This window comes from Rhodopila sp., assembly GCF_035548235.1.
In the GTDB taxonomy this organism is placed as follows: domain Bacteria; phylum Pseudomonadota; class Alphaproteobacteria; order Acetobacterales; family Acetobacteraceae; genus Rhodopila.
In genome coordinates this window covers 1-50065 of sequence record NZ_DASZTJ010000279.1, presented here as the reverse complement: position 1 = coordinate 50065, position 50065 = coordinate 1, and the positions used below count along the sequence as shown (strand labels likewise).

Genomic DNA, 50065 nt, shown 5'->3' with positions numbered 1-50065 from the left:
GGGAAAATTTCGGACGGGGAAAATTTCGGTCGACCGGAATAATATGCCCCAGCCCGCGTTTCCCCCGATATGGGATCGCCGAACGAAGGAGATCGCCCTGATGCGCTATTCGACCCTGTCTATGGGGGTCCTCGCCGCTTGTCTCGCCGGCGGCGCCGCACTGGCGCAGGCGCCGCAACCGGCCCCATCGGCCGCGTCCCCTCCGCCAGCCGCCGCGCCGGCGCCCGGGGCGGCCGAGTCGGGGTTCATGACGGAGAACGACGCCGCGATGCGGAAAATGATGGCGGACATGAGCATCAAGCCGACCGGCAACCCCGACGCCGACTTCGCCGCGATGATGATCCCGCATCACCAGGGCGCCATCGACATGGCGCGCGCCGAACTGCGTTACGGCAAGGACCCGGAGCTGCGGCGCCTGGCGCGGAACATCATCACCGATCAGCAGAAAGAGATCGCCCTGATGCGCAAGGTCCTGGCCAAGATCATGCCGGCCTCTGCGCCGGCCAGGGATGGCATGCATTCGATGCCCATGATGTCGAAATAGGGGGAGGGCGACCGGCGTGCCGTCTGACCGCACGTCCCAAAGATCGAACATGACCGACATGGCATGTCTGATCGAGCCGATGATCCCCGCCCTGCGACGCTATGCCCGCGGGCTGCTGCGGGACCGGGCGGCGGCGGACGACCTGGTGCAGGACTGCCTGGAGCGCGCCATCACGCACTGGTCCCGTCGCCGCCAGGACAGCGACCCGCGGGCCTGGGTCTTCACCATCCTGCACAACCTGGCGATGACCCGGGTCCGCCGCCAGGCCTCCCGTCCCCAACCGGTCGACCTGGCGGCGGTGGAGGACTGGGTGCCGGTCCCTCCGGCGCAGGAGGACGGGCTGCGCTATCGCGCCCTGGTTCAGACCCTGTCGCAACTGCCCGAGGACCAGCGCGCCGTCCTGCTGCTGGTCGGGATCGAGGACCTGTCGTACGCCGCCGCGGCGGAGGTCCTGGGCATCCCCATCGGCACCGTCATGTCGCGCCTGTCGCGCGCCCGCGAACGGCTGTCGCGGACGATCGACCGGAACGATTCGAGCCAACCCGGTCAGTCCCCCAACCATTCCCCCCACCACTCCCCTGGGCAACCCCTCTTGCGGAGGGTGAAATGATCAGCCGCCCCATCTCGGAAGACGACCTCAACGCCTATGTCGACGAACGGCTCGATCCACGGCGGCAGGCCGAGGTGGCGGCCTATCTCGACGCCCACCCCGAGGTCGCGCAACGGATCGCCGGCTTCGCTCGGGACCGCGCGATGCTGCGTTCGGTGCTGCTGCCGATCGGCGACGAACCGGTGCCGCCGGAGCTGAACCTGATGCGCTTGGTCGAGGCGCGGCGGCGCTCCGCGATCCGGTTCCGCCAATGGGCGATGGCCGCGTCCGTGGCGCTGCTGGTCGGCCTCGGCGGCGCGACCGGATGGACCCTGCGCGGGATGTCGGACGCGGGCCAGCAGGAGGGGATCGCGTCGCTGGCGCGGGAGGCGACGGACAGCTTCGCCGTCTTCGGCTCCGACCGCATGCGGCCGGTGGAACTGCACGCGGCCGATGCCGCGCAACTGACGGCCTGGGCGTCCGCCCGCCTCGGTCGTCCGGTCGGCGTGCCCGATCTATCCGCCGCGGGGTATCGCTTCATGGGCGGACGGCTGGTGGCGACCGAACACGGGCCGGCGGTGATGTTCGTGTATGACGACGACCACGGCACGCGGCTGGTGCTGCTGACGCGGTCGATGACGGTCGACCGCGACATGCCGATGCGCGAGCAGGCGCGGGACGGGATCAACGGGTTCGCCTGGGCGGCGAAAGGGATGGGGTACTGCCTGGTCGGGCGGGCCGACCCCCTGGTGCTGCACCCGATCGCGAACGCGGTGCGGCGGCAGATGTCCGGAAACGCCTGATCCGCCGGCGCTACGAGTCGACTGTCACCCCAGGCTTCGCGCCAGCATCGCCGTGACCCGGCGTGCGAACCCGGCCGCGTCGCCGGGCACGTCGCCTTCCTGCACTTGCGCCAGGTCCAGCAGCGTCTGCGCCGCGTCGGCGACCAATGCCGCGTCGTCCAGCTTCCCGGACAGCGCCGCGATCAGCTTGTGGCGCGGGTTCACCTCCAGCACCGGCTTGATCGGCATGGCCGCGCGGCCGGTGCGGCGCATGATGCGCTGCATCTGCAGGTCCTGCCCGGCGTTCGGCGCCAGGACCACGGCGCTGTCGGACAAGCGTCCCGTCGGGCGGACATCGGCCACCTGCTCGCCCAGCGCCGCCTTCATCGCGGCGGTCAGCAGGGAGATGTCCGGCTGTTCCTCATCCTTGCCCAGGTCGTCGGACGACTTGGTCACGCTGCGAATGGTCTTGCCCTCGTAGCTGTCCAGCCGGTCGGGCCAGAAACTGTCGATCGGGTCGGACATCAGCAGCACTTCGTAGCCGCGGGCGTTGAAGCCTTCGAGCTGCGGCGAGTTCTTCAGCGCCAGCCCGTCATCGCCGGTCAGGTAATAGATCGTGTCCTGGCCTTCCTTCATCCGGCCGATATAATCCGCCAGCGACACCCAGCCGTCCGCCTTGGTCGACTTGAAGCGCAGCAGCGGCGCGATCTCCTGCCGGTGTTCGGCGTCGTCCCAGATGCCTTCCTTGACGATGCCGCCGAAATTTTCCCAGAACTTGTCGTAGTCGGCGGCATCCTTGGCGCGCGACTTCAGCTCCGACAGCACGCGTCCGATCAGCGCCTTGCGGATGCGTGCCAGCACCGGCGTGGTCTGCAGCATTTCGCGTGAGACGTTCAGCGGCAGGTCCTCGGTGTCCACCACGCCTGAGACGAAGCGCAGCCAACGCGGCAGCAGGTCGGCCTTGTCGGTGATGAACATGCGCCGGACATGCAGGCGCACGTCGGAGCCCTGGTCGCGGTCCAGCAGGTCGAACGGCCGCATGCCGGGGATGAACAGCAAGCAGAAATATTCCAGCGTGCCTTCGGCCTTCCAGTGCAGCGTCGCCCAGGGCTCGTCGAAGAAATGGCCCAGATGGCGGTAGAATTCCTTATAGGAGTCCTCGGACACCTCGGACTTCGACTTCCGCCACAGCGCCGTGCCTTCGTTGGCGGGCTGGTCCTTGCCGTCCTGCTGGACGGTGATCGGCACGGTGATGTGGTCGGCCCATTTGCGGATCACCGTTTCCAGCCGCATCGGCTCCAGGTACTCGCCGGCATCGGACTTGATGTGCAGCAGGATGTCGGTGCCGGGGTGTTCCCGCGTCGCGGACGCCAGGGTGAACTGGCCGCTGCCCTCGGACGCCCAGGTCCAGGCTTCCTCCGATCCCGCCTTGCGGGACGTGACCTCGACCCGGTCGGCGACCATGAAGGCCGAATAGAAGCCGACGCCGAACTGGCCGATCAGGCTGGGCCGGTCCTCGGCCTTCGCGTCGGCCAGCGTCTGCGCGAAGGCGCGGGTGCCGGAGCGGGCGATGGTGCCCAGGTTGTCGATCATCTCCTGCCGCGTCATGCCGATGCCGTCATCGGCGATCAGCAGGGTGCTGGCATCCTTATCGGGGACGATGCGGATCTTGGCGTCGGCGGGCGGGGCGAGCGCGGGATCGGTCAGCGCCTCAAACCGCCGGCGGTCCATCGCATCCGCTGCGTTCGCCACCAGTTCCCGCAGGAAAATCTCACGCTCGGAATAGAGCGAGTGGACCACGAGGTCGAGCAGGCGCCCGACTTCGGCGCCGAATGAATGTTGTTCCAAAACAGTGTCGTTCATGCGCACCCTCCTGCGGGGCGCGATATGCGCTCTGTGACGGCAGGTTTCAATGCATCTGCGCCGTCAGCATCGACCGATCCGCCAGCATCTCGGCCAGCCTCTTTGCCACGGCTTCGGAATGCCGGATCTGCGCCACCTCGTTCAGGTGGTCCGCCGTGTCGAAGAACGCCGCCCGCGGATAGCGGCTGAGATTGGGCAGCGTCAGGAACGCCGCGCCGTGCGTCCGGTAAAGCCCCTCGATCGCCGCCAGCGCGCCTGGCCGGATCGGGGAATCGGCGAAGCCCGTCGGCAGCCCGCCGATCGTTCGGACCCCATGCTGACGTGCCCAGTCGAGGAACCGGGCGACCTCGGCGGTCCCGTAGCCCGACACGACCTCGGCTCCGGTCGGATGGAACGGGGTGAACGTGGCCAGCGTGGGCTGGTTGGCCGCACCGATTGCGGCGGTGTGGCCGACATGATCGCCCCAGGCGTTGAACGTGCCCGTCGCTGCCGCTCGAGGATCCTGGAACCCGTCGCGCACCAGGGCGGTCTCGATCACGCTCATGACCGCGCCGCGCAAATCGCCGGCGAACAGGGCGGCAAGTTGCCGGTGCCAGGGCATGCCGGCCAGCGTCCCCCGGTCATGCCGCAGCATGATCGACGCGTCCGGTCCCAGCTCCGCCATCGCGCGGCGGCGGCCGTATTGGGCTTCCTCCAGCGGCAGGTAGACGATGTCGCCGGGGTGCAGCAGCGCCTGCCAGCGGGCGAACAGGTAGTCCAGCCCGACGCCGACGGCGACGCCGGCATTGACGCAGGGGATGCCGATCCGCGCCTCGATCAGCTCGCAGCGATGCGAATAGGGACCGTTGGAGCCGGCGATGATGACCAGCTTGCGGCCCTCGATCGCGGCGCCGCGCGCCAGGTTAGCCTCGATCCGGGCGCGCAGCGCGCCCAGCGTCAGCGGGCGGTCGAGGACGAAGGCGAACAACAGGCCATACAGCAGCAGCGACCCGGCGCAGGCCAGGACCAGGCGATGCATCAGAACCGGAAATACAGGAACGGCGCGACGTGCGGCGCGAAGAACACCGCCTGCACCGACAGCGCGAAGCCGGAGGTCAGCGCCCAGTGCCGCGCGGCCAGCGACATCCGATGGATATTGGGCAGGCACAGGACGATGAACCAGCCTAACGCCAGGCATGCGGTGATCTCCGGAAAGCTCAAGGTGCGGGCATCGCCGAGGGACGGCATGACCGAGACCGGGTCGGCGATGATGGCCAAAGGCGGCATGGCGCTGACGATCATGCGCGGCAAGGCGATGCCGTTCAGCCCCGCCAGTCCCTCCAGCATCCGCCAACTCGCCGCCGCCGTTGCCGCCCGGAACGGCACCCAGGCGAGGATGACGGCGAGCAGCGTCAGCGCCTGGCCGACACGGGCGGGCAACGGACGGAACAGGCGGCGGTACTGCGCGTGCAACGCCAGCATCGCCCCGTGCAGGCCGCCCCACAGGACGAAGTTCCAGCCTGCGCCGTGCCAAAGACCCGCCAGCAGCATGGTCGCCATCAGGTTGACCGCATGCCGCCGCCGATTGCCGCCGAGGGGGATGTAAAGATAGTCGCGCAGGAATGCGCCGAGGGTGATGTGCCAGCGCCGCCAGAACTCACTGATGTTGCGCGCCTGGTAAGGGCTGTCGAAGTTCAGCGGGAAGCGGATGCCGAACATCCGCGCCAGGCCCAACGCCATATCGGAATAACCGGCGAAATCGAAGTAGATCTGCAGGGCGTAGGACAAGGTGGCGTACCACGCCTCGAACAGAGTCAAGTCGTGCCCTGCGGCGGCGGCGTCGAAGCCGGTATCGGCGAAGCCGCCGAACAGGTCGGCCAGGACGCATTTGCGCGCCAGGCCCAGCAGGAAGGTCAGCAATCCCTCGGTAAGCCCATCCGGATCGAAACGGCTGTCGCGGGTGAGTTGCGGGATGATCTCGGACGGTCGAACGATGGGGCCGGCGATCAGGTGGGGAAAGAAGGTGACGAAGGCGGCATAGGACAGCAGGGCGGGGCGCGGCTGAGCCGGGTCCCGGGCGGCGTCGACCAGGAACATGACTTGCTGGAAGGTGAAGAAGCTGATCGCCAGCGGCAGGATGATGCCCAAGGATGGCGCGGCGGGGCGGGCGATGTGCAGCAGGAAATCGGCGTATTTGAACCAGCCCAGCAGCCCCAGGTTCAGCGCCAGCCCGGCGACCAGCCAGCGGCGCGGGCAGGCCGAGGCCCTGATCCGTCCGACGATCGCATGGTTGACCAGGATCGAGCCGGCCAGCAGCGGCAGGTGCCAGGGGTTCCACCAGCCATAGAACGCCAGGCTGGCCGCGACCAGCCACGCCAGCGCCGCGCCTCGGCACGCGAAACGGTTGATGACGAGGAACCCCGCCAGCGTGACGGGGAGGAAGCCGATGAGGAAAACGGGTGAGGGGAACAGCATGGCGAGGCGCCGGAAGCTGTAGAGGGAAACCGCTAACGATCGGTTAACCGGAACGGGCGGAGTGCATACGGAGGTCTCGGTTGGCTGCCGGTGGCAGCAGGGGCGGCTTTCGATATCCAGTCGTTGGAAGGCATTCCCCCGCCGCTCGATTGCTGGTAGCTGACGCCCGTTATGACCGACGACCTGCCGCCCAATCCGGCGCTCCTGCCTGCCGGCCTGCGTGATCTGTTGCCGCCGGAAGCGGAAACGGAGGCCGCGTCCGTCGAAACCCTGATGACGGTGTTCGCCGCCCACGGCTATCAGCGCGTGAAGCCGCCGCTGCTGGAGTTCGAGGACAGCCTGCTCGCCGGGTCCGGCGCCGCTGTCGCCGACCAGACCTTCCGGATCATGGACCCCGACAGCCAGCGCATGATGGGTCTGCGCGCCGACACCACGCCGCAGGTCGCCCGCATCGCCGTCACCCGGCTGGGCAACGTGCCGCGCCCGCTGCGCCTGTCCTATGCCGGCCAGTGCCTGCGCGTCCGCGGCAGCCAGCTCGCGCCCGAACGGCAGGTGTCGCAGGTGGGGCTGGAGCTGATCGGGCCGGACAGTCCCCAGGCGGATGCCGAGACGATCCTGGTGGCGGCCGAGGCGCTGGCCTCGATTGGGCTGACCCGTGCCAGCTTCGACCTGACGCTGCCGATGCTGGTGCCCTCGCTCCTCGACCAGGCCGGCATCGCCGGCGCCGACCGCATCATGCTCGGCCGCGCGCTGGACCGGAAGGACGCCGCCGCCGTCAGTCGCCTGGGCGGCGCGCTGGCGCCGGTGCTGACCGAGCTGCTGTTGGCCGCCGGTCCTGCGGACCGGGCGCTGGCTGCATTGGGGTCGGCGAAGCTGCCCGACCTTGCCGGTGCCCTGGCGCGGCGCGTTGCGGAGACGGAAGCCGCAATCCGCGCCGCCGATCCGGGCCTGCGCCTGACCATCGATCCCGTCGAATTCCGCGGCTTCCGGTATGAGACCGGCGTGTCGGTCACCGTCTATGCCCCTGGACGGCGCGAGGAGCTCGGGCGCGGCGGTCGTTACATCTGCGGTGAAAACGAGCCGGCGACGGGCATCACGCTCTATCCCGACGCGATCCTGCGGGTCGCCCCGCCGCGCGCGCCGCGTCCGCGGCTGTTCGTCCCCCATGGCGCCGAAACCCGTGCAGCGCTGGCCGCGTTGCGGGCCGACGGCTTCGCCACGGTCGCCGCCCTGGCGCCGGTGGATGACGACGTTGCCGAGGCACGCCGCCTCGGGTGTTCCCATATCCTGCGGTCCGGCAAGGCCGCGCTTCTAGACAGCAAAGGCTGAGGCAATGGCCAATGTCGCCGTGATCGGCGCCCAATGGGGCGACGAGGGCAAGGGAAAGGTCGTCGACTGGCTCGCCAGCCGCGCCGACGTGGTCGTGCGGTTCCAGGGCGGGCATAACGCTGGGCATACGCTGGTCGTCGGCAACCAGACCTACAAGCTGTCGCTGCTGCCGTCGGGGCTGGTCCGCGGCAAGCTGTGCGTCATCGGCAACGGCGTCGTCGTCGACCCCGACGCGCTGCTGGCCGAGATCGAGCGCGTCCGCGGCCAGGGCCTGTCGGTCGGGCCGGATGTGCTGCGCGTTGCCGAGAACGCCGTGCTGATCCTGCCGGTGCATCCCGCCTTGGACAAGGCGCGCGAGGAAGCCCGCGGCGACAAGAAGATCGGCACCACCGGCCGCGGCATCGGCCCGGCCTATGAGGACAAGGTCGCCCGCCGCGCCATCCGCGTCGCCGACCTCGCGGAGCCGGAGACGCTGTCGGCCAAGCTGGACGAGACGCTGCTGCACTACAACACGCTGCTGCGCGGCCTGGGCGTCGCCGAATTCGGCAAGGAGGAGCTGCTGAACAAGCTGCTGGCCCTGGCGCCGAAGATCCTGCCTTACGCCGAACCGGCGTGGGAGCGGCTGGACGAACTCCGCCGCGGCGGCAAGCGCATCCTGTTCGAAGGGGCGCAGGCGGTCATGCTGGATGTCGACCACGGCACCTATCCGTTCGTCACCTCCTCCAACACCGTGGCCGCCACCGCCTCGGCTGGCAGCGGCGTCGGGCCGGGCGCGGTCGGGTTCGTGCTGGGGATCGCCAAGGCCTACACCACCCGCGTCGGCTCCGGCCCGTTCCCGACGGAGCTGCACGACGAGATCGGCAAGCATCTGGGCGAGCGCGGCCGGGAGTTCGGCGTGGTGACCGGCCGGCCCCGGCGCTGTGGTTGGTTCGACGCGGCGCTGGTGCGCCAGGCGGTCAAGGTCGGCGGGGTGCAGGGGCTCGCGCTGACCAAGCTCGATATCCTCGACGGGCTGCCGGAGCTGAAAATCTGCACCGGCTACCGGATCAACGGAAAGCACTACAAGCACCTGCCGGCGGCGCCGGGCGCGCAGGCGGCGGCAGTGCCCGAATACGAGGTGATGGAAGGCTGGTCCGGCTCCTCCCACGGCGCTCGGTCCTGGGCCGACCTGCCGGCCCAGGCGGTGAAATACGTGCGCCGGATCGAGGAACTGGTGGAAGCGCCGGTCACGCTGCTGTCCACCAGTCCGGAGCGGGACGACACGATCATGGTGCGGGACCCGTTCGCGGATTGAGACGTAAGGGGGGCGCTTCAGCCTTTCCCGACCATCGCCTTCATCCGGCGCTCGATCTCCGCTGCCGTCACGTCCTCCACATGCGTGGAGACATGCCAGGTGTGGCCGAACGGATCGACGATCGTCCCCAGCCGGTCGCCGTAGAACTTGTTCTCCGGCTGGCTTTTCACCGTCGCCCCGGTCGCCGCCGCCTTGGCGACGACCGCGTCCACGTCCGGCACGTAAAGATGCAGGCTGACCGGTGAGCCGCCGAACTTTGCCGGCGCCTCCGCACCGCTGTCGGGGTTGGCGTCGGCCAGCATCACCTTGCTGTCGCCGAGCTTGATCTCGGCATGGCCGACGCGTCCGTTGGGTGCTTCCAGCCGCAGCTCCTCCTTCGCGGCAAAGACATCTGCATACCATTGGAGGGCCCGAGCGGCGCCCTCGACGATGATGTAGGGCGTCAGGGCGTGGTAGCCGGCGGGGATGGGGGAAACGGGCATCTGGTGGCCTCCCTTGTTTGCGGCACTCAGGAAACCATCACCCCGATTGTCCAGTCAAGAACATAACAAGAACTTTATCGGCGTATCGGAAATCTGCCGGACGGGATGACCCGTCCCGCACCCCACGCTATCATCTTACCCCAGCCAACCGAGGAAGGACCGGAGATGCCCGCCCATTACGACCTGATCATCCGCAACGGGGCCTGTGTCCTCCCCTGGGGCACGGTCGAGACGGATATCGGCGTGCGGAACGGTCATATCCACACCGTCGGCACGGCATCGGACGACACGGCCGAGAAGACCATCGACGCCACCGGCCTGCATGTCCTGCCGGGCCTGATCGATCCGCACGTGCATCTGCGCGATCCCGGCGACAAGGCGATCGAGACCATCCCCACGGGCACCAAGGCCGCGATCCTGGGCGGACTGACGGCGGTATTCGACATGCCGAACACCAGCCCCTCGATCACCGATGCCGAGAAGCTCGCCTGGAAGCGTGGTTATGTCGAAAGTGTCGCCTGGTGCGACATGGGCCTCTATGTCGGCGGCACCAAGACCAACATCCCGGCGCTGAAGGACCTGGAACTCACCGACGGCGTCTGCGCGGTCAAGATCTTCGCCGGCAGCTCTACCGGCGACCTGATGATCGAGGACGATGAGCACCTGGAAAAGGCCATGCGCTCCGGCCGGCGGCGCATCGCCTTCCATTCCGAGGACGAGTACCGCCTGCAGGAACGCAAGCCGCAGTTCAAGTCGGGCGACCCGTATTCCCACCACATGGTGTGGCGCGACGAGGAATGCGCCTTCCTGGGCACCCGCCGCCTGATGGCGCTGGCCCGCAAGACCGGGCGGCCGGCGCATATCCTGCACGTCTCCACCGCGCAGGAATTCGAGTACCTGAAGGACTACCGCGATCTCGCCACCTGCGAGGTGCTGGTCAACCACCTGACCCAGGTCGCTCCCGACTGTTACGAACGGCTGGAAGGGTTCGGCGTGATGAATCCGCCGATCCGGGGCGAGGAGCACCGTGCGGCGGCGTGGAAAGCCATCGCCGAGGGGGCGGTCGACACCATCGGCTCCGACCATGCGCCGCATCCGCGCGACAAGAAGCTGCTGCCCTGGCCCGAATGTCCGGCGGGCCTGACCGGCGTGCAGACGCTGGTGCCGATCATGCTGGACCACGTCAACGCCGGCCGCCTGACGCTGGCGCGCATGGTCGACCTGATGTGCGCCGGCCCCGCCCGCGTCTACAACGTCATCGGCAAGGGCCGCATCTCCACCGGCTACGACGCCGACTTCACCCTGGTCGACATGAAGCGGCAGCGCCGGATCGAGGAGTCCTGGATCGTCTCCCCCTGCGGCTGGACCCCGTTCGCCGGCATGGAGATCACCGGCTGGCCGGTCGCCACCATCATCCGCGGCAACATCGTGATGCGCGACGACGAGGTCCTGGGCGAACCTGCCGGCAAGCTGGTGAAATTCGCCCAGTGAGCGGCGAAGTGACTGGCGAAGTGACTGGCGACATGCCCGACGGTTCCTCGCCGGACCTGCTGATCGTCGGTGCCGGTCCGGCCGGCATCGGGGCGGCGCTGGAGGCCTCGGAGGCCGGCCTCTCGGTGATGCTGCTGGACGAGAACGCGGCCCCCGGCGGCCGCATCTGGCAGGCGCTGGAACGCCGCGGCGCCAAGGATGCGGACGAGGACGCCGCGCTCGCCGCCATTGCCCGCCTGCGTGCCAGCCCCGTCGACGCCCGTTATGGCGCGACGGTCTGGGCGATCGAGCCCGATCTGCAGGTCTACGCCCTCCAGCAAGGCCGAGCCTTCATGGTACGGCCGAGGACGATTCTGCTTGCGACCGGCACGACGGAGCGGCCGATGCCGATCATCGGCTGGACGCTGCCCGGCGTGATGACGGTCGGTGCGGCGCAGATCGCGCTGAAGACCGGCGGGTTGCTGCCGGACGGCCAGACCTGGCTGGCGGGGCAGGGGCCACTGATGCTGCTTTATGCCAACCAGGTGCTGGACGCGGGCGGCAAGGTGGCGGGGGTGATCGACCTCAGTCCCCGCTATGCCGCACTGGCGGCGGCCGGACGGTTGTCGCTGTCGGCCCTGCCGGACCTGCGCAAGGGCCTGGCGTGGCGGCAGCGGCTCAAGGACGCCGGCGTTCGCTGGATCCGCGCCTCCGGCGTGCGGGCCGACGGCGACGGCGCGCTGCGCAGCGTCACCTTCACCACCGATCAGGGGCCGCGCACCGTATCAGCCGATACCCTGCTGCTGCATGACGGGGTCATCCCGTCGATCCAGATGAGCCGCGCGGTCGGGTGCGTGCATGAATGGTCGGCGGCACAGCATTGCTGGCGGCCCGTGACCGACGACTGGGGCGTCAGCTCCGTCCCCGGTATCCTGATCGCCGGCGATGCGGCCGGGATCGGCGGCGCCGACGTGGCCATGCTGTCGGGGCGCATCGCCGTGCTGGGCCTTCTGGGCCGCCAGCAGCAGGCGGTGGACCTGCGTGCCAGGCGGAAGCAGCGGCTGGCGGTGCGACCGTTCCTTGACGCGACGTTCCCGCCGCTGCGCCTGACGCCCGAGGATGCGACGCTGGTCTGCCGCTGCGAGGAGGTCACCGCCGGTGCCATCCGCGCCGCCGCTCGGGCTGGCTGTCCGGGGATAAACCAGCTCAAGGCCTACACACGCTGCGGCATGGGGCCGTGTCAGGGACGGACCTGCGGCCCTATCGCGCTGGACGTACTGGCCGCTGCGACCGGCGTGGCGCACGCGCGGATGGAGCCGTTGCGCACGCGCTTCCCGATCAAGCCGGTCAAGGTGGGTGCGCTGACGGACGCATGAGGGCTGGCAACCCGGTCCGGACGGGCAACGACACCGGATCTGAAGGACGCGGTTCGGATGCCTGTTCGCCGGCGGTGTGTTGCGTTTCGTGCCGCCGCATCAGGGGGACCGGGCGGATCCCGATCGCTGTGCGCAAGGAGCCGTTTCGCTAGAGCGCAATGATCGCAGGCGAAATCGTCGCAGGTCTGACTGGTGCGATCGAGCAGAGACCGAGAGCAGGGTGAATGAGCGAGCGCGACGTCATCCTGCATCAGGGGCAGGATTTGCGTCCGTTCACGCACATTTGCGGCATCGTGCCGCAATTCGGAACGTTTTCGGACATCACCTGCGATCCGTCACCGATTGGAGTCTGCCCATGCTTCGCCGAAACCTCCTCGGCGCAGGCGTATCCCTGCCTTTTGTCGCGGCTGCCGCATCCGCCCTGGCGGCCGATCACCCGCCACCCCGTCCCGCGGGACCGACGCCGTTCGACGGATCGACCGTCCGCAACCTGGCCCGACAGTTGGCGGCGAAACCATACCAGGCGCCGGCACAGGACCTGCCGTCGGACTTGAAGGACCTTGCGTATTCCGCCTACCAGGGAATCCGCTTCGATCCGTCCCAATCGCTATGGCGAGGGCAGGGGCTGAATTTCACCGGTCAGTTCTTCCATCGTGGATACATCTATCCCGACAGGGTCGACATCTATGAAGTCGCCGGCGGCCAGGCCACGCCCATCGTCTACAGTCCCTCGCAGTTCACCTTCGACAAGATCAAGCCGCCCACCGGCGACCTTGGCTACGCCGGTTTCAAGATCCGCTATCCGATCAACAGACCGGACGTTGACGACGAAGTCTGCGCCTTCCTCGGCGCCAGCTATTTCCGGGCGGTCGCGAAGGGGCAGGGGTATGGGCTATCGGCACGAGGCCTCGCGATCAAGACGGCGAACCAGAACGGCGAGGAATTCCCCGTCTTCCGGTCCTTCTGGCTGGAACGTCCCGGCAAGGGCGCCGATGTGCTGGTCGTCCACGCCCTGCTGGACAGCCCCAGCGCGGCGGCATCGTTCCGGTTCTCGATCAGGCCGGGCCAGGACACGATTTTTGACACCGAATCCGCCGTCTACCCGCGTGCGGATATCACCGAGGCCGGCCTGGCGCCGTTGACCAGCATGTTCATGCACGACCTGAACGATCATACGGCCGTCGATGACTGGCGGATCGCCGTGCATGATTCCGACGGGCTGCAGATGCGCAGCGGCCATGACGAGGCGATCTGGCGGCCGCTGGTCAATCCGCGCGACCTGCAGGTCAGCGCCTTCAGCGACACCAGTCCGCGCGGCTTCGGCCTGATGCAGCGCAAGCGCGCCTTCAGCGACTATCAGGACCTGGAGGCGCATTACGAGAAGCGACCGAGCCTGTGGGTCGAGCCGATCGGGGATTGGGGACAAGGGGTCGTGGAACTGGTCGAGATCCCCAGCAACGAGGAGGTCAATGACAACATGGTCGCGTTCTGGCGACCGCACGACCCGTTGAAGGCGAAAGGGGAGTATTTGCTCAGCTATCGCCTCCATTGGTGCTGGGCCCCGCCGGGGACGGTGCAGCTTGGCCAGGTGATGCAGACGCTGTGCGGTGTTGCTTTCAATCGCAAGCATCGCCAGTTCGTCATCGACTTCGTGGGTGAGGCGGTGAAGGCCCTGAAGCCGGAGGTCGTGCCGGACATCGACGTCGGCTGCAGCAAGGGGAAAGTCATCAGTGCCGTTGCCCAGCCCAACCCCGAGATCAGCGGCTGGCGTCTCAGTATCGAGCTCGACCCCGAGGACAACAAGCTGGTCGAACTTCACGCGCGGCTGATGCAGGCGGGCAACCCGTTGACCGAGACCTGGCTGTACCGATGGACGTCGACCTGACCGTCCGCCCGCTGCCGCCGGAGTCGCCGCTGGCGATGCCGGTGCAGTCGTTGCGCCGCCCGCCATCGGAACGGCGGCGCATCGAAGACCGGCCTCGGCTGTTATGGCTGCGCCGCTTCCTCGTCATCGGCGCCGCCATCGTCCTGACGGGTTTCGGTGCGCGGGAGATGTATCGCGTCCTTGGGGTCAACGGCCTGACGGCGCCGGGCGCGTTCATGCTGGTCCTGTTCGTCGCATTGTTCGCCTGGATCGCCTTGTCGTTCACCAGTGCCATCGCCGGTTTCGTTTCCATCGTGACCGGTGGAGGGGCCTATCTGCGTGCCAAGGGACGGCCGACGACGCGGACGGCGCTGCTGATGCCGACCTATAACGAATCCCCCGACCGGATCGTCGCGGCGCTGCAGGCGATGGACGAAGACCTGCGCGAGGCCGGGGCGAGCGGGCTGTTCGACATCTTCATCCTGAGCGACACGACCCGCCCCGAAGTCTGGATCCGGGAGGAACGTGCCTGGCTGGGCCTGTGTGCCCGCACCGGCGGGGCCGGGCGCATCTTCTATCGCCACCGGCCCAAGAATACGGCCCGCAAGGCGGGGAACATCGCCGAATGGGTGACGCGCTTCGGCGGCGCCTATCCGCAGTTCCTGATCCTGGATGCCGACAGCGTCATGCGCGCCGATACGCTGCTGACGCTGGTCCGCGCCATGGAGACGCATCCGGACACCGGCCTGATCCAGACCCTGCCGGTGATCACCGGCGGCACGACGCTGTTCGCGCGCATGCAGCAGTTCGCCGGGCGGATCTACGGTCCGGTCATCGCTCACGGCATCGCCTGGTGGCATGGTACCGAAGGCAACTACTGGGGCCACAACGCGCTGATCCGGTCGGTCGCCTTCGCCGAACAGGCGGGCCTGCCGGAGTTGAAGGGCAACAAACCCTTCGGCGGACATATCCTGAGCCACGATTTCGTCGAGGCGGCGTTGATCCGGCGCGGTGGCTGGGCCGTGCACATGATGCCGGCGCTGGAAGGCAGCTATGAGGAAAGTCCGCCTTCGTTGATCGACCTGGCGATCCGCGATCGCCGTTGGTGCCAGGGCAATCTGCAGCACGCCGCGGTGCTGCCGTCCCGGGGACTGCATTGGATCAGCCGGCTGCACCTGCTGACGGGGATCGGATCCTATATCACCGCGCCGCTGTGGCTGCTGTTCCTGCTGAGCGGCATCGTCATCGCGCTGCAGGCCCGGTTCATTCCGCCCGATTATTTCGGTTCCGGCAAAAGCCTGTTTCCGCTCTGGCCGGTCATCGATCCGGTCCGAGCGATGTGGGTGTTCATCGGCACGATGGCGATGCTGTTGGTGCCGAAGGTCTTGGGCATCCTGGCGGCCTTGTTCCAGAGCCGGGTGCGGCGCGGATCGGGCGGCGTCCTGGGCCTGCTCGTCAGCCTGGTGTTCGAATCCGTGATCGCCGGCCTGTTGGCGCCGGTGGTGATGCTGACGCAGTCGATCGACGTGGCCGCCATTCTGCTGGGCCGCGATTCCGGTTGGAACGCGCAGCGGCGCGACGACGGCGGCATCCCGTTCCGGGAGATCGTCCGCACCTATCGCCGCCACACGCTGCTGGGCGTGGTGCTGGGCGTGGGGGCGTGGGCGGTGTCGACCTCTCTGGCCTTGTGGATGCTGCCGGTGATCCTGGGGCTGGTCCTGGCAGTGCCGCTGGCAGCCTGGACGGGACGGCGGGACGCCGGCCAGGCGCTGCGCCGGCTGGGCCTGCTGCGCATCCCGGAGGAAAGCAGGCCGCCGGACGTGCTGAAACGCACACTGGCGCTGCAGGCGGCGGCCGCGGAGACCGGGGACGATGTCGCGATGCTGCTGCGCGATCCGGACCTGATGGCCGCGCACCGGACCATGTTGCCGCCGCCGCGCCGACCGGGGGTAGACCCGCTGAACGTGCCGCTGCTGACCGGCAGCGCTCGGTTGGCGGAGGCACGCGATTTCGCCTCGGTCTGGCCGACGCTGGACGTGGCGGAGCGGATGGCGGTGCTGTCGGACGGGGCGGCGCTGGAGCGGCTGCAAGCGATCCTATAGGGTTACGATTTTATCGGTCGTCGGGGCCCCCGCCATCATGGAGGCGATGTCATCGCGGATTTCGTGCAGGCGGCGATAATATTGATGGCAACTATCGACGGTCTTGTTGGGCATGTTGTCGACGAGTCGATGACAGTCGACGAAGCGCGAGGCGGGGGTGGCGAACGTGTCCGTCGCCTTGTTGACCGGTCCATCCCGTCCCATGCGCTGCAGGTCCGTGATATCGGCGCTGAGGCGAACGATGTCGTCCCTGACGCTATGATATTCGCTGATGCGGGTTGCGATATCCGGCAGTACAAGCAGCCAGTCCGGGGGGGCCGCTCCTGCGTTGTCCCGCGCCCAGTTGGCGTCGGATGCGGCAAGAATCACCTCATCGAAGCAGGTGACGCCGGGAAGCGCGGCGGTCCGCATCGCATCGACTCCCTGGCTGAGCACGAGATTTCCCATGCTGTGGGCCAGCAGCGTGACGCGCCGCCCAAGCGTTCTGGCACGCAGCAGCAGCGGCGTCATCCGGTCAAGAAAACTGTGCAGCGCGGGTCCGCATTCCTTGGCCCTTTGCCGGTCCTGTTCATAGGCGTGGCAATGCGGGTTATGCAGTTGTCCAAAGCACGACAGGATCAGCGACAGCGGCGCCTCCAGAAGGCCCACGAACACATCGCTGTCGTCCACCACGACCCCGGCGGACGGCCAGGTGAAGGCAATTGTGGTGATCCCCTTGTTTAGTCGTTTCGAGGAGGCGAGCCACTGCTGGTTGAACGCGGCGCGGGTTATGCCGTCGCTGAAGCTGTTGGCGAATCCATGGATGAAAATCAGGATGTCGTTTCCGCTGCCGAGAATTTCGAGCTCGTCGGCGTGGCTTATCGTGTTGGTGTTGGTCGGGCCCAGCTGTTGAATCGCACCGGCCTGGAGCTGGGATAAATCGGCGTCGCCGACGATGGCGGAGCCAAAGGTGAGCTGACCAGGGGCGAGGGGGGTGAAGTTATAGGCGTCCGCGAGATTGCTTGAGCCGGTCGAGGAACGATTGGTGGCGAAATAAACTTTCGTGGGCATGGCGTGCTCCTGTTGGACGTCGTGCACAAGCCGCCACGAGGACGCCAACGAGCAGCGAGGCGCCTCCTGGGACGCGATTTTGCCAGCCGAGGGATCGTTTGTATCTGTTGTCGATGTTATTACAGAACGAGTGTCGCGTCAATCGCAGCGGGTGGCTGGCGATCCCCGATGGGCGTTCGGATAGGGGACTGTGCGGCAACGGCGTCCCAACGTCGTGGTCGGCCTTCATCGGCCACGACGGGGAGAGAGGTGGTGTCTCAGCCCATCAGGATCACGCTGCGCACCGTTTCCCCGCGCTTCAGCGCCGCGAAACCCGCGTTCACCTCCGCCAGCGAGATCCGCGCGGAGATCATCTCGTCCAGTTTCAGCTTTCCATCCAGGTAGGCCCGCGCCAGCATCGGGAAATCCGTGGCCGGTTTCGTTCCACCATAGGAACTGCGGATGATCCGCTTTTCCTGCATCAGGCTGCCCCAGCGGAAAGCGACCTCGTCGTTCACAGCGACCTTGCCGAGCCATACGACCTGTCCGCCGGGCCGGACAGCCTCGACCGAGAGGCGGAAGGTCTCCGGCCGGCCGGCGGCCTCGATGATCGCGTCTGCGCCGCGGCCGTCCGTCAGCGACCGGATCAGGTCCAGCGCATCGGCCGGCGCGCAGGCATGGGTCGCGCCGACCGCCTGGGCCAGTTGCTGCCGAGCCGGGTTCGGATCAACCGCAACGATCGTCGCGGCGCCGGCCAGCGCGCAGCCTTGCACCGCCGACAGTCCCACCGCGCCACAGCCGATCACCAGCGCCGCGTCGCCCCAGCGCAGGTCGGCGACCCGTGTCGCCGCGCCGACGCCCGTCATGACGCCACATCCGATCAGCGCGGCGCGATCGAACGGCATCGCATCCGGAATCCGGATCGCAGCCTGGGCCGGAACGATGCAGTATTCCGCGAAGCCGCCTAGGTACATCAGTTGATGCACCGGCGCCGCCTCGCAGGTCAGGCGCGGCTTGCCATCGAAATGAAACGCTTTGGGTCCGTTCGCCAAAAATTGTCGGCAAAGGATCGGTTGCGCCCGATCGCAATAGAAGCAGGTGCCGCAATGCGGGTTCCAGGATAGCACCACCCGATCACCGATGCCTAGGGTTTCCACGCCCGGTCCGACCTCGGCGATCTCTCCGGCCGCTTCATGACCAAGCACGGCGGGCAGGGGGACGGAGAGGGAACCTTCGATCGCCTCGAGGTCCGTGTGGCACAGGCTGGCGGCGCGGATTCGCACCAGCACGTCGCCGGGGGCGACGGGCCCGATCTCGATGGATTCGATCGACAGCGGCGTGTTGGTCTGGCGCAGGATGGCAGCGTGGGCTTTGGGCATGGCAATATCTCCCCCACTCCGACCTTAACATCGTCGGTGCCCCTTGGCATCCGTCCCCGGCGGTGAAAAAGTCCCCGCAACAGCGTCCAAGGAAACGTCCATGAGCACCACGACATCCCCCCGACTCGCGTACCTGCCGGTCCGTGACGACTGGCTGGCCCGGGGCACGGAAGAGGTCATCGAACCAGGCCTGCCCATCGTCGATCCGCATCACCATCTGTGGGACCGGCCCAACTGGCGCTACATGCTGGACGACCTGCTGGCCGACACCAATGCCGGCCACAACATCGTCGCCACCGTCTTCGTGGAATGCCACGCCTTTTACCGTGCCGCGGGGCCCGAGGCGATGAAGCCGGTGGGCGAGGTCGAGTTCGTCAACGGCGCGGCCGCCATGAGCGCATCAGGCACCTATGGCGCGACGAAGCTCTGCGCCGGCATCGTCGGCCACGCCGATCTGACCAACGGCGCGGAAAGCCGGGAGGTGCTGGAGGCGCTGATCCGCGCCGGCGGCGGACGGTTCCGCGGCATCCGGCATATCACCACCTATGATGCCGATCCCTCCGTGCTGAACCCGGCGCATACGCCGCCCAAGGAACTGATGTTCGACAAGACGTTCCGGGAAGGGTTCGCCTGCCTCGCGCCGCTGAACCTGACCTTCGACGCCTGGCTGTATCATCCGCAGCTTCCTGATCTGATCGCGCTTGCGCGTGCTTTCCCCGAGACCGGCATCTGCCTGAACCATATCGGCGGTCCGCTGGCGATCGGCACGTACCAGGGGCGGCGCGACGAAGTGTTCAAGGCATGGTCCGCGTCGATGAAAGAATTGGCGACGTGCCCGAACATCGTCGTCAAGGTCGGCGGGATGGCGATGCGGATCGGCGGCTGGGATTTCCACACGAAGGAGAATCCGCCGACCTCCGGAGAACTGGCGGCGGCATGGAAACCTTACGTTGAGACCTGCATCGAGACCTTCGGCGCTGATCGCTGCATGTTCGAGAGCAATTTCCCGGTGGACAAGGGTAGCTACAGCTATCCCGCCTATTGGAACGCCTGCAAGCGGTTGACGGCCGGTGCCTCGGGGGCCGAGAAGACGGCCCTGTTCAGCGGAACCGCGGCCCGCTTCTATCGCCTCGATATCTGACGGAGACTTCCATGAAAACGCTGCAATTCGGCGATGTGACGATCACCAGCATCATCGAGCGCGACGGGCCGTGGCGCAAGCCGGGCGACATGTTCCCCGCTTATACCGAGGAGGTGGCGCAGAAGCACCTGGCGACGCTGGACCCGGAGGTGTTCGACAAAGCCACCGGGATGATGAACATCACCTATCAGACCTTCGTGGTGAAGACGAAGCACCACACGATCCTGGTCGACACCTGCACCGGCGAGGACAAGGGCTATCCGGCGCCGATGGATTTCCCCAAGCAGCGCTACCTGGACGAGTTCAAGGCGGCGGGCCTTGCCTTCGACAAGATCGATTACGTCTTCTGTACCCATCTGCATATCGATCATTGCGGCTGGAATACGGTCCTGCGCGACGGCCGCTGGGTGCCGACTTTTCCGAACGCCAAATACGTCTTCCACAAGAAGGAATACGCGGCCTGGGAACAGGCGACCAAAGAGGGCAAGAACCCGCCGGGCAATGTCTGGACCTATAATTGCCTGCCGATCGTCGAGGCCGGGCAGGCGTTGCTCGTCGACGACGATTATTCCCTGGACGACACGGTCTGGCTGACGCCGACACCCGGCCACGCGCCATGCCATTGCTGCGTGAACATCAAATCGGGCGGCAAGCGCGCGTCAGTCACCGGCGACCTGATGCACCACGCGCTGCAGACGCGGATGCCGGAGTGGTACACGATCTTCGACTGGAACCAGGAGGAAGGGATCAAGTCCCGTCGCAAGTTCTTCAAGGAGGTTGCGGGGACGGGGACCTATATCCTGCCGATCCATTTTCCAAGCCCGACCGTCGGGCTGATCGAGCCGCTTGGGGATGCGTTCGACTACAAGTTCGTGCGGTAGTGGTTGGGACGCTGGATTTTTCAGGGTGACGCCGAGCAGCTTCCCGCCATCTCGTCATGGCCCGGTCACGCCGGGCCGTGACGGGGGCTGCAATCGGCGCGCATGATCAGCGTGGGCGCTGCCGCCTGGCGCGCGTCACCGCAAGGTCCAACGCGGACAGAAAGGCGGAGCGGTCCCGCGGCGTGAAAGCTTTCGGTCCACCTGTCAGTTGGCCGGCGGACCGCAGATCGGCCATCAGGTTGCGGGTCGCCAGCGCCATCCCGATCGAGTCCTCGCTGAACGCCTTGCCTGTCGGTGCCAGCGCGAGTGCGCCTGCCTTCACGGCCCGAGCGGCAAGCGGCACATCGGCTGTGACGACGATGTCGCCGGCGGTGGCGCGTTCCGCGATCCAGTCATCGGCCTTGTCAGGGCCATCGCTGACGATGACGCGCTCGATCCAAGGGGCTGGCGGTATGCCCATGACGCTGTTGGAGACGACGAAGACATGCGCGCCGACGCGTTCCGCGACGCGATAGATTTCGGGTTTCACGGGGCAGGCGTCCGCGTCGACGAAGATGCGGACCATCAGGCTCCGACGCCCAACAGCACCGCTACGGATCGTACGGCAGCCGCGAATGCATCCTCCCAATCCTGCGCGGCTGCGACCAGGCCGCCGGACAATTCGATGCCGACATGAACCATCGCGTTCTGTATACACCCCTCGGAGTGCACCAGCCACCCATCCGGATCGCGCGTCAATCCGGAGGTCCCGCCGGTCGCGCCGGCGGCCGCCGCCGCCAGCTCCAATCCGAACACGTCCCGAAAGAAAGATGAAACCCTGTCGGGGTAGGGCCGGGGGTCGCGCGTCCAGCCGGCGATCGGCTTGCGCAACGCCTTCATGTATCCGACCTCGAACGCCGTGCCGGTATCCATCTCGGGACCGCGGCGGAACCCGTCCAGGCAGAAGACGGCGCCATCGACGCTGTCCATCAGTGCCATGTCAGCGCGAACGATCGCTTCCAGCAGCGGCCGGCCCGGCGGCAAGCCCTCCAGGCCCATCTGGCCGTCCAGCGGCGCTACGCCTTCCACCCCGCACGCTCGGCAGATGGATTTCATGCGCGCGAACTCGGGCTCCGGTTCGGGCAGGAACACCGTCGGGCCGGCGAGGTAGAGGCGCGGCGTCGCCACCTATTTCGCCAAGGCGGGTTCTTTCAGCGACACCCGTCCCTTGAAGGCCGGCATCACCTCTTTGGCGAACCGTTCCACCTGTTCCAGGATGACCGACTGCGGCACGCCCAGCGACGGGCTGATGGAAACGCGATCGAGGCCCGGATAGGCCTTTTCCAGCTTCATCAGGTGCTCGATGATCTCGTCGGCGGAGCCGGTCAGGAACCCGCCAGCCTTCACCGCCTCCTCGATGCGCGGCAGCTTCGCCGTCGGTGCCCGTTTCGGGTCCCGCATGATCTCGATCTGCTCTTCCGACAAGGCGCGGACCAGCCGTAGCTCACCGAACATCTTCATGTTCTCTTCGTAATATTTGGCGGCGTCGCGCAGGCACTGTTCCTTGCTGTCGCCCATATAGAAGTGATAGCCGAAGCACAGGCGTTCGCCCAGGTCGATGTCCTTGCCGAACTTCTTGTGCGCGGCCTGCCACTTCAACACGACGTTGTGCATCGCGCCGCCCTCGGCCGACCCGCCGCCGACCATGCCTTGGATGCCGTGCTTGGCCATGAACTCCATTGCCCGTTCGGTGCCGCCCTGGATCGGCTGCCAGCATTCCACCGGCAGACGTTCCGGGCGCGGCACAAGCGTCAGCTCCTTCAGCGTGTAGCCGCGATACGGCACTTCCGGCGGCAGCGTGTAGTGCTTGCCCTTGTGGCTGAAGCTTTCGCTGTTGAAGGCCTTGAAGATGATGTCGACCTGTTCCTCGAACAGCTCGCGATTCGCATCCTGGTCGATCAGCGGAGACCCGAACGTCTCGACCTCCCGCGTGTGGTAGCCGCGGGCGACGCCGAAGACGACGCGGCCATGCGACAGGATGTCCGCCATGGCGTAGTCCTCGGCCAGGCGCAGGGGGTGCCACATCGGGGTAACGTTGAAGCCGCAGCCGATGTTCAGGTTCCTGGTCATGTGCGTGAGATGAAGCGCCATCATCAGCACGTTGGGGATGCACTCGGTGCCTTCGCGCTGGAAGTGGTGCTCCGCCATCCAGAACGTGTTGTAGCCCAGCCCGTCCATCTTCTGCGCGATGGCCTGCGCCTTCCATAGCGCCGAGCTGAGATGCTTGTTGTCGTAGAGCCGATCGTTGATCGGCGTGCCGCCATAGCCGATGTTTTCCACATCCGTATGGCCGGCGAACAGGCTGTCGAACTTGGTGATCACGGCGCCCTCCTGTGCTTTTGCCGGGAGTGTACGCCCTCGATCATCAAACGCAAATTCAGGCGGCGTGCGTCAACCGCTTGACGAAGGCCGAGATGCGATGCCGCCGCATTTCGCTGCGGGCCTTCTGGTCGGTGGTCATGTAGTTCAGTTGGATCGAATAACGAGGCCCGACGAATTGCCGATGGCCGTGCCAGGTCGTCGGACCGTTCGGAAAGATCAGCAGCGTGCCGTCGACCGGCGGCACCTCCACCGCGTAATCCTCAAGGTCGTCGGGGCCGCGCAGCAGCCGCAGGCAGCCGTCCTGGCGCGACCACGCATCGCCGGGGCGGTTCAGATACAGCAGCACCGTCACCCGCTTGGCCAGGGAGTCGCAATGGATCCGGCCGTCCCGCTCGCTGGTCCAGCCGCGCATCGTCACCATCGTCGGCGCGCCGCCCAGGTCCAGGCTGAACCGTTCGGCGATGGCCGCGCGCAGGTCCGGCCCTTCCATCGCCGCCATCAAGTCGCGGGCCGCGGGACCCAGCCTGACGGCGTCCGGAGGGAATGAGCCGCGCTTGTTCAGCGGGGGAAGATCCGCGAGCACCCGGTCCAGCGCTGCCGGCGGGACGAATTGCCGCACCACCACGTGGGGGAACGGATCGGTCGCGACCGGCGTGGCGCGCAGCTTGGCATAATCGAGGTCAATCATGATGGCCCCCGCATAGCAGCAACGCTTCGGCCAGGTCGAGGAGATCGTCGGGCCAGTATGCCTCGGGCCTGGGTCGATCGGGATGCAGGGCTGCATCCGGCCGGCAGGTCAGCACGGGCATGATCCAGCGCACCGGCATCGACGCGCGCCCGTCGGCCGCGCCCAGCAGGGCGCCGGCGATGGCGGCGTTGGTGTCAGTGTCGCCTCCGGCCGAGGCAGTGGCGATCAACGCGGCCTCGAATGGCGTTCCGGCATTCAGGTGGTGGAACGCGTTGCGCAGCGCGATCAGCACCCAGCCTTCATGCCGTTTGAAGTCCTCGGGTGGGCTGGCCGTTTGGACCGCGTCAGCGACCACGGTCTCGGTCGCGTAGAGCAGGGCGGCGTCCCGCATGCCGGGCCGGTCGGTGCCGTCCAGGGCAGCGGCGATCGCGGCGGCGAACGCGGCGCAGGCGGCGCGGCAGACGGGGTGGGGGTGGGACAGTTCGGAATCCAAGCTGGCGGTGTGGGCGGCGGTCTCCGGGTCCGGGGCCCAGACGCCGATCGGGGCGACGCGCATCAGCGACCCGTTGCCCTGGCTATCGGCTTGGGGTGCGGCGTCCGGTCCAAAGGCCGCCCCGATGGTCGTGCCGATGTCGAACGGGCCGGATTGGAACCAGCGCCGATAGGCCGCCAGCGCGTCCTGCGGGTTGTATCCCCGGCGGCGGACCAGGCTGCGCGCCAAGGCCAGCGCCAGTTCGGTGTCGTCGGTCGGCTGGCCGGCCTGCGTCCGCCAGACCGGGCTGTCCCGGATCTCCCGCACGCCGGCGGGATAGGTCGAACGGATGGAATCTTGGGTCATGAATTCGACCTGGCTGCCCAGGCTGTCCCCGATCGCCAGCCCCAGCAGGCATCCCAGCGCTCGGTCCAGCCGCGTGCCTTCCGCCACCCGGGGCCAGGCCAGGGTGACCCTGTCTTCCCGCCGTGGCTCCGTCGCGCCGCGCCAGGTCCGGGCGCGCAGCGCCGCCACTGCGGCGGGCGCTCCGCCGAAGCAGGCGAAAGGGCGGCTGGCGCCGTCGACGTCGTAGCGGACCGGCTCGCCGTCTTCCTGCACCAGCACGCCACCCGCGGCAGTCAGCAGCGCGTGACCGGCGGCGATGTCGTGGGCGTTGACCGGGCGCAGCGTGACAGTGGCGATCCCGTCGCCGACGGCGACCCTGGCGAGCCGGTAGGCGATGGACGGCAGCGGCATGAAGCGGGCTGGGGCGCAGCGCGTGCTGTTCCACACCGGTCGCTGCCAGGCGCCGTGGTTAAGGAACACCACATCGCGATTGGTCAGCGTCTTTTCCCCTAGATTGGCCTGAACGGGCAGACCATTCCGGGTCATCGGCGCCCCCTCGGCCCAGGCGATCAGGTCCGGACCCCGGTCCGGCGACAGCGGCGCGTACACCACCCCCAGCACCGGCTGGCCCCGGAACAGCAGTCCCACCGAGATCGCGCTGCCTCGCCGCCCTTCAAGGCAGGCGCGGGTGCCGTCATGCGGGTCGACCACCCAGCAATAGCCGTTGGCCTCGGCCGCGAGCACCCCGGCTTCCTCGCCCACGAAGCGCGCCGGCAGCAGTTTCGTCAGGCGTTCCCGCAGGAACAGCTCGATCTCCGTGTCGATCGGCGCGGTCTCGCGTCCCAACGCGCGGGGACCCGTGGGCAGGGCGAATTCGGCGGCCAGGGGAACGCCGGCCTGGCGCACGAGGTCGATCACCTCGGGTAGAATCCCGGCGGGCAGCCTGTCGGAGGGCAGGGTTGCAGCGGTCATGGCCCGTCGAGTCTAGGCGTTCGCCGCCGGACGCGCTATCTCCAGGTCCCAGACATGGATAGCCAGCCTTATCCGCCGCGGGCCGGCGGTCCCTTGCCGATCTACCGTTCCATGGTTGCCAACGGGTCGCTCGCCGCCGACCCGTCGCAGGCGCATGCCGTGGACCGGCTGCAGGACCTGTGGGAGCGGCTGCGCGGCTACGACCCGCGTCCGCCGGCGCCGGAGGTTCCGGGCTTCTTCGGCCGTGTCATGCGCCGGCGCCAGACCGAGGAATACGTGCCGACCGGCCTCTACCTGGTGGGCGAGGTCGGGCGCGGCAAATCCATGCTGATGGACCTGTTCTTCGATACAGCCGAGGTGAGGCGCAAGGAGCGGATCCACTTCCATCGCTTCATCCAGAACGTCCACGCCAGGTTTCACGCCTATAAGCGCGCGCATCCCCAAATCAGCGACCCGATTCCGCCGCTGGCCGACCAGATCGCCAAGGCCTCGGCGCTGCTGTGCTTCGATGAGTTCCAGGTCAACGACATCGCCGATGCGATGATCCTGGGTCGGCTGTTCCAGGCGCTGTTCGATCGGGGCGTGGTGGTCGTCACGACCTCCAACACCGAACCCGACAACCTGTTCAGGGGCCAGCCCGGCCGCGACGCGTTCCTGCCGTTCATCGCCCTGATCAAGCAGCGGCTGGAACTGGTGGAGATGAACGGCGCCCGCGACTACCGGCGCGAACGGATGCGGGGCTTGCGTACCTGGCACGTGCCGGCCGACGCGATGGCGGAACGCGCGCTGGATGAGGCGTTCGAGCGGCTGACAGGCGGCGCGACGCCTGAGCCCGTGACGCTGGACGTGATGGGGCGCACCCTGACGATCGCCCGGGCGGCCGACGGGGTCGCGCGCTGCGACTTCGACTTCCTGTGCAACCAGGCCTATGGCGCGGGGGACTATCTGGCGATCGCGCGGACCTTCCATACGCTGATCCTGGACCGCATCCCTCGTCTGTCGCCGGACAACTACGACGCCGCCCGCCGCTTCATCGTGCTGGTGGATACGCTGTACGACCAGCGGGTGAAGCTGATCGCCTCGGCCGAGGCGCAGCCCGACAAGCTGTATCAACGCGGTGAGAACGCGAAGATGTTTGAGCGGACGGCGTCGCGCCTGGACGAGATGCAGAGCGAGGACTGGCTAGGCCTGACGCACATCAAGTAGCGGACTGGGCAAGCTGGCGGCCGGTCAGGCTGCCCGGCGGAGGTTGTTCCGACTCCGCATCAGCGGCTGGATGCGGGTGCCGAACTGCTCCATGCCGATCAGGAAATCGTCGAAGGTCAGCATCACGCCTTGCACGCCGGGGACATCCGCCAGCTCGTCCAGCATGGCGGCGATCGCGGCATAAGACCCGACCAGCACGCCGCCTTGCGTCGGAAGGTCCTGCATCTTGAATGTCTTGCGCTTGTTCGGTCCGGCGAGCGGATCGCGGGTCGGATCGTCCTCGGCCTGGGACTCGCGCCACGCGAGCGCCTCGTGATCGGTACCGGCCACGTAGTGCCGCCATTTGGCCATGGCGGCGGCGTCGGTCTCGTCGGCGATCACCATGGTGGATACCAGCGCTCCGCAGCTTCGGCCGGTCTCGGCGGTCGCCTTCACCAGCCGCGCCACGCTGTCCGTCACCGCGGTCGGGGTGTTGACTCCGAAGCTGGAGCAGAAATTGTAGTCGGCATGCCGAGCGGCGTAGCGCGTGCCGGCATCGCTTTGGGCGGCGCAGATGATGGGGATTTTTGCGGTCGGCATGGGCAGCAGGCGGCAATCATCCATCTGGAAGAAGTCGCCCTTGAAATCGCTGTGCCCGGTTTCCCACAGCTCTTTCATGATCGTCACATACTCGCTGCAATAATCGTAGCGGCGGTTGTAATGCGTCGATCCCGGCCAGATCCCCATCTGCGCATATTCGCGCCGCTGCCAGCCCGAGATGATGTTCACGCCGAACCGTCCGTGCGAGATCGAATCGACCGTCACGGCCATCCGGGCGGTGAGAGGGGGCGGCATGGTCAGCACGGCGCAGGTGGCGAAGAGTTGGATGCGCTTGGTGACGGCGGCGAGACCCGCCATCAGCGTGAAGGATTCCAGGTTGTAGTCCCAGAACTGCGATGGGCCGCCGAATCCATGCAGCTTGATCATCGACAGGGCGAAGTCGAAGCCGAACGCCTCTGCCTTGCGCACCACCTCGGCGTTCAGGTCGAAACTGGGCTTGTACTGCGGCGAGGTGGTGGAGATCAGCCAGCCGTTGTTGCCGATCGGAATGAAAACCCCAAGCTGCATCGGTAAGCCTCCGTTCAAGAGGTGATGAATTCGTTCCAGCGCCGCGTCAGGTAGCGGTCTTCGTCCATCACCGAGTTCCATACCGCGATATGGCCCATCCGCTGGTCGAAACTGCCGCCGTCGCGGGTGCGCCCGGCCTTTTCCACCAGCTTGCCGTAGGGATCGACGATGTCCGAGGCTGCCGGCTTGCCGCCGTACCAGTAGTCCCATTCCGCCGGCGTCAGGAATTTGCGGGCGAGTTCCGGTTGCGCGGAGTAGTAGCCCTCGCGGGCGATGAACGCTCCGGGAAACCCCGAACAGTACCAGTTCATATACTCATAGAAACAGTCGAGTTTCAGCCCCGACAGGTGCTTCATCGCACCCAGCGTATAGCCCCAACCGCGATAGCCTTCCTTCAGCGGCTGGAAGGTGCATGGGATGCCGCGGGTGCGCACCGCGGTCACGGCGGGCGACCACATCGACTGGATCACGACCTCGCCCGACGCCATCAGGTTCACGGACTGGTCGAACGTCGTCCAGAAGGAGCGGAATTGCCCGGCTTGCTTGATCTCCATCATCTTGGCGATGGTCTTGTCGATCTCGGCGCGGGTCATGTTGCCCTTGTTGCCGTATTTCACGTTGCCGCTGGCTTCCATGGCCATGGCGACATCGATCACGCCGGTGGTCGGGCTGTCCTGCAGCGCGGCCTTGCCCTTGAAGTCGGGAGAGATCAGGTCGGCCCAACTCGTCACCGGGCGTTTCACGAGATCCGGGCGGATGCCCAACGTATCGGCGTTGGTAACGGTCGGAATGATCGTGACCCAGTCGGTGGGTTCCAAGGAAAGCTTGCTGCCGCTGGCGTCTGTTGCATAAAGGATGGTGTAAGGGGCAACGCCCTGGCGCGACACTTCTGTCCCGTCGGCGTATTTGCCCTTGGTGAACATCGGCAGCGTCTGGTCCCAGTATTTGAACTTGCTGACCGGGATCGTCTGGATCACGTCCCGTCCGGGCAAATAGCGCAGCCACACCATGCTGATATCGGAACAGTCCATCGATGTCGGTTGCGACAGCAACCTGTTGAGCAGGTCGGCGTTTTCCGTCGTCTGCATCTGGACGGTGAAGCCCAGCTCCTTCGAGGCGCGTTCCGCGATGGCGGGGATTGCCGTCACCGGCGGACCCGCATGGCGCAACACGATGTCCTTGACGTTCTGCGCCCAGATGGTCGGAAATCCGCAGATTGCGCCGCTGCCGACCGCAGCCCCGGTCAATGTCAGCACCGATCGGCGAGGCAACGATGGGCGAACGCGTGTGCCGCGAGTCATCCGTGTATCCTCCAGGCCATCAGGTTCCGTTCACGCCGGCGTCGTGCGTCGATTACCCTCCGTCTCGATCGTCCTATTCCGAAGCACCTGTTCCGCTCGGCACAATTTTCTCAGCAAGACCGGTGCCAATGAGAAAATATGTATGGATATTCGTCATGGCGTCTGCGGCACTGCCCAAAATGACGGCCGTGGCCGCCCTTGTTCGGCCCAGGTGCATTTCCTTTGGGCTGATATGACCCATGCGGCAAGAGGATCTAAAGTTGCGGTTCCGGATACAACATCGCCGGCCCATCCTTTGCGAGCTGGTCCATCCTTTGCGATAAACAAGAAACAAGTGGACGCCCGCAACCGACAGGCCCAATGCGTTGCCCATCAAGGATGCCCCGAGGCAGGCGACTACAATCCGCCAGCCACGGAAGCGGGGGCTCTCCCAAGCTACGCCATCAGCGATGATCGAACGGCTCCGGGCAGGCCTTAGGCCTTCGACGCCACTGTCGCCTGCTCGGCTGACGGGAAGATCATGCACGTGGTGCTGCCGTGTGCGATGACCTTGCCTTCAGCCGTTACCAACCGTCCCTCGGCGGTCGCGATCGTGCGTCCACAATGGATGACCTGCCCCTCCGCCCGCACGTCTCCCCCTTTGGCATACATCGGACGGACGAGGTTCAGCTTGAACTCCAGGGTCGTATGCCCAATGCCGCCGGCCAGCCTGGTCAGAACGGCAAGCCCCATCGCCGAATCCAGCATTGCCGCCGTGAAGGCCCCGTGGACTGTTCCCCCCGGGTTGTAGTGTCTCTCTTCGGGACAGGCCGTGAAGGCCACGAACCCGTCCTCCGCTTCAACCAGCCGCATGTTCATCAACTCGTGCATGGGCGCTAACGGGAGCGTGCCATCCCGCATGCCCCGCACCTGATCCAGCCCCGACAGACCGGCTTTTGCGTCCGCGGGCAATGGGGCGGCAGGGAGGCGGCGAGCGGAACCGGACGTTGACGTTGAATGCATGCTTGCTGGCCTTTTCCTGTGATACCGATCTCTTCGGGCTATCGACGCCAGTGCTGTGGTAGACGTGATTTCGATCCGATTGATTCGGTCTATTCCGAAGCGATACTGTGACTTCGGACAGATTGGGACGAACCGCCCACGTATGAGGGAGCGAAACGAAAATGCCCAATACCATCAAGCTGCATCGCGTGCTGCGGACGACGCCCACGACCCTCTATCGCGCCTTCCTGGACGCGGACGCCATGGTGAAGTGGTTGCCGCCCAATGGATACACCGGGAAAGTGCATCGCATGGACCTTCGCGTGGGTGGCGGCTACGCCATGTCGTTCACGAATTTCGCGACAGGGCAGGCGCATTCCTGGACCGGGGTCTACCGGGACCTTCAGGAAGGCCAGCGGATCCAGTATTCCGCGACCTTCGACGACCCGGGCATGAGCGGCGAGATGGTGACGACCGTTTCGCTGCGGGCCGTGTCGGTGGGAACCGAGCTGACGGTGGTGCAGGAGGGTATTCCGGACTTGATCCCGCCGGAGGCCTGTTACCTGGGCTGGCAGGAATCCCTGATCCTGCTGGGGAGGCTGGTCGAAGCCCCATTGCCCGGATAACGGCCTTCACCCCAACGCCGAAACCACCCCGGGCAACAACCGCCGGTCCCCTACGGCGATGACCCGGCCATCCCCAGCCGAGCGCAGGCGGCCGCCCTGCCAGTCGGTCATGGCGCCGCCGGCGCCCTCGACGACCGGCATCAGCGCCGCCCAGTCCCAGACCTTCAGGCTGCGCTCGACGACAATGTCCAGTTGCCCCAGCGCCAAAAGCCCGTAGCCATAGGCATCGCCGCCCCAGGTGGTCCGCTTCACCGCCCCCTGCAGCGCCTGGAACCGCGGCAGATCGTCCTTCAGCAGCTCCGGGCTGGTGCAGGACAGTTCCGCGTTCCCGATCTCGGGGCAGGCCCGCGTTCCCGCCGAACCGCCGATCGGACCCGAGAATGTGGTCGGCCGCCCCGCGACCCCCACCCAGCGCTCCCGCGTCACCGGCTGGTCGATGATGCCGATCAGCGGCTCATCGCCATGCATCAAGGCGACCAGCGTGGCGAAGATCGGCCGTCCGGTGATGAAGGCGCGGGTCCCGTCGATCGGGTCCAGCACCCAACGCAGCGGCGCTTCGGGCCGCTCCAACCCGAACTCCTCGCCCAGTATGCCGCAATCGGGACAGCGGTTCCGCAGCATGGCGCGCATCGCCTCCTCGGCGCCGCGATCGGCGATGGTGACGGGCGAATCGTCGGATTTCTGGTCGGCCGGCACGGCGGTGCGGAAATGCGGGCGGATCACCGATCCCGCCAGGTCGGCGGCTTCCAGGGCGATGGCGACGAAGGGATCCAGGTCGGCGGGTCGGGTCATGACGTTGCGCCCGTGACGGCGCCTCCTTACAACGCCCCGACGTTAGAAAGACCGGCGCGAAGCAGCAACCGCATGAATCCGATCGTCGTCATCCCGGCCCGCCTGGCCTCCACCCGCTTGCCGAACAAGCCGCTGGCCGATATCGCCGGCCGGCCGATGATCGTGCACATGCTCAACCGGGGCCAGGAGGCCGGGATCGGTCCCGTCGCCGTGGCCTGCGGCGACCCAGAGATCGCCGCCGTCGTACGCGACGCCGGCGGCCGGGCGGTGCTGACCGACCCCAAGCTGCCGTCCGGGTCGGACCGCGTGCATGCGGCGCTGGCGGAGCTCGATCCCGACCGGCGGCACGACGTGGTGGTCAACCTCCAGGGCGACTTTCCCACGCTGGATCCCGAGGGGCTGCGCCAGGTGATCCGCCCGCTGACCGATCCGCGCATCGATATCGGCACCCTGGTGGTGCCGATCCGTGACGAGATCGAGGCAACCACCGTTTCCTTCGTCAAGGCCGCCTGCGCGTTCAAGGACGGGGAGACCATCGCGCCGGCCCTGTATTTTTCGCGCCAGGCGATCCCCTGGGGCCTGGGGCCACGCTGGCACCATGTCGGGATCTATGCCTATCGTCGGCCGGCGCTGGATCGTTTCGTGTCGCTGCCGCCAAGCCCGCTGGAGCAGCGCGAGAGCCTGGAGCAGTTGCGGGCGCTGGAGGACGGGATGCGGATCGCCTGCGTACGGATGGAGCACGGCCCGTTCGGGGTCGACACGGCCGAGGACCTGGAACGCGCCCGCGACCTGCTGGGCCGGGGTGCGTGAGATGGCGGGCCTGATCTCCTTCCAGGGCGTGCCGGGGGCCTATTCCGACCTCGCCTGCCGCAACGCCTATCCCGACAGGCAGACGCTGCCTTGCGCGTCGTTCGAGGATGCCATCGACGCGGTGCGCGACGGTCGAGCGGAGCTGGGCATGCTGCCATGCGAGAACAGCCTGGCGGGCCGGGTGTCCGACATCCATCACCTGCTGCCCGGTTCCGGCCTCTTTATCATCGGCGAGCAGTTCCAGCGCGTGGAACACTGCCTGCTGGGCATCAGGGGCGCGACCATCGCGGACATCAAGCGCGCCCATTCCCATACCGTCGCGCTCGGCCAGGTGCGCAAGATCATCGCCGACCTGAAGCTGGTCCCGGTGGTGGAGGCGGATACCGCGGGCGCCGCGCAGCTCGTCGCGCAATGGGGCAAGAAGGAGGAGGCGGCGATCGCCTCCTCCCTCGCCGCCGAGATCTATGGGCTGGACATCCTGCGCGCGAATGTCGAAGACGCGGCGCACAACACGACCCGCTTCTATGTCGTGTCGAAGACGCCGGTGACGCCGGACGTTGCAACCCCGGATCTGATGACGACGTTCGTGTTCCGTGTCCGCAACGTACCGGCCGCGCTGTACAAGGCCCTGGGTGGGTTCGCCACCAACGGCGTGAACATGACCAAGCTGGAGAGCTACATGCTGGGCGGCGAGTTCGCCGCCACGCAGTTCCTGTGTGACGTCGAGGGGCATCCCGAACAGACGGGCCTGCGCCATGCGCTGGAGGAGCTGTCGTTCTTCTCGACCGAAGTGCGTATCCTGGGCGTCTATCCGATGGCGCCGTTCCGGCGGCAGGAGGTTTCATGACCGACGACATCCTGGTCGAGCGACATCCGCATTGGCGCCGCCTTGTGCTCAACCGGCCGGCGAAGCTGAATGCGGTGGACGCGCCGATGCTGGAGCGGCTGATCGCGGCGATCGGCGAGGCGGAGGCCGATCCGGCCTGCCGGGTGCTGGTGCTGACCGGCGCGGGCAGGGGGTTCTGCGCCGGGCAGGAATTGGGAGCTGGCGTGACGCCGTCCGAGGCCGGTGCGCCGGACCTGGAGGCCTTGGCCGGACGCTACCACCACGAGGTGGTGCGACGGGTCCGCGCCTCCCGGCTGCCGTTCATTGCCGCGGTCAACGGCGTGGCGGCGGGGGCCGGCGTCGGGTTCGCGCTGACCTGCGACATCGTGCTGGCGGCACGGTCGGCGAAGTTCGTACAGGCCTTCGTGCGGATCGGCCTGATCCCGGACAGCGGGTCGACCTTCTTCCTCTCCCATCTGGTCGGGGACGCGCGGGCGCGTGCCCTGGCGATGCTGGGAGATGCGATCGATGCCGAAACGGCCGAGCGGTGGGGGATGATCTGGCGTGCGGTCGACGATGCGGCGCTGGGGGCGGAGACGGATGCGATTGTGGAACGGTTCGTCGCGGCGCCGGCCGAAGCGATAGCCGGCATGAAGCGGCTGTTCGCATCGGTGGTCGCGGGGGCGTCGCTGGAGGCGCAGTTGGCGTTGGAAGCACGCGAGCAAGGCGTGGCTGGCCGGTCAGCGGACTTCGCCGAAGGGGTCAGGGCGTTTCAGGAGAAACGACCGCCGGTGTTCAATCGAGGATAGCCCCGGGTTACCGAGGCCGGCGATCAAAGTCACGCCGGCCCCGGTCACGCCACGCCTAGACCAAGCGGTAGGCCACCCGTTCGCGATGGCTCAGCTTGGGCAGCGCCTCTTCCATGATCATCTGCTTGAAATGCGCCGTCTCCTGATGAGCCGCGAACGCGGCGTCATCGGAGAAGATTTCATAGAACATGAACTTCCGAGGGTCCTCGGCCGACTGCTGAACGGTCAGCATCTCCAGCCCCGGTTCATTCCGTGCCAAGGGAGCGAACCGGGTGATGATGTCGAGGGCGGCTGCCACTTCATTCTCCTTCACGATCCAATGCACCGTGAAAGCACGCTTCTGCTGATCAGGCATTTCATCCTCCTTGTCATTGACGACAGGAGGATTATGCCCGCTCTCAAACCCCGGATGCTTCGGACCGCACCAAAGTGGCCGAGGGCGAGCCTCACCCGTGCGGGATCGTCTTCCGCAGGAAGCCCGTGCGCGACTGCGCACCGGCCATCATGAACGACGCGTCCTGGCCGGACAGGATGAAGCGGGCGCCCATCTCGATATAGCGCGGCATGATCGCCTCGTTGTAGATGCCCGCCATGCCGGGGAATTTCCCCGCCTTCTTGCAAGCGGCGATCATCTTGGCATAGGCGTCGGCCAGCCGGTCGTTGCCGAAATCGCCGGGGATTCCCATTTCGGCGCACAAATCGTTCGACCCGATCAGCAGCACGTCCACGCCCGGCACCGCGGCGATCTCATCGGCGTTGGCGATTGCCGTCGGCGTCTCCAGCATCACCACCGTCAGGTTGGCGTGGTTCAGCATCATCACTGCCTCTCCGGTCGAAACTTTCTGCAACTGGAAATGCGGCCCCCAGCCGCCGACCGAGCGGTGGCCGATCGGGGGGTATTTGAGCTTGCTGACGATCTCGCGAGCCTCGGCGGCGGTGTCCACGTGCGGCATGACGATCCCCAGCGCACCGTTGTCCAGCGCCCGCGTGGCGATCGAATACTGGCCGTTGGGGACGCGGGCGATCGGGGCGATGTTCGCATCCAGGGCGGCGGCGCTGATCTGCGCGCAGGCGTCGAGCGACATCGTCCCGTGCTCCATGTCCAGGAACAGCCAGTCGAAGCCGGCGATGGCCATCATCTTGGCGATTTCCACGCTGCGGGTGGTGCGGACGCCGACCCCCAGCGACAGATGGCCGAATTCCAGCTTTTCGCGCGCGATGTTGCGGACGGACATGGTCTTTCCCCCAGGATAGTCGACTGCCTGCATAGTCTAGCCGTGAACGGGCCGCCGGCCAACTCTCAGGCGTAACAGTCGATGGCCGTAGCGATCATCCGGTTCAATGCGGCCATGTCCATCGCATGATCGGTTTCGTTGGCAACCGCAACCGTCAGCCGATGCCGACGCAGAACGAAGATCTTCTGGTCCGACGCCCCCGACGCCCAGGCGGTGTCGCGCGGCAGGTCGGGGAAGGCGCCCTCGACGTTGGACCGGAAGCACGCCGCGTAGCTGGTGCCGGTGTGCGAGGGCGTCAGCGCGTAATCGACCCAACCGTCGGGCAGCAGCCGCTCGCCGTTCCACATCCCGTCGTTCAGGTACAGCACCCCCAGCTTCGCATAATCCCGCAGCGTCGCGTACCCGGCCCCAGAGGCGATCAGGTTGCCCGCCTTGTCCGCCGAGTGCTGGTAGCTGCCCATGCCCAGCCGGTCGATCAGCAGCCCATACGCCGTCGCGTGATACGGCAGGCCCCGCCGCTCGATCTGGTCGCGGATGATCGCGCCCAGCACGTTCATGCCGCTGTTGACATAGCGGAACACCGCGCCGGGGACAGTGGCGACGATCGAGCGCTGCGCGGCCTCGAACGCGTTGGCGGCCTCCTGGTAGACGGCGCTGTTCTCGAAGCCGATCAGGACACGGCCATCCTCCAGCCGCACCGGGAAGCCGAGGCCGGCGCGCATCCGGACCAGGTGGTCCAGGGTGATCAGGTGATGGATGCCGCGGGGGTCGGACCAAAGCGGCGCGGGCGCCGGGTCGTGCATCGAGCGCAGCCAGCCGTCATGGATCAGCCGTCCGATTACCGTACAGGTGATCGCCTTGGTCATGGACCAACTTGGCGTCGCTCGGTCCGGCGCGCCGAACGCGCCGTAGCGTTCAACGAGCACACGGTCCGGCCGAGCGATCAGTACGCCGTAGGCGCCGGGCGAGCCGGCGAAGAACGCATCCATCGCGGCGGCCAGCGGTGGCGGTGCCGAGGCGGATTCCACCGCGTCGCCGATCGGCCAGGCGCGCCCGGCCTCGCGGACAGGACGGGGGATCGGGCTGGGGGCGAAGTCCGGCGCTTCGGCTGGACCGAGCAGGATGGTGCCGTAGCCGGGACGGCTGATGGCGCGGCCGACGATGCCGCCCCAACGGACGGTGACCTGGCCTGCCTCGACGGTCACGCCCAGGCGGCCGGCGGCGAAATCCGCGTCCGCCTCCGCCTGGATCGACACCTCGATCGCATGCGCGTCGAGGCCCGAGGGCAGTTGCGCCACGCGCAGCCGGAAATGCCGATCCGCCGTCGCGCGGTCCAACCCGGAGACCAGCATCATGTCGGCATAGCGCCGTGCGGCGAAGTTCACTGTCCGCTGGCGCAGCGCGGCGCGGGAGCCGTCAAAGATGACCGGATCGACCAGCCCCGCATGCCCCAGCACCGGAGAGCGGTCGAAGATCGTCTCCATCCAGGGCGGCTGGCTCATTGTGCGGCAGCCAGGTCGAAATAGCGGTTCTTCATGCCCTTCTGGTTCTCATAGAGCGAGCCCTGTTTCGCCGCGGGCGGCAGGGGCAGGCGGACCGGGGCAGGGGCCATGCGCGGCTCGCGCGGTTCGCCCGCCGCCATCAGCGCGTTGAACGCCGCGATCCCTCCCGGGAAGCCCAGCAGCGGCCAGGCGTCCGCCGCGCGGTATTGGAACAGCAGCAGGCGGCGGTCGCGGTCCGAGACATTGGGCGCGGAGCCGTGCACGGCCCGCACATGGTGGACGGTGATGGAGCCGGCCTTGCCCAGCAGCGGGATGGCCCTGGCATAGTCGACGTCGCGGTTGGACGGGTCCATCGCGCCGCAGAACACGCCGTCGGCGTGGTGGTCGAAGGTCGGCCCCCTGTGGCTGCCCGGCAGGATCATCAGCGGCCCGTTCTCCATCGCCATGTCGTCGAACATCACGCCGACGGCCGCGAGGTTGTCGTTGGTATGCGGATAGAACGCCCAGTCCTGGTGCCACTCGACCGGGGCGCCGAAGCCGGCGCATTTCATGTTCAGCTTGGCGGTGTCGAAGCGGATGTCCGGACCCCAGAGCGCTTGCAGGACACCGATGATCTTGGGATGGCGGACCAGGGCGGCATAGGCCGGGTGGTGCAGGTGCGGCGCCTTGATGCGGCGGACCCGGGGGTTGTCCGGGGCGTGGCTGTCTTCCAGGTCATAGATGTCGGTGTGACCTGTCAGCCCGCGCGCACGGGCGACGAAATCGTCGGTCACGTTCGACAGGGTGCGGACTTCGTCGGCCGTCAGGACGTTGGGGACCACGATGGCGCCGACCTCGTTGTATTCGTCGATCTGGGCTTGCGTGAGCATCAGCCTTCCTCCTGCGTTCGAGACGGAGCTTACCGCATTCGCCCCCGGATCGCCATTATGCCGGTGCCGCGATGCGGTCTCCTCTTTGCCGCCTGTGAAACTCGTCACCTACGAAACCAAAAACTCCCGGTACCCTCCAGCGGCTACCGCGTCCGCACGTTTGCGGTACCGCACCGCGCTGCCGTTGTACCCGACCACGCGCCGCACCGTCCGGCCCTCGACGTTCTTGTTCACCCCGGTCATCCAGGAATCGACGTTGTAGGACAGCAGGATCCGCGCCGCGTCGATCACGTGCCGTGTCCATTCCGCGACCGGTTCCGCTCGTGGCTCGATACGTGTGTAACCATTATCGCTCAGGAACCGCACCAGCGCAGTCAGCCACTCCACGCTCTGCTCGATGCTGCGCGGGATGTTGCCGCGCGCGGTGTGCGGGCCCATCAGCATGAACAGGTTCGGGAATCCTTCCGGCTGAAGGCCTAGGAAGGTGCGAGGTCCCTCGGCCCAGGCGTCGGCCAGGCGCAGCCCGTTCGGGCCGCGGATGTCGATGCGGTCATAGGCGCCGGTGACGCCGTCGAAGCCGGTGGCATAGATCAGCAGGTCGAATTCGTATTCGCGGTCGGTCGTCTTCACGCCCTTGGGCGTGATGCGCTCGATCGGGGTTTCGTTGATGTCGACCAGCGTGACGTGGTCGCGGTTGAAGACTTCGTAGTAGCCGCTCTCCAGCGGGACGCGGCGCGTGCCGAAGCCGTGGTTTTTCGGGATCAGCTTCTCGGCCACCGCCGGGTCCTTCACCCGCTGGCGGATCTTCCGGGCGACGAACGCGCTGATCGCGTCATTGGCATCCTGGTCCGTCAGCATGTCGCGGAAATTCGCCATCCAGATGCCGAAGCCGGGTTCGGCGTACAGCTTCTCCCAGAACGCCTCCCGTTCCTCTTCCGAAACGTCGAAGGTCCTGCGCGGATCCGGCGTGTGGATGAAGCAACTGACGGTCTCGCGGCAGCGCGCGAAGATCTCGGGATAGCGGGCCCTGATCGCCTCGTGCTCCGCCGCCGTGATCTTGCTGTTGTGCAGCGGCGCGGCCCAGTTGGGCGTGCGCTGGAAGACGGTCAGGCTGGCGACCTTGTCGACGATTTCCGGCAGGGTCTGGATCGCCGAGGCTCCGGTGCCGATCACCCCCACGTGCCGGCCGTTGAAATCGACGGGATGATGCGGCCAGCGCGCGGTGTGATGCGCCTCCCCGCCATAGGTCTCGGTGCCGGGGATGTTGGGCATCGTATACGCGGACAGCGGCCCAAGCGCGGTGAACAGGAACCGGCCGCGATATTGTTCGCCGCCGTCCAGCGTCACGATCCATTCCCGCGTGTCCTCCTGCCAGTGCGCCGCGGCCACCCGGCTGTTGAACTGCATGTCCCGGCGGAGGTCGAACCGGTCGGCGACATGGTTGAGATAGCGCAGCGTATCCGGCTGCGGCGAGAAATGTTCGGTCCAGTTCCAGTCCTGCAGCAATTCCTCGGAGAAGGAGAAGCCATAGCTCCAGCTTTCGGAGTCGAAACGGGCGCCGGGATAGCGGTTCCAGTACCAGGTGCCGCCGACATCGCCGCCGGTCTCGAAGACGCGCACGCGAAGCCCAAGCTCGCGCAGCCGATAGAGCTGGTACATGCCGGAAATGCCGGCGCCGACGATGATGGCGTCGAAGCGTTCGGTGTCGGGGTTTGCGTCGCGCGTGGATGTGATCAGCGTGTCGGGCATTTCCTCGTCCGTCTCTGCGGCTGGAAAAGCAGGACATCACGCCGCTCGTCCCGGGGCAACACCCCAACGGAGTTCCCCCGGGTGAGTCCTCCGGAGGAGTACCCTTGCCCGCAACACCGGAATGCGCCTTCCTTGGCACATGACCGTTCGCTTCGACGCATCCCTGGTCCGGCGCCTGCGCCACCGGTCCGCGCTGCTGACCCCGGCACAGATGGGCCGGGCGGACGCGGCCGCGATGGCGCTGGGACATGCCGGCCCGGACCTGATGGAAGCGGCGGGCCGAGCGGTGGCGCGCGCGGTGATGCGGGAGATGGGACGGACGACGGTGCTGGTGCTCGCAGGCCCCGGCAACAATGGCGGGGACGGCTACGTTGCCGCGCGGCTGTTGGCGGAACAGGGCTGGCCGGTCGGCATCGCCGCTCTCGCGCACCCCAGGCCGAATACCGACGCGGCGCTGGCCGCCACGCGCTGGACCGGTCCGATGCGCCCTTTCACGCCGGCCGAAGCGAGCCGCGCCGGCCTGGTCATCGACGCAGTGTTCGGTGCCGGCCTGTCCCGTCCCGTGGACGGACCCGTCGCCGACACGTTGCGCGCCGCGCGGCGGGTCGTGGCGATCGATGTTCCCTCGGGCCTGGACGGTGCCACCGGCAAGCCGATGGGCTACGCGCCGCAAGCCGACATGACCGTAACGTTCTTTCGTTTGAAACCGGGGCACCTGCTGCTGCCGGGACGGGCGCTGTGCGGGCGTATCGAGTTGGCGGATATCGGCATCCCCGATGCGGTACTGGACGCCATCGCGCCAACGGCCTTCGCCAACCTGCCCGGTTTGTGGCACCTGCCGGTCCTTCGACCCGACGGGCACAAATACAGCCGCGGCCATGCCACCGTGATCGGCGGCGCTCACATGACCGGCGCCGCCCGCCTGGCCGCCGAGGCCAGCCGTCGCGCCGGCGCGGGCATGGTGACGATCGCCGCGCGCGGATCGGCCACGGTCTACCGCGCCGGCGAGCCAGGCCTCATCGTCACCGAGGATCCGGTCGGCACGTTGCTGTCCGACCCGCGCCGCGCGGTGTGGGTCTGCGGTCCCGGTCTCGGTCCCGCCGACGCCGCGACGATCTTTCCGGCCCTGGCGGCATCCGGGCGGCTGGTGGTCGGTGACGCGGATGTGTTCTCGGCCTTCGCCGGCCAACCCGATGCGCTGCGGGGCGCGGCGGTGCTGACGCCGCACGAAGGCGAATTCGCGCGCGTCTTCGGGTCCCCGTCCGACCGGCTGGAGGCCGCGCGGGCCGCCGCCGCGCGCACCGGCGCGGTGGTGCTGCTGAAAGGTGCCGACACCGTGATCGCCGCGCCGGACGGACGGACGGCGGTCAACCTGTCCGCACCGCCCTGGTTGGCGACCGCGGGCGCGGGCGATGTCCTGGCTGGAATCATCGGCGGCCTGCTGGCGCAAGGCATGCCGGCGTGGGAGGCTGCGTCGGCCGGGGCCTATCTCCACGGCGCGGCGGCGCAGGCGGCCGGCCCGGGAATGATCGCCGAGGACCTGCTGCCGGCCCTCGTGCGCGTCGTTTCGGAATCAACAAATCACGCGACGGACACGGCGGCTCCGCTATGATGCCGCCCCAACAGGCTACCCCGAGGGTCTCATGAGTGAAGCCGTCTCCACCGGTCTGCTCGATCGCGCGATCAAGCGGATCACCACGGTCTGGCGCGACATGGCCGCCAGCGTCACGGGCGACGAGGACGAGACGCTCCAGCAGCAGATGCAGGCCTGCCTCGACGGCCGTGGCGGCGAGGTCAGCGCCCGGAACCGGGCGGCGAAGCTGGCGGAGACGTATCTGACGCACGACGATGCGGGACGGATGGAGTTCCTGCGCACCCTGGCGGCGTTCGATTCCGATGCCGGCCTGGTCGCGTCGGCCTATGCCAAGGTGACCGAGGCCAAGGACGTCGCCGAACGCGCCGATGCCAAGGCCGCGCTGCGGCGCGCGCTGGAGCCGCCGCGGCTGAGGCTGCTGACCCAGTTCACCTCGATCCCCGACGGGCGCAAGTTCCTGGTCGACATGCGCGCCTACCTGCTGAAGGTCCGCGGCCAGGACAAGCTGCTGACGGCGCTGGAATCCGACCTGCGCGGATTGCTGGCAGCGTGGTTCGACATCGGTTTCCTGGAACTGGCCCGGATCGACTGGAACAGCTCGGCCGCGCTGCTGGAGAAGCTGGTGTCCTACGAGGCCGTACACGCGATCCGGTCCTGGCGCGACCTGAAGAACCGGCTGGATTCCGACCGCCGCTGCTATGCGTTCTTCCACCCCCGCATGCCGGGCGAGCCGCTGATCTTCGTCGAGGTCGCGCTGGTCAAGGGTCTCGCCGGCAGCGTACAGGACCTGCTGGACGAGAAGGCCCCGGTGCAGGACCCGGCCAAGGCCGATACCGCGATCTTCTATTCGATCAGCAACTGCCAGGCCGGGCTGGCGGGCATCAGCTTCGGCAACTTCCTGATCAAGCGCGTGGTCGAGGAACTGTCGACGGAGTTCCGCAACTTGAAAACCTTCGCCACGCTGTCGCCCATCCCTGGCCTGCGCCGCTGGTTGGATCCGCTGCTGGCAAAGGGGGACTCCGGGGTGCTGACCGAAGAGGAGAGCCAGGCGCTGCTGGCCGCTTTTCCCGGCGGCAGCGGCAGCGACGCGCTGTCGAGCCTGATCGCCAAGCGCCACTGGTGGCGCGACCCGACGGCGCGCAAGGTCGCCGAACCGATCCTGATCCGGCTGGGCGCGCGGTATCTGCTGAGCGAAGCAAACGGCAAGCGCGCCAAGGACCCGGTCGCGCATTTCCACCTGTCGAACGGCGCCAGGGTGGAACGGTTGAACATGGCCGGCGACACCTCGGACAAGGGGGCCAAAGAAAGCGCAACGGTGATGGTCAATTATCTGTACGACCCCGGAAAGATCGAGGACTATCACGAGGATTATGCCGGGGACGGCAAACGGAACGCCTCGACGGCGGTCAGGAAGTTGGCGCGGGGGTGGAGCTAGGATTTGAGGCTGCCGCCCACGGGGGCTCACCGGGTGCAGGGGAAGGGGCCCTCCGCGCCGTGGCCGGGCTTGGCCCGGCCGTCCACGATTTGCGGTGATCGTGAAGAGAACGGTTTGAATGGTAGGCCTTCGCCCACCATGAAGGGAGGAGCCGGCGCCGTCCATGGCGCGGGAATTGCTTAAAGCCTCGCCGAGCGCGACATAGTGCTCGTTTAGAGTGATCAACAAGGACTTTCCATGTCGACAGTGACTTCCGTTGGCGGCCACACAGGCAGCCAGCGACGAACCGCGGTCTTGGCCGGGGTGATCGGCAACGTGCTGGAATGGTACGATTTCGCGGTCTACGGCTATTTCGTCCCGGTTATCTCGAAACTATTCTTCCCCAATCAGACACCACTCGTTTCCCTGCTGCTGACCTTCTCGGTCTTCGGGGTCGGGTTCGTGATGCGGCCCGTCGGGTCCGTCGTCTTCGGCCTCTACGGCGACCGCCATGGCCGCAAGCAGGCGCTGAGCGCGGTCATCTTCCTGATGGCGATTTCGACGTTCGTGGTCGGGCTGCTGCCGACCTACGACTCGATCGGCATCCTCGCCCCGTTGCTGCTGGTGGTCGCGCGGCTCGCGCAGGGCCTGTCCGGCGGCGGCGAGTGGGGCGGGGCGGCGGCCTACTTGGTCGAATACGCGCTGCCGGACAAGCGCGGCCTGACCGGGTCCTGGCAGCAGGTCAGCGTCGGCACCGGCTTCCTGCTGGGCTCGCTGACCGCGGCGGTGCTCACGAGTTTGGTTTCATCCGACAACATGCTCGCCTGGGGTTGGCGCATTCCGTTCCTGCTCGGCGTGATCGTCGGCATCGTCGGCGCGATCCTGCGCTGGCGGCTGGACGACACGCCCAAGTTCGAGGAGTTGGAACGGCACGGCGACGTCGCCCGGTCGCCGTTGACCGAGGCGTTCACCACGTTCCGCAAGCCGACCCTGCTGGCGTTCGGCATCACGCTGCACAATACCGTCGCGTATTATGCCGTGCTGATCTACCTGACGACGTGGCTGACCACCGCGATCAAGATGCCGCGCAGCACGGCGCTGTGGAGCGGGACGATCTGCCTGCTGGCGTTCGTCATCGCGGTGCCCATCATGGGCGCGCTGTCGGACCGCGTCGGCCGGCGACCGCTGCTGATCGCCTCCTGCGCCGGCTATGCGGTGTTGACCTATCCGATGTTCCTGCTGGCCTCCACCGGGGTGCCGGTCTACGCGTTCATCGCGCAGTTGATCCTGGTGCTTCTGCTGGCCCTGTACGCCGGGCCGGGGCCGGCGGTGTATTGCGAGCTTTTCCCGACCAGGGTCCGCTACACCGCGCTGTCGGTCGGCTACAACATCCCGGTCGCGATCTTCGGCGGCTTCGCGCCGTTCATCGCGACCTGGCTGATCCACACCACCGGCAATTCGCTGGCGCCGGCCTTCTATGTCATCGCCGCCTCGCTGGCGACGCTGGTCACCCTGGCGTGGGTGAAGGAGACGGCGTTCGCCCCGTTGGAGTAAGGCCCGCCGGAATGAAGACAGGGGGCCAACGCCCCCCTTTAGTCACACCGAGCGGTCATGCCGCCGTCGACGACGATCTCGGTGCCGGTGATGAAGCGGGCCTCGTCCGATGCCAGGAACAGCACGGCGTTGGCGACGTCCCGCCCGTCGCCCATGAAGCCGAGCGGAATACGGGCAACGCGACTTTTCAGCAGCGCCTCGACATCCCCGCCGGAGCGCTGCTTGGCCAGCCGGACTTCCACCATCGGCGTGTGCATCTGGCCGGGGATCACCGTGTTCACCCGGATGCCCTTCGGCGCGTATTCCACCGCGGTGACGCGGCTGAACTGGATCACGCCGGCCTTCGATGCCGCGTAGCCGACCTGGGGCGAGCCGGTCCAGCGGGTGCCGGAGGCGGACGCGGTGTTGACGATGGCGCCGCCGCCCGCCGCCTCCATGACCGGAATGACATGCTTGCAGCCCAGGAACACGGTTTTCAGGTTGAAGTCGATTTGCCGGTCCCAGGCTTCCTCGGACAATGCGACGGCGCCGCCGGCCGAGGAGCCGCCGACATTGTTCACCAGGATGTTGACGCCGCCGAAGGCCTTGACGCAGGCCTCGACCATCGCCTTGACCTGGGTGCTGTCCATAGCGTCGCAGAGATGGGTCCGGATCTCGCCGCCATGGGCCGCTTCGGCCTTGGCGCGCTCGACGGTTTCGGCCATCGCGTCGGCGTCGCGATCGACCGCGAACACGCGCGCGCCCTCCCGCGCGAAGGCCACCGCCGCCGCTCGGCCGTTCCCCCATCCGGGGCCGACGCAGCCGGCGCCCGTGATGATCGCGACCTTGCCTTCCAATCTTCCTGGCATTTCCCGGTTTCTCCTGATTTCGGAACGTGACCGGGGACGGTATGGCAGAAGGCGGCGACGCCGTCATGGCCGGGGACCCCGCCATGACGGCGCCGGCCGCTGTCAGCGGATCGGCGGAGCGTATTGCAGCCCGCCCTTGGTCCAGATGTTGTTGATGCCGCGCGGCACGCCCATCGGCGTAATGTTCCGGTCCCACATCTCGCCGAAATTGCCGACGGCCTTGATCACGTTGTAGGCCCATTTGTTGTCGACGCCCAACGCCTTGCCCATGTCGCCCTCAAGGCCCAGCAGGCGGCGGATATCGGGGTCCTTGCTGTCCATGAACGTGTCGACGTTGGCTTGGGTGATGCCTTTTTCCTCCGCCGTGATCATGGCGATGAAGGTCCAGCGCACCAGGTCGAACCACTTGTCGTCGCCCTTGCGCACCATCACGCCCAGCGGCTCCTTGCTGATGATCTCGGGCAGCAGCACGAGGTCATTCGCCTTCGGTCCCTGGCTGAACCGGAACGTCGCCAGCGCCGACGCGTCGGTCGAGTAGGCGTCGCAGCGGCCGGACAGGAACGCGCCCTGGATCTCCGACAGGTCCGCGATCAGGATCGGGGTCCATTTCATGTTGTTCAGCCGGTAATAATCGGCGATCGCCAGCTCCGTGCTGGTGCCGGGCTGCACGCAGATCGTCGCACCGTCCATTTCTTTGGCGGATTTCACGCCGGACGATTTCTTCACCAGGAAGCCGGTGCCGTCGTAATAATTCACCCAGGCGAATTCGAGGCCGAGATTCGCTTCCCGCCCCAGTGTCCAGGTGGTGCTGCGCGACAGCATGTCGACTTCACCCGATTGCAGCGCGGTGAAACGATTCTGCGTCGTCGTCGCAACGAACTTGACCTTGGCGGCATCGCCCAGCGCCGCCGCCGTCACCGCGCGGCAGGAATCGGCGTCGATGCCGCGCATCACACCCTGGCTGTCGGGCAAGGAGAAACCTGGGACGTTTCCGGCGATACCGCACAGCACCTGGCCGCGGCTGCGGACAGCGTCCAGCGTTGTGGAGCCGGATCCCTGCGCCGCCGCCGGCTGGGTCCAGCCCAGCAGCGCCAGCAGCCCGGTCAATAGCGCCAGGCCGCCAATCCCTTTGAGTCGTGTCATTATTGCCTCGTCTCCCAATTCCGCGCGGGTCATCCCGCGTGACGAAGCGGACTCTGCGTTGGGTTCGCAACAAGATCAATTGAAGAATGCTCGAACATAGGGGGCCGCGCACGACCTGCGCTTGGAAGGAACACCGGCTTGCCCGCACACTCCCGCAAGCCGGCCAGGCGCAGCCCTTCCGCGTATCGCGCAACGTCTTCCGGCCTTGTCATGGGGGATCGGAGGATCGCTTCCCGCACCGAGAAACCCGGTTCCAGCCGCAGCAGACGGTCCAGCACTTCCCGTGCCTCGCGATGACGGTTGGCGACGCCAAGGGCGGCCAGGTAGCCCTTGTAGGTGGACGAGAACAGCGGGTTCATCTCGACCGCGCGCCGGCCGGCGGCGATCGCGCCTTCGCTGTCCCCGTCCATCAGGCTGGGCAGGATCAGGGCCATGTCGAAGAAGAAACCATGCGGATCGGAAGGCGACAGGGAAATCGCCTGGCGGATCCGGCGCAGCGCTTCGCGATGCCCCCCAAGGTAGAAATGCGACAGGCCCGAGAAGCACCACGCCAGTGCCATGTTGGGGTTCAGCGCGATGGCCCGTTCGTGCAGGGCGATCGCTTCCTCGGGGTGGCGCGCAAGGAAGGCGCGCACATGGCCGGCCAGCGTCAGCGCACGCGCATCGGAAGGATCGAGCATCACCGCCCGTTCCGCCAGCCGCGCGGCTTCTTTGGTCGAAGTCTCGGGGTCGTCGGCCCAGCCCTGGCCGACATAGAGCAGGTTCCAATACGCCAGCCAGCCATTGGCGACGGAGCTTGACGGGTCCGCCTCCAGCGATGCCAGGAGGAGCTCGCGGGCCTGGAGGAAACTCTCCTGGTCCAGGCGATAGATGCCCGGCAGCGCCCGCAGCAGGAGATCCTGAGCGGTGGCCGCGGAATTGTCGCCGCGCGACGGCCGCTTGCCTTCGTGCCGCATCAGCTCCGGGTCGATCTGCGCGACGATCGCCGCGCCCAGCTCATCCTGCAGCGTCAGCGGATCGGTCATGGTGCGGTCGAAGCGGCCGGCCCAGATGATCTCGCCATCGGCACGCCGGTCGGCCAGCTTGACGATGGTCCGCACGCGCGTGCCGACCTGCTGGACGGTGCCTTCCAGCACCATGTCGGTTTCCATCGCAACGGGATCGGCGCCCTCGGAGGTGGCGACGCCCCCGGGCACGCAGGAGAGCCAGCGGAATTTCGACAGCCCGGCGGAGATTTCCTCGCTCAGACCGGTGGCGAAACCGTCCCTGTCGTCCCCGATCGCGCGCAGCGGCGTCACCATCACGCGCAATTGGGCCCGCTCGCGCCTGGGGGCGGGCCGCAGCAGGGCGGCGATGTGGGCATCGCGCCGTTCGTCCTCGACCCCATCCGCCCGCCCGGCGGGCGCCGGGTCGTCCGCCTGGCCGCGCAGGCGGCGCGCGAGTTCCTCGGTCTCGGGAGACAGGGCCTGGCCGGTGACGCCGGCGACGGCGGCGCGACAGGCGTCGTAGCAGTCCAGGGCGGACCTCAGGTCGCTGGCGGCGGCATGGCTGCGCATCATCATCCGCCAGGCGCCCTCATGCGTTCGGTCGATCGCGAGCAGGCTTCGGGCAATGCCCACGCCTTCCCGCGGGTCGTCGACCTTGGCCAGTAGGCCTTCGCCGATGGTGCGAGCGACCCGGTCGCAGCGGGCCCGTTCCTCCCGCAGCCAGCGATCGAACGCCGGGTCCAGGCCGTCCATGTCGGTCAGCAGCGTTTCCCCGTACCGTTCCAGTGCCTCGGCGGTCATCTCCGGTTCCGGCTGGGCGGTGGGCGCGTCGACCGTCAGCTCCGGTCCTTGCAGGCATAGGTGATGGCGGTCGGCATGAAACAGATGACCCCAGTCGGCGCCAAGCGTGTCTTGCAACTCGTGGACAGACTGGCGGAGGGAGGCACGGGCCTGTTCCTTTTCCCGCCGGCTCCAGAGCAGTTCGGCCAGCGTCCCCCGCAGCACCGGCTTCTGCCCCGCCATCGCCAGCACGGCCAGGATGGCGCGGCTTTTGCGGGTGCGCGGCATGACGGTCCGGCCGCGGCCGTCCTGTACCGATATCGGACCGTGAAGGCGGATGCACAGCTGCGCGGCCCGGTTGCTGCCAGCCTGGTAGCTATCGGACGGCGGGGCGTGCCAGTGAATGGGTCACCTCGTTAATCCGGTTGTGCAAGTGCGGATGCACAATCTGATTGCGTGTAATTTTACCGTCTGTATCGAATCGCGACGGCAACAGCAACATCCAATGCGCCTCAAAGGCCGTTTGTTTCGACACAACCGTCATATATTTTCCCGCCTGACATCTCATCTATGAGACGCGAGGCGCGAAGCGGAGGAATAGCTTCCACGCAAGGGGCGCTTGGTGACATTTGCTCCCACATCGCCCATTATCCGCCGAGGCACGGAGAAGGAGACGGACGTGGCAGTGCAGGGCGCAACCCTTCCGGTTGAGACACGCGTGACCGCTCAGCCGTGGTTCAGACGCGCCCTTGGCTTAGGCCTTTGCGTGCTGATCGCGGCCGCGGCGCTGGGTTGCGCGGAATACGCGCCGCTGGTCGGCGCGCCGATTTTCGCGATCGCGATCGGTGTCCTGATCGCCAACGCCTTCCCGTCGCTGGTGCAGAACAAATCGCTGAAGATTTCCGACACGTCCAAGCAATGCCTGAAGTTCGGCATCGTCCTGCTGGGGGCCAGCCTGAACCTGGGGGACATCGCCCGGACCGGCCTCGGCTCCCTGCCGCTGCTGGCGGTGACGATGTCGGCGGGCCTGATCTGCTCCCTGCTGCTGGGCAAGCTGATGGGCATCGACTGGCGGATGCGCTGCCTGATCGGCATCGGCACCACGATCTGCGGCGGGTCGGCGATCGCGGCGCTGTCGCCGGTGATCCGCGCCAAGGCCGAGGAGATCGCCTATGCGATCACCGTCGTGTTCTTCTTCAACATGGTCGCCGTCTTTACCTTCCCCGCGCTGGGTCACCTGCTGGGACTGAGCGACAACGGCTTCGGCGTCTGGGCCGGGACGGCGGTGAATGACACCTCGGCGGTGGTGGCGGCCGGCTTCGCGTTCAGCCAGGCCGCCGGCACGACGGCGACGATCGTCAAGCTGACCCGGACGACGCTGATCATTCCGCTGGTGCTGGCCTTCGGGCTGGCGCTGCCGGTCCTGGGGCTGGACGAAGGCGCCGGCAGCCAGTCGCTGGCCAAGCGCGTCTATGCCGCAGTGCCGACCTTTATCATTCTGTTCGTGCTGGCCGCCACGGCCAACACCTTCGGGCTGATCGGATCGCATGCCGGGCAGGTCCAGTTGGCCGGGCGGCTGGTGATGGTGGTCGCGCTGGCCGCCGTCGGGCTGCAAGGCAACTGGCGCGCCTTCGTCGGCGCCGGCGCTCGGCCGCTGGTGCTGGGACTGGCGACGTGGTTCGTGGTCGCGGCGTCGAGCCTGGCGGTGCAGCAATGGACAGGATCGCTCTGATCGGCAGGAGGATTTTCGGGTCGAGCGGAAGGATAGGAATTTTTATATTGACATGGGTTTTAGGTCCGCTTACATTCCGCTTCGTCAACGGGATGACTCTGTCCTGACGACAAGCGTCGGTGAGACTGCTCGCCGGCGGATCTGAAACGGGTTTGTTCGACGTTTGGCAGGGCCGTCACCGGAGGGTGGCGGCCCTGTTTGCGTTTCCAATCAATCGAGGAGAGCACCATGTTGTTTTGCGAAGCGGTCACCGCGGCCAACACCACCGATTCCGGCAAGATCGTCCTGGGCGGCGACCATCGTCCAGCGGAGACCAAGGACGCTGGCAAAATCACTCTGGGCGGCGGCTATCGCCTGCCGGCCGCCACGGATGCGGGCAAGATCACCCTGGGCGGCGGTTATCGCTTGCCGGTCCAGGGCGCCTGATCCGCTTTGACCCGATGCGGAAACACGGAGGCGGCAGCCTCTCGTGCCCGCGCCGATGACCGCCGAGGCCGCGGACTAAAGTCCGTGTGGCCGACGCTACCGCCCACGGCAGCGCCCGGGCAGGACGATCCCAGGAACGGGCTCCCAAACCCTCGGCCCGGAGCGACCTCGCTCCGGCGCCGGGCCGATGGGCCTGCGCCGATCGTCACGCGCCGCGTTCCGTTGCAGCAGGAGACCAGGATGACACCGGTGAACGCCCCCCTCGTCCAATTTCACAAGCTGACTGAACGCGGCCGGGCGCCGATGCGAGCCGACCGTTCCGCCGCCGGCACGCTGCCGATGCGAGCGGTCCGGTACT

The 50065-nt window shown here is 67.1% G+C and carries 44 protein-coding genes; 21 read left to right on the top strand and 23 right to left on the bottom strand.

Annotated elements, in window-relative coordinates; genetic code table 11:
* The first annotated feature begins 100 nt into the window (after positions 1-100).
* Genes copM through VHB27_RS22745 form a run of 3 tightly spaced genes read left to right on the top strand, consistent with a single transcriptional unit; the run spans position 101 to position 1936 of the window.
* Complete coding sequence (gene copM / locus VHB27_RS22755) at positions 101-544, top strand: CopM family metallochaperone (protein ID WP_325604914.1); 444 nt, start codon at positions 101-103, stop codon at positions 542-544.
* Positions 545-593: 49 nt separating this feature from the next.
* Positions 594-1154 carry an RNA polymerase sigma factor gene (locus VHB27_RS22750; protein ID WP_325604911.1) on the top strand — a complete coding sequence of 187 codons (561 nt, stop codon included), beginning with the start codon at positions 594-596 and terminating at the stop codon, positions 1152-1154.
* Positions 1151-1936, top strand: coding sequence for an anti-sigma factor family protein (locus VHB27_RS22745; protein ID WP_325604909.1), 786 nt, complete (start codon positions 1151-1153; stop codon positions 1934-1936). The genes VHB27_RS22750 and VHB27_RS22745 overlap by 4 nt, the downstream gene beginning before the upstream one ends.
* Before the next feature lie 24 nt (positions 1937-1960).
* On the opposite strand, the gene htpG is transcribed toward VHB27_RS22745, so the two are convergent.
* The 3 genes from htpG to VHB27_RS22730 are packed head-to-tail and all read right to left on the bottom strand — an operon-like array spanning position 1961 to position 6232.
* Positions 1961-3778: a molecular chaperone HtpG gene (htpG, locus tag VHB27_RS22740; protein ID WP_325604907.1), complete on the bottom strand. Its 1818-nt coding sequence runs from the start codon at positions 3776-3778 to the stop codon at positions 1961-1963.
* Positions 3779-3824: 46 nt separating this feature from the next.
* Positions 3825-4796, bottom strand: a complete 972-nt coding sequence (locus VHB27_RS22735) for a hypothetical protein (protein ID WP_325604904.1) — start codon at positions 4794-4796, stop codon at positions 3825-3827.
* A complete protein-coding gene (locus tag VHB27_RS22730) occupies positions 4796-6232 on the bottom strand; it encodes an MBOAT family O-acyltransferase (RefSeq protein ID WP_325604903.1) in 1437 nt (478 codons plus the stop codon). The genes VHB27_RS22735 and VHB27_RS22730 overlap by 1 nt, the downstream gene beginning before the upstream one ends.
* Positions 6233-6403: 171 nt before the next feature.
* On the opposite strand from VHB27_RS22730, the gene VHB27_RS22725 reads away from it, so the two are divergent.
* Together VHB27_RS22725 and VHB27_RS22720 are read left to right on the top strand one after the other, a co-directional pair.
* Entirely contained in the window at positions 6404-7561 is a 1158-nt protein-coding gene (locus VHB27_RS22725; RefSeq protein ID WP_325604901.1) for an ATP phosphoribosyltransferase regulatory subunit, read from the top strand.
* A gap of 4 nt (positions 7562-7565) precedes the next feature.
* Entirely contained in the window at positions 7566-8855 is a 1290-nt protein-coding gene (locus tag VHB27_RS22720) for an adenylosuccinate synthase (RefSeq protein ID WP_325604899.1), read from the top strand.
* A 17-nt stretch (positions 8856-8872) separates the two neighbouring features.
* Here VHB27_RS22720 and VHB27_RS22715 read toward each other — a convergent pair whose 3' ends face one another.
* Positions 8873-9337, bottom strand: a complete 465-nt coding sequence (locus VHB27_RS22715) for a VOC family protein (RefSeq protein WP_325604897.1) — start codon at positions 9335-9337, stop codon at positions 8873-8875.
* A 165-nt stretch (positions 9338-9502) separates the two neighbouring features.
* Here VHB27_RS22715 and VHB27_RS22710 point away from each other — a divergent pair, with 165 nt between their 5' ends.
* The 4 genes from VHB27_RS22710 to mdoH all read left to right on the top strand — a co-directional run bounded on the left by VHB27_RS22710 (position 9503) and on the right by mdoH (position 16149).
* The gene (locus VHB27_RS22710) at positions 9503-10828 is read left to right on the top strand and encodes a dihydroorotase (protein WP_325604896.1); all 1326 of its coding nucleotides are present in this window, start codon (positions 9503-9505) and stop codon (positions 10826-10828) included.
* A gap of 32 nt (positions 10829-10860) precedes the next feature.
* Positions 10861-12183, top strand: a complete 1323-nt coding sequence (locus VHB27_RS22705; protein ID WP_325604894.1) for an NAD(P)/FAD-dependent oxidoreductase — start codon at positions 10861-10863, stop codon at positions 12181-12183.
* Between the two features lie 355 nt (positions 12184-12538).
* The gene (locus VHB27_RS22700; protein WP_325604892.1) at positions 12539-14068 is read left to right on the top strand and encodes a glucan biosynthesis protein; all 1530 of its coding nucleotides are present in this window, start codon (positions 12539-12541) and stop codon (positions 14066-14068) included.
* Complete coding sequence (mdoH, locus tag VHB27_RS22695) at positions 14053-16149, top strand: glucans biosynthesis glucosyltransferase MdoH (RefSeq protein ID WP_325604888.1); 2097 nt, start codon at positions 14053-14055, stop codon at positions 16147-16149. The genes VHB27_RS22700 and mdoH overlap by 16 nt, the downstream gene beginning before the upstream one ends.
* Here mdoH and VHB27_RS22690 read toward each other — a convergent pair.
* Positions 16144-17199, bottom strand: a complete 1056-nt coding sequence (locus VHB27_RS22690; RefSeq protein WP_325604887.1) for an alpha/beta fold hydrolase — start codon at positions 17197-17199, stop codon at positions 16144-16146. The two genes, mdoH and VHB27_RS22690, sit on opposite strands and share 6 nt — an antisense overlap.
* A gap of 257 nt (positions 17200-17456) precedes the next feature.
* The gene (locus VHB27_RS22685; RefSeq protein WP_325604885.1) at positions 17457-18557 is read right to left on the bottom strand and encodes a Zn-dependent alcohol dehydrogenase; all 1101 of its coding nucleotides are present in this window, start codon (positions 18555-18557) and stop codon (positions 17457-17459) included.
* A 100-nt stretch (positions 18558-18657) separates the two neighbouring features.
* Here VHB27_RS22685 and VHB27_RS22680 point away from each other — a divergent pair, with 100 nt between their 5' ends.
* A complete protein-coding gene (locus VHB27_RS22680; RefSeq protein WP_325604883.1) occupies positions 18658-19698 on the top strand; it encodes an amidohydrolase family protein in 1041 nt (346 codons plus the stop codon).
* 11 nt (positions 19699-19709) lie between these two features.
* Positions 19710-20579 (top strand): MBL fold metallo-hydrolase, encoded by an 870-nt coding sequence (locus VHB27_RS22675; RefSeq protein WP_325604881.1) that lies wholly within the window; start codon positions 19710-19712, stop codon positions 20577-20579.
* Between the two features lie 106 nt (positions 20580-20685).
* Here the strand turns inward: VHB27_RS22675 and VHB27_RS22670 are convergent, their stop codons facing one another.
* Genes VHB27_RS22670 through VHB27_RS22650 form a run of 5 tightly spaced genes read right to left on the bottom strand, consistent with a single transcriptional unit; the run spans position 20686 to position 25417 of the window.
* Positions 20686-21144 carry a YaiI/YqxD family protein gene (locus VHB27_RS22670; RefSeq protein WP_325604879.1) on the bottom strand — a complete coding sequence of 153 codons (459 nt, stop codon included), beginning with the start codon at positions 21142-21144 and terminating at the stop codon, positions 20686-20688.
* Positions 21144-21746: a nucleoside 2-deoxyribosyltransferase gene (locus VHB27_RS22665; protein WP_325604877.1), complete on the bottom strand. Its 603-nt coding sequence runs from the start codon at positions 21744-21746 to the stop codon at positions 21144-21146. Before VHB27_RS22665 ends, VHB27_RS22670 begins: the two co-directional genes overlap by 1 nt.
* Positions 21747-22940, bottom strand: coding sequence for an LLM class flavin-dependent oxidoreductase (locus VHB27_RS22660; RefSeq protein WP_325604875.1), 1194 nt, complete (start codon positions 22938-22940; stop codon positions 21747-21749).
* Positions 22941-22995: 55 nt separating this feature from the next.
* The gene (locus VHB27_RS22655; protein WP_325604873.1) at positions 22996-23628 is read right to left on the bottom strand and encodes a 2OG-Fe(II) oxygenase; all 633 of its coding nucleotides are present in this window, start codon (positions 23626-23628) and stop codon (positions 22996-22998) included.
* Positions 23621-25417, bottom strand: coding sequence for an inositol monophosphatase family protein (locus VHB27_RS22650; RefSeq protein WP_325604871.1), 1797 nt, complete (start codon positions 25415-25417; stop codon positions 23621-23623). Before VHB27_RS22650 ends, VHB27_RS22655 begins: the two co-directional genes overlap by 8 nt.
* A gap of 54 nt (positions 25418-25471) precedes the next feature.
* On the opposite strand from VHB27_RS22650, the gene zapE reads away from it, so the two are divergent.
* The gene (gene zapE, locus VHB27_RS22645) at positions 25472-26623 is read left to right on the top strand and encodes a cell division protein ZapE (protein ID WP_325604869.1); all 1152 of its coding nucleotides are present in this window, start codon (positions 25472-25474) and stop codon (positions 26621-26623) included.
* A gap of 24 nt (positions 26624-26647) precedes the next feature.
* On the opposite strand, the gene rutA is transcribed toward zapE, so the two are convergent.
* The 3 genes from rutA to VHB27_RS22630 all read right to left on the bottom strand — a co-directional run bounded on the left by rutA (position 26648) and on the right by VHB27_RS22630 (position 29901).
* On the bottom strand, positions 26648-27730 hold the full coding sequence (rutA, locus tag VHB27_RS22640) for a pyrimidine utilization protein A (RefSeq protein WP_325604867.1): 1083 nt from the start codon (positions 27728-27730) through the stop codon (positions 26648-26650).
* Between the two features lie 14 nt (positions 27731-27744).
* Positions 27745-29031 carry an ABC transporter substrate-binding protein gene (locus VHB27_RS22635; protein ID WP_325604865.1) on the bottom strand — a complete coding sequence of 429 codons (1287 nt, stop codon included), beginning with the start codon at positions 29029-29031 and terminating at the stop codon, positions 27745-27747.
* A gap of 474 nt (positions 29032-29505) precedes the next feature.
* Positions 29506-29901, bottom strand: a complete 396-nt coding sequence (locus VHB27_RS22630) for a PaaI family thioesterase (RefSeq protein ID WP_325604863.1) — start codon at positions 29899-29901, stop codon at positions 29506-29508.
* A 293-nt stretch (positions 29902-30194) separates the two neighbouring features.
* On the opposite strand from VHB27_RS22630, the gene VHB27_RS22625 reads away from it, so the two are divergent.
* A complete protein-coding gene (locus VHB27_RS22625) occupies positions 30195-30638 on the top strand; it encodes an SRPBCC family protein (RefSeq protein WP_325604861.1) in 444 nt (147 codons plus the stop codon).
* A 6-nt stretch (positions 30639-30644) separates the two neighbouring features.
* Here VHB27_RS22625 and VHB27_RS22620 read toward each other — a convergent pair whose 3' ends face one another.
* Entirely contained in the window at positions 30645-31430 is a 786-nt protein-coding gene (locus VHB27_RS22620) for an inositol monophosphatase family protein (protein WP_325604859.1), read from the bottom strand.
* Between the two features lie 72 nt (positions 31431-31502).
* Between VHB27_RS22620 and VHB27_RS22615 the strand changes: the two genes are divergently transcribed.
* Genes VHB27_RS22615 through VHB27_RS22605 form a run of 3 tightly spaced genes read left to right on the top strand, consistent with a single transcriptional unit; the run spans position 31503 to position 33875 of the window.
* Complete coding sequence (locus tag VHB27_RS22615; RefSeq protein ID WP_325604857.1) at positions 31503-32240, top strand: 3-deoxy-manno-octulosonate cytidylyltransferase; 738 nt, start codon at positions 31503-31505, stop codon at positions 32238-32240.
* 1 nt (position 32241) lies between these two features.
* On the top strand, positions 32242-33087 hold the full coding sequence (locus VHB27_RS22610; RefSeq protein ID WP_325604855.1) for a prephenate dehydratase: 846 nt from the start codon (positions 32242-32244) through the stop codon (positions 33085-33087).
* Positions 33084-33875, top strand: coding sequence for an enoyl-CoA hydratase-related protein (locus VHB27_RS22605; protein ID WP_325604853.1), 792 nt, complete (start codon positions 33084-33086; stop codon positions 33873-33875). The genes VHB27_RS22610 and VHB27_RS22605 overlap by 4 nt, the downstream gene beginning before the upstream one ends.
* Positions 33876-33930: 55 nt before the next feature.
* On the opposite strand, the gene VHB27_RS22600 is transcribed toward VHB27_RS22605, so the two are convergent.
* The 5 genes from VHB27_RS22600 to VHB27_RS22580 form a co-directional block, all read right to left on the bottom strand.
* Positions 33931-34230 (bottom strand): putative quinol monooxygenase, encoded by a 300-nt coding sequence (locus VHB27_RS22600; protein WP_325604851.1) that lies wholly within the window; start codon positions 34228-34230, stop codon positions 33931-33933.
* 91 nt (positions 34231-34321) lie between these two features.
* Entirely contained in the window at positions 34322-35110 is a 789-nt protein-coding gene (locus VHB27_RS22595; protein ID WP_325604849.1) for an HpcH/HpaI aldolase family protein, read from the bottom strand.
* Between the two features lie 65 nt (positions 35111-35175).
* Positions 35176-36612 (bottom strand): serine hydrolase domain-containing protein, encoded by a 1437-nt coding sequence (locus tag VHB27_RS22590; protein ID WP_325604847.1) that lies wholly within the window; start codon positions 36610-36612, stop codon positions 35176-35178.
* The gene (locus VHB27_RS22585; RefSeq protein ID WP_325604845.1) at positions 36609-37481 is read right to left on the bottom strand and encodes a phytanoyl-CoA dioxygenase family protein; all 873 of its coding nucleotides are present in this window, start codon (positions 37479-37481) and stop codon (positions 36609-36611) included. The genes VHB27_RS22590 and VHB27_RS22585 overlap by 4 nt, the downstream gene beginning before the upstream one ends.
* Before the next feature lie 108 nt (positions 37482-37589).
* The gene (locus VHB27_RS22580; RefSeq protein ID WP_325604843.1) at positions 37590-39230 is read right to left on the bottom strand and encodes a flavin-containing monooxygenase; all 1641 of its coding nucleotides are present in this window, start codon (positions 39228-39230) and stop codon (positions 37590-37592) included.
* A 139-nt stretch (positions 39231-39369) separates the two neighbouring features.
* Between VHB27_RS22580 and VHB27_RS22575 the strand changes: the two genes are divergently transcribed.
* The 3 genes from VHB27_RS22575 to VHB27_RS22565 all read left to right on the top strand — a co-directional run bounded on the left by VHB27_RS22575 (position 39370) and on the right by VHB27_RS22565 (position 43792).
* Complete coding sequence (locus tag VHB27_RS22575; RefSeq protein ID WP_325604841.1) at positions 39370-40842, top strand: NAD(P)H-hydrate dehydratase; 1473 nt, start codon at positions 39370-39372, stop codon at positions 40840-40842.
* 31 nt (positions 40843-40873) lie between these two features.
* Positions 40874-42259, top strand: coding sequence for a malonyl-CoA decarboxylase (locus VHB27_RS22570; RefSeq protein ID WP_325604840.1), 1386 nt, complete (start codon positions 40874-40876; stop codon positions 42257-42259).
* Between the two features lie 237 nt (positions 42260-42496).
* Positions 42497-43792: an MFS transporter gene (locus VHB27_RS22565; RefSeq protein WP_325604838.1), complete on the top strand. Its 1296-nt coding sequence runs from the start codon at positions 42497-42499 to the stop codon at positions 43790-43792.
* Between the two features lie 38 nt (positions 43793-43830).
* Here the strand turns inward: VHB27_RS22565 and VHB27_RS22560 are convergent, their stop codons facing one another.
* From VHB27_RS22560 to VHB27_RS22550, 3 genes are all read right to left on the bottom strand, one after another.
* Complete coding sequence (locus tag VHB27_RS22560) at positions 43831-44640, bottom strand: SDR family NAD(P)-dependent oxidoreductase (RefSeq protein ID WP_325604836.1); 810 nt, start codon at positions 44638-44640, stop codon at positions 43831-43833.
* A gap of 102 nt (positions 44641-44742) precedes the next feature.
* A complete protein-coding gene (locus VHB27_RS22555; protein WP_325604834.1) occupies positions 44743-45783 on the bottom strand; it encodes an amino acid ABC transporter substrate-binding protein in 1041 nt (346 codons plus the stop codon).
* A 29-nt stretch (positions 45784-45812) separates the two neighbouring features.
* Positions 45813-47837, bottom strand: a complete 2025-nt coding sequence (locus VHB27_RS22550) for a hypothetical protein (protein ID WP_325604832.1) — start codon at positions 47835-47837, stop codon at positions 45813-45815.
* Between the two features lie 334 nt (positions 47838-48171).
* Between VHB27_RS22550 and VHB27_RS22545 the strand changes: the two genes are divergently transcribed.
* Complete coding sequence (locus VHB27_RS22545) at positions 48172-49281, top strand: YeiH family protein (RefSeq protein ID WP_325604830.1); 1110 nt, start codon at positions 48172-48174, stop codon at positions 49279-49281.
* Between the two features lie 228 nt (positions 49282-49509).
* On the top strand, positions 49510-49707 hold the full coding sequence (locus VHB27_RS22540) for a hypothetical protein (RefSeq protein WP_325604828.1): 198 nt from the start codon (positions 49510-49512) through the stop codon (positions 49705-49707).
* Positions 49708-50065 lie beyond the last annotated feature (358 nt).

Bases quoted from the DNA above. Each gene is read 5' to 3' on its own strand.
- copM (WP_325604914.1), top strand. From the start codon at position 101: ATGCGCTATTCGACCCTGTCTATGGGGGTCCTCGCCGCTTGTCTCGCC.
- VHB27_RS22750 (WP_325604911.1), top strand. From the start codon at position 594: ATGACCGACATGGCATGTCTGATCGAGCCGATGATCCCCGCCCTGCGA.
- VHB27_RS22745 (WP_325604909.1), top strand. From the start codon at position 1,151: ATGATCAGCCGCCCCATCTCGGAAGACGACCTCAACGCCTATGTCGAC.
- htpG (WP_325604907.1), bottom strand. From the start codon at position 3,778: ATGAACGACACTGTTTTGGAACAACATTCATTCGGCGCCGAAGTCGGG.
- VHB27_RS22735 (WP_325604904.1), bottom strand. From the start codon at position 4,796: ATGCATCGCCTGGTCCTGGCCTGCGCCGGGTCGCTGCTGCTGTATGGC.
- VHB27_RS22730 (WP_325604903.1), bottom strand. From the start codon at position 6,232: ATGCTGTTCCCCTCACCCGTTTTCCTCATCGGCTTCCTCCCCGTCACG.
- VHB27_RS22725 (WP_325604901.1), top strand. From the start codon at position 6,404: ATGACCGACGACCTGCCGCCCAATCCGGCGCTCCTGCCTGCCGGCCTG.
- VHB27_RS22720 (WP_325604899.1), top strand. From the start codon at position 7,566: ATGGCCAATGTCGCCGTGATCGGCGCCCAATGGGGCGACGAGGGCAAG.
- VHB27_RS22715 (WP_325604897.1), bottom strand. From the start codon at position 9,337: ATGCCCGTTTCCCCCATCCCCGCCGGCTACCACGCCCTGACGCCCTAC.
- VHB27_RS22710 (WP_325604896.1), top strand. From the start codon at position 9,503: ATGCCCGCCCATTACGACCTGATCATCCGCAACGGGGCCTGTGTCCTC.
- VHB27_RS22705 (WP_325604894.1), top strand. From the start codon at position 10,861: ATGCCCGACGGTTCCTCGCCGGACCTGCTGATCGTCGGTGCCGGTCCG.
- VHB27_RS22700 (WP_325604892.1), top strand. From the start codon at position 12,539: ATGCTTCGCCGAAACCTCCTCGGCGCAGGCGTATCCCTGCCTTTTGTC.
- mdoH (WP_325604888.1), top strand. From the start codon at position 14,053: ATGGACGTCGACCTGACCGTCCGCCCGCTGCCGCCGGAGTCGCCGCTG.
- VHB27_RS22690 (WP_325604887.1), bottom strand. From the start codon at position 17,199: ATGCCCACGAAAGTTTATTTCGCCACCAATCGTTCCTCGACCGGCTCA.
- VHB27_RS22685 (WP_325604885.1), bottom strand. From the start codon at position 18,557: ATGCCCAAAGCCCACGCTGCCATCCTGCGCCAGACCAACACGCCGCTG.
- VHB27_RS22680 (WP_325604883.1), top strand. From the start codon at position 18,658: ATGAGCACCACGACATCCCCCCGACTCGCGTACCTGCCGGTCCGTGAC.
- VHB27_RS22675 (WP_325604881.1), top strand. From the start codon at position 19,710: ATGAAAACGCTGCAATTCGGCGATGTGACGATCACCAGCATCATCGAG.
- VHB27_RS22670 (WP_325604879.1), bottom strand. From the start codon at position 21,144: ATGGTCCGCATCTTCGTCGACGCGGACGCCTGCCCCGTGAAACCCGAA.
- VHB27_RS22655 (WP_325604873.1), bottom strand. From the start codon at position 23,628: ATGATTGACCTCGATTATGCCAAGCTGCGCGCCACGCCGGTCGCGACC.
- VHB27_RS22650 (WP_325604871.1), bottom strand. From the start codon at position 25,417: ATGACCGCTGCAACCCTGCCCTCCGACAGGCTGCCCGCCGGGATTCTA.
- zapE (WP_325604869.1), top strand. From the start codon at position 25,472: ATGGATAGCCAGCCTTATCCGCCGCGGGCCGGCGGTCCCTTGCCGATC.
- rutA (WP_325604867.1), bottom strand. From the start codon at position 27,730: ATGCAGCTTGGGGTTTTCATTCCGATCGGCAACAACGGCTGGCTGATC.
- VHB27_RS22635 (WP_325604865.1), bottom strand. From the start codon at position 29,031: ATGACTCGCGGCACACGCGTTCGCCCATCGTTGCCTCGCCGATCGGTG.
- VHB27_RS22630 (WP_325604863.1), bottom strand. From the start codon at position 29,901: ATGCACGAGTTGATGAACATGCGGCTGGTTGAAGCGGAGGACGGGTTC.
- VHB27_RS22625 (WP_325604861.1), top strand. From the start codon at position 30,195: ATGCCCAATACCATCAAGCTGCATCGCGTGCTGCGGACGACGCCCACG.
- VHB27_RS22620 (WP_325604859.1), bottom strand. From the start codon at position 31,430: ATGACCCGACCCGCCGACCTGGATCCCTTCGTCGCCATCGCCCTGGAA.
- VHB27_RS22615 (WP_325604857.1), top strand. From the start codon at position 31,503: ATGAATCCGATCGTCGTCATCCCGGCCCGCCTGGCCTCCACCCGCTTG.
- VHB27_RS22610 (WP_325604855.1), top strand. From the start codon at position 32,242: ATGGCGGGCCTGATCTCCTTCCAGGGCGTGCCGGGGGCCTATTCCGAC.
- VHB27_RS22605 (WP_325604853.1), top strand. From the start codon at position 33,084: ATGACCGACGACATCCTGGTCGAGCGACATCCGCATTGGCGCCGCCTT.
- VHB27_RS22600 (WP_325604851.1), bottom strand. From the start codon at position 34,230: ATGCCTGATCAGCAGAAGCGTGCTTTCACGGTGCATTGGATCGTGAAG.
- VHB27_RS22595 (WP_325604849.1), bottom strand. From the start codon at position 35,110: ATGTCCGTCCGCAACATCGCGCGCGAAAAGCTGGAATTCGGCCATCTG.
- VHB27_RS22590 (WP_325604847.1), bottom strand. From the start codon at position 36,612: ATGAGCCAGCCGCCCTGGATGGAGACGATCTTCGACCGCTCTCCGGTG.
- VHB27_RS22585 (WP_325604845.1), bottom strand. From the start codon at position 37,481: ATGCTCACGCAAGCCCAGATCGACGAATACAACGAGGTCGGCGCCATC.
- VHB27_RS22580 (WP_325604843.1), bottom strand. From the start codon at position 39,230: ATGCCCGACACGCTGATCACATCCACGCGCGACGCAAACCCCGACACC.
- VHB27_RS22575 (WP_325604841.1), top strand. From the start codon at position 39,370: ATGACCGTTCGCTTCGACGCATCCCTGGTCCGGCGCCTGCGCCACCGG.
- VHB27_RS22570 (WP_325604840.1), top strand. From the start codon at position 40,874: ATGAGTGAAGCCGTCTCCACCGGTCTGCTCGATCGCGCGATCAAGCGG.
- VHB27_RS22565 (WP_325604838.1), top strand. From the start codon at position 42,497: ATGTCGACAGTGACTTCCGTTGGCGGCCACACAGGCAGCCAGCGACGA.
- VHB27_RS22560 (WP_325604836.1), bottom strand. From the start codon at position 44,640: ATGCCAGGAAGATTGGAAGGCAAGGTCGCGATCATCACGGGCGCCGGC.
- VHB27_RS22555 (WP_325604834.1), bottom strand. From the start codon at position 45,783: ATGACACGACTCAAAGGGATTGGCGGCCTGGCGCTATTGACCGGGCTG.
- VHB27_RS22550 (WP_325604832.1), bottom strand. From the start codon at position 47,837: ATGCCGCGCACCCGCAAAAGCCGCGCCATCCTGGCCGTGCTGGCGATG.
- VHB27_RS22540 (WP_325604828.1), top strand. From the start codon at position 49,510: ATGTTGTTTTGCGAAGCGGTCACCGCGGCCAACACCACCGATTCCGGC.